The organism is Sphingomonas sp. GW821-FHT10F09 (assembly GCF_058809195.1).
In genome coordinates, this window is sequence record NZ_JBXASI010000001.1 from 1 (window position 1) to 56,689 (window position 56,689).

General features: G+C 69.6%; 48 protein-coding genes. 23 read left to right on the forward strand and 25 right to left on the reverse strand.

Annotated elements, in window-relative coordinates; genetic code table 11:
- The 9 genes from AC1RTO_RS00005 to AC1RTO_RS00045 form a co-directional block, all read right to left on the reverse strand.
- Window positions 1-881 (reverse strand): methyl-accepting chemotaxis protein (locus AC1RTO_RS00005; protein ID WP_493158933.1); only part of this gene is annotated, 881 nt, incomplete at its 3' end.
- 194 nt (window positions 882-1,075) lie between these two features.
- Window positions 1,076-2,752, reverse strand: a complete 1,677-nt coding sequence (locus tag AC1RTO_RS00010; protein WP_493158934.1) for a GMC family oxidoreductase — start codon at window positions 2,750-2,752, stop codon at window positions 1,076-1,078.
- 26 nt (window positions 2,753-2,778) lie between these two features.
- The gene (locus AC1RTO_RS00015) at window positions 2,779-3,612 is read right to left on the reverse strand and encodes a sugar phosphate isomerase/epimerase family protein (RefSeq protein ID WP_493158935.1); all 834 of its coding nucleotides are present in this window, start codon (window positions 3,610-3,612) and stop codon (window positions 2,779-2,781) included.
- Window positions 3,609-4,175 carry a gluconate 2-dehydrogenase subunit 3 family protein gene (locus AC1RTO_RS00020; protein ID WP_493158936.1) on the reverse strand — a complete coding sequence of 189 codons (567 nt, stop codon included), beginning with the start codon at window positions 4,173-4,175 and terminating at the stop codon, window positions 3,609-3,611. Before AC1RTO_RS00020 ends, AC1RTO_RS00015 begins: the two co-directional genes overlap by 4 nt.
- A gap of 25 nt (window positions 4,176-4,200) precedes the next feature.
- Window positions 4,201-5,112, reverse strand: a complete 912-nt coding sequence (locus tag AC1RTO_RS00025) for a hydroxypyruvate isomerase family protein (RefSeq protein ID WP_493158937.1) — start codon at window positions 5,110-5,112, stop codon at window positions 4,201-4,203.
- Window positions 5,109-5,495, reverse strand: coding sequence for a c-type cytochrome (locus AC1RTO_RS00030; RefSeq protein ID WP_493158938.1), 387 nt, complete (start codon window positions 5,493-5,495; stop codon window positions 5,109-5,111). Before AC1RTO_RS00030 ends, AC1RTO_RS00025 begins: the two co-directional genes overlap by 4 nt.
- Window positions 5,492-6,643, reverse strand: a complete 1,152-nt coding sequence (locus AC1RTO_RS00035) for a Gfo/Idh/MocA family protein (RefSeq protein ID WP_493158939.1) — start codon at window positions 6,641-6,643, stop codon at window positions 5,492-5,494. The genes AC1RTO_RS00030 and AC1RTO_RS00035 overlap by 4 nt, the downstream gene beginning before the upstream one ends.
- On the reverse strand, window positions 6,640-7,695 hold the full coding sequence (locus AC1RTO_RS00040; protein WP_493160291.1) for a sugar phosphate isomerase/epimerase family protein: 1,056 nt from the start codon (window positions 7,693-7,695) through the stop codon (window positions 6,640-6,642). Before AC1RTO_RS00040 ends, AC1RTO_RS00035 begins: the two co-directional genes overlap by 4 nt.
- A gap of 5 nt (window positions 7,696-7,700) precedes the next feature.
- Window positions 7,701-8,960, reverse strand: coding sequence for an MFS transporter (locus AC1RTO_RS00045; protein ID WP_493158940.1), 1,260 nt, complete (start codon window positions 8,958-8,960; stop codon window positions 7,701-7,703).
- A 124-nt stretch (window positions 8,961-9,084) separates the two neighbouring features.
- Here AC1RTO_RS00045 and AC1RTO_RS00050 point away from each other — a divergent pair, with 124 nt between their 5' ends.
- Window positions 9,085-10,083 carry a LacI family DNA-binding transcriptional regulator gene (locus tag AC1RTO_RS00050; RefSeq protein ID WP_493158941.1) on the forward strand — a complete coding sequence of 333 codons (999 nt, stop codon included), beginning with the start codon at window positions 9,085-9,087 and terminating at the stop codon, window positions 10,081-10,083.
- Window positions 10,084-10,100: 17 nt separating this feature from the next.
- Here AC1RTO_RS00050 and AC1RTO_RS00055 read toward each other — a convergent pair whose 3' ends face one another.
- Entirely contained in the window at window positions 10,101-10,682 is a 582-nt protein-coding gene (locus AC1RTO_RS00055; protein ID WP_493158942.1) for a TetR/AcrR family transcriptional regulator, read from the reverse strand.
- Between the two features lie 106 nt (window positions 10,683-10,788).
- On the opposite strand from AC1RTO_RS00055, the gene AC1RTO_RS00060 reads away from it, so the two are divergent.
- From AC1RTO_RS00060 to AC1RTO_RS00070, 3 genes are read left to right on the forward strand one after another with little or no spacing between them, the layout of a single operon-like run.
- Entirely contained in the window at window positions 10,789-11,277 is a 489-nt protein-coding gene (locus AC1RTO_RS00060; RefSeq protein ID WP_493158943.1) for a (2Fe-2S)-binding protein, read from the forward strand.
- Window positions 11,274-12,332 carry an FAD binding domain-containing protein gene (locus tag AC1RTO_RS00065; protein ID WP_493158944.1) on the forward strand — a complete coding sequence of 353 codons (1,059 nt, stop codon included), beginning with the start codon at window positions 11,274-11,276 and terminating at the stop codon, window positions 12,330-12,332. Before AC1RTO_RS00060 ends, AC1RTO_RS00065 begins: the two co-directional genes overlap by 4 nt.
- Window positions 12,325-14,574, forward strand: a complete 2,250-nt coding sequence (locus tag AC1RTO_RS00070) for a xanthine dehydrogenase family protein molybdopterin-binding subunit (protein ID WP_493158945.1) — start codon at window positions 12,325-12,327, stop codon at window positions 14,572-14,574. The genes AC1RTO_RS00065 and AC1RTO_RS00070 overlap by 8 nt, the downstream gene beginning before the upstream one ends.
- A 116-nt stretch (window positions 14,575-14,690) precedes the next feature.
- Here AC1RTO_RS00070 and AC1RTO_RS00075 read toward each other — a convergent pair whose 3' ends face one another.
- The gene (locus AC1RTO_RS00075) at window positions 14,691-16,055 is read right to left on the reverse strand and encodes an oligogalacturonate lyase family protein (protein WP_493160292.1); all 1,365 of its coding nucleotides are present in this window, start codon (window positions 16,053-16,055) and stop codon (window positions 14,691-14,693) included.
- A gap of 166 nt (window positions 16,056-16,221) precedes the next feature.
- Between AC1RTO_RS00075 and AC1RTO_RS00080 the strand changes: the two genes are divergently transcribed.
- From AC1RTO_RS00080 to AC1RTO_RS00095, 4 genes are all read left to right on the forward strand, one after another.
- A complete protein-coding gene (locus tag AC1RTO_RS00080) occupies window positions 16,222-16,428 on the forward strand; it encodes a TOBE domain-containing protein (protein ID WP_293875135.1) in 207 nt (68 codons plus the stop codon).
- 1 nt (window position 16,429) lies between these two features.
- Window positions 16,430-16,801 (forward strand): winged helix-turn-helix domain-containing protein, encoded by a 372-nt coding sequence (locus AC1RTO_RS00085; protein WP_493158946.1) that lies wholly within the window; start codon window positions 16,430-16,432, stop codon window positions 16,799-16,801.
- A gap of 106 nt (window positions 16,802-16,907) precedes the next feature.
- Window positions 16,908-19,286: a TonB-dependent receptor gene (locus AC1RTO_RS00090; protein WP_493158947.1), complete on the forward strand. Its 2,379-nt coding sequence runs from the start codon at window positions 16,908-16,910 to the stop codon at window positions 19,284-19,286.
- Between the two features lie 66 nt (window positions 19,287-19,352).
- A complete protein-coding gene (locus AC1RTO_RS00095; RefSeq protein ID WP_493158948.1) occupies window positions 19,353-20,663 on the forward strand; it encodes an oligogalacturonate lyase family protein in 1,311 nt (436 codons plus the stop codon).
- Here AC1RTO_RS00095 and pncA read toward each other — a convergent pair.
- A complete protein-coding gene (gene pncA, locus AC1RTO_RS00100; RefSeq protein WP_493158949.1) occupies window positions 20,660-21,298 on the reverse strand; it encodes a bifunctional nicotinamidase/pyrazinamidase in 639 nt (212 codons plus the stop codon). The two genes, AC1RTO_RS00095 and pncA, sit on opposite strands and share 4 nt — an antisense overlap.
- Window positions 21,299-21,369: 71 nt before the next feature.
- Entirely contained in the window at window positions 21,370-21,942 is a 573-nt protein-coding gene (locus tag AC1RTO_RS00105; RefSeq protein WP_493158950.1) for a hypothetical protein, read from the reverse strand.
- Window positions 21,943-22,052: 110 nt separating this feature from the next.
- Between AC1RTO_RS00105 and AC1RTO_RS00110 the strand changes: the two genes are divergently transcribed.
- The 4 genes from AC1RTO_RS00110 (at window position 22,053) to AC1RTO_RS00125 (ending at window position 26,131) form a co-directional block, all read left to right on the forward strand.
- A complete protein-coding gene (locus tag AC1RTO_RS00110) occupies window positions 22,053-22,712 on the forward strand; it encodes a response regulator (protein ID WP_493158951.1) in 660 nt (219 codons plus the stop codon).
- A 23-nt stretch (window positions 22,713-22,735) separates the two neighbouring features.
- Window positions 22,736-24,055, forward strand: a complete 1,320-nt coding sequence (locus AC1RTO_RS00115; RefSeq protein ID WP_493158952.1) for a sensor histidine kinase — start codon at window positions 22,736-22,738, stop codon at window positions 24,053-24,055.
- 27 nt (window positions 24,056-24,082) lie between these two features.
- The gene (locus tag AC1RTO_RS00120; RefSeq protein WP_493158953.1) at window positions 24,083-25,186 is read left to right on the forward strand and encodes an NADH:flavin oxidoreductase/NADH oxidase; all 1,104 of its coding nucleotides are present in this window, start codon (window positions 24,083-24,085) and stop codon (window positions 25,184-25,186) included.
- 72 nt (window positions 25,187-25,258) lie between these two features.
- Window positions 25,259-26,131, forward strand: a complete 873-nt coding sequence (locus AC1RTO_RS00125; RefSeq protein ID WP_493158954.1) for an SMP-30/gluconolactonase/LRE family protein — start codon at window positions 25,259-25,261, stop codon at window positions 26,129-26,131.
- A gap of 4 nt (window positions 26,132-26,135) precedes the next feature.
- Here AC1RTO_RS00125 and AC1RTO_RS00130 read toward each other — a convergent pair whose 3' ends face one another.
- Window positions 26,136-27,707, reverse strand: coding sequence for an aldehyde dehydrogenase (NADP(+)) (locus AC1RTO_RS00130; protein WP_493158955.1), 1,572 nt, complete (start codon window positions 27,705-27,707; stop codon window positions 26,136-26,138).
- 104 nt (window positions 27,708-27,811) lie between these two features.
- Window positions 27,812-28,108, reverse strand: a complete 297-nt coding sequence (locus AC1RTO_RS00135) for a hypothetical protein (protein ID WP_493158956.1) — start codon at window positions 28,106-28,108, stop codon at window positions 27,812-27,814.
- Between the two features lie 139 nt (window positions 28,109-28,247).
- On the opposite strand from AC1RTO_RS00135, the gene AC1RTO_RS00140 reads away from it, so the two are divergent.
- The 5 genes from AC1RTO_RS00140 to AC1RTO_RS00160 all read left to right on the forward strand — a co-directional run bounded on the left by AC1RTO_RS00140 (window position 28,248) and on the right by AC1RTO_RS00160 (window position 34,650).
- Entirely contained in the window at window positions 28,248-30,266 is a 2,019-nt protein-coding gene (locus AC1RTO_RS00140; protein WP_493158957.1) for a TonB-dependent receptor, read from the forward strand.
- 794 nt (window positions 30,267-31,060) lie between these two features.
- Window positions 31,061-31,861: an ABC transporter substrate-binding protein gene (locus AC1RTO_RS00145; RefSeq protein ID WP_493158958.1), complete on the forward strand. Its 801-nt coding sequence runs from the start codon at window positions 31,061-31,063 to the stop codon at window positions 31,859-31,861.
- The gene (locus AC1RTO_RS00150) at window positions 31,858-32,814 is read left to right on the forward strand and encodes a FecCD family ABC transporter permease (protein ID WP_493158959.1); all 957 of its coding nucleotides are present in this window, start codon (window positions 31,858-31,860) and stop codon (window positions 32,812-32,814) included. The genes AC1RTO_RS00145 and AC1RTO_RS00150 overlap by 4 nt, the downstream gene beginning before the upstream one ends.
- Entirely contained in the window at window positions 32,805-33,575 is a 771-nt protein-coding gene (locus tag AC1RTO_RS00155) for an ABC transporter ATP-binding protein (protein WP_493158960.1), read from the forward strand. The genes AC1RTO_RS00150 and AC1RTO_RS00155 overlap by 10 nt, the downstream gene beginning before the upstream one ends.
- 52 nt (window positions 33,576-33,627) lie before the next feature.
- Window positions 33,628-34,650 carry an alanine racemase gene (locus AC1RTO_RS00160; protein ID WP_493158961.1) on the forward strand — a complete coding sequence of 341 codons (1,023 nt, stop codon included), beginning with the start codon at window positions 33,628-33,630 and terminating at the stop codon, window positions 34,648-34,650.
- 110 nt (window positions 34,651-34,760) lie between these two features.
- Here the strand turns inward: AC1RTO_RS00160 and AC1RTO_RS00165 are convergent, their stop codons facing one another.
- Both AC1RTO_RS00165 and AC1RTO_RS00170 read right to left on the reverse strand, forming a co-directional pair.
- Window positions 34,761-35,933: an acetyl-CoA C-acetyltransferase gene (locus AC1RTO_RS00165; protein ID WP_493158962.1), complete on the reverse strand. Its 1,173-nt coding sequence runs from the start codon at window positions 35,931-35,933 to the stop codon at window positions 34,761-34,763.
- A 7-nt stretch (window positions 35,934-35,940) separates the two neighbouring features.
- A complete protein-coding gene (locus AC1RTO_RS00170; protein WP_493158963.1) occupies window positions 35,941-36,963 on the reverse strand; it encodes an alpha/beta fold hydrolase in 1,023 nt (340 codons plus the stop codon).
- A 101-nt stretch (window positions 36,964-37,064) separates the two neighbouring features.
- Between AC1RTO_RS00170 and phaR the strand changes: the two genes are divergently transcribed.
- Window positions 37,065-37,619 (forward strand): polyhydroxyalkanoate synthesis repressor PhaR, encoded by a 555-nt coding sequence (gene phaR / locus AC1RTO_RS00175; protein ID WP_293875175.1) that lies wholly within the window; start codon window positions 37,065-37,067, stop codon window positions 37,617-37,619.
- 10 nt (window positions 37,620-37,629) lie between these two features.
- Window positions 37,630-37,815 carry a hypothetical protein gene (locus AC1RTO_RS00180; protein ID WP_493158964.1) on the forward strand — a complete coding sequence of 62 codons (186 nt, stop codon included), beginning with the start codon at window positions 37,630-37,632 and terminating at the stop codon, window positions 37,813-37,815.
- Window positions 37,816-37,841: 26 nt separating this feature from the next.
- Here the strand turns inward: AC1RTO_RS00180 and AC1RTO_RS00185 are convergent, their stop codons facing one another.
- The 3 genes from AC1RTO_RS00185 to AC1RTO_RS00195 all read right to left on the reverse strand — a co-directional run bounded on the left by AC1RTO_RS00185 (window position 37,842) and on the right by AC1RTO_RS00195 (window position 42,388).
- Window positions 37,842-39,056, reverse strand: coding sequence for an aspartyl protease family protein (locus tag AC1RTO_RS00185; protein ID WP_493158965.1), 1,215 nt, complete (start codon window positions 39,054-39,056; stop codon window positions 37,842-37,844).
- Between the two features lie 26 nt (window positions 39,057-39,082).
- A complete protein-coding gene (locus tag AC1RTO_RS00190) occupies window positions 39,083-40,735 on the reverse strand; it encodes a hypothetical protein (protein WP_493158966.1) in 1,653 nt (550 codons plus the stop codon).
- Between the two features lie 123 nt (window positions 40,736-40,858).
- Window positions 40,859-42,388: a TadA family conjugal transfer-associated ATPase gene (locus AC1RTO_RS00195; protein ID WP_493158967.1), complete on the reverse strand. Its 1,530-nt coding sequence runs from the start codon at window positions 42,386-42,388 to the stop codon at window positions 40,859-40,861.
- A gap of 133 nt (window positions 42,389-42,521) precedes the next feature.
- Here AC1RTO_RS00195 and AC1RTO_RS00200 point away from each other — a divergent pair, with 133 nt between their 5' ends.
- Both AC1RTO_RS00200 and AC1RTO_RS00205 read left to right on the forward strand, forming a co-directional pair.
- Window positions 42,522-44,039, forward strand: a complete 1,518-nt coding sequence (locus AC1RTO_RS00200) for a S1C family serine protease (protein ID WP_493158968.1) — start codon at window positions 42,522-42,524, stop codon at window positions 44,037-44,039.
- A gap of 47 nt (window positions 44,040-44,086) precedes the next feature.
- Complete coding sequence (locus AC1RTO_RS00205) at window positions 44,087-45,643, forward strand: hypothetical protein (RefSeq protein ID WP_493158969.1); 1,557 nt, start codon at window positions 44,087-44,089, stop codon at window positions 45,641-45,643.
- Window positions 45,644-45,687: 44 nt separating this feature from the next.
- Here the strand turns inward: AC1RTO_RS00205 and AC1RTO_RS00210 are convergent, their stop codons facing one another.
- Window positions 45,688-46,941, reverse strand: a complete 1,254-nt coding sequence (locus AC1RTO_RS00210) for an aspartyl/asparaginyl beta-hydroxylase domain-containing protein (protein ID WP_493158970.1) — start codon at window positions 46,939-46,941, stop codon at window positions 45,688-45,690.
- A 91-nt stretch (window positions 46,942-47,032) separates the two neighbouring features.
- Entirely contained in the window at window positions 47,033-50,023 is a 2,991-nt protein-coding gene (locus tag AC1RTO_RS00215) for a TonB-dependent receptor domain-containing protein (protein ID WP_493158971.1), read from the reverse strand.
- A gap of 256 nt (window positions 50,024-50,279) precedes the next feature.
- Between AC1RTO_RS00215 and AC1RTO_RS00220 the strand changes: the two genes are divergently transcribed.
- Entirely contained in the window at window positions 50,280-50,765 is a 486-nt protein-coding gene (locus AC1RTO_RS00220) for a hypothetical protein (protein WP_493158972.1), read from the forward strand.
- A 10-nt stretch (window positions 50,766-50,775) separates the two neighbouring features.
- Here the strand turns inward: AC1RTO_RS00220 and AC1RTO_RS00225 are convergent, their stop codons facing one another.
- Both AC1RTO_RS00225 and AC1RTO_RS00230 read right to left on the reverse strand, forming a co-directional pair.
- Window positions 50,776-51,939 carry an alpha-hydroxy-acid oxidizing protein gene (locus AC1RTO_RS00225; RefSeq protein ID WP_493158973.1) on the reverse strand — a complete coding sequence of 388 codons (1,164 nt, stop codon included), beginning with the start codon at window positions 51,937-51,939 and terminating at the stop codon, window positions 50,776-50,778.
- Window positions 51,940-52,125: 186 nt separating this feature from the next.
- The gene (locus AC1RTO_RS00230) at window positions 52,126-52,902 is read right to left on the reverse strand and encodes a class II aldolase/adducin family protein (protein WP_493158974.1); all 777 of its coding nucleotides are present in this window, start codon (window positions 52,900-52,902) and stop codon (window positions 52,126-52,128) included.
- 104 nt (window positions 52,903-53,006) lie between these two features.
- Here AC1RTO_RS00230 and AC1RTO_RS00235 point away from each other — a divergent pair, with 104 nt between their 5' ends.
- Window positions 53,007-53,672 (forward strand): Crp/Fnr family transcriptional regulator, encoded by a 666-nt coding sequence (locus AC1RTO_RS00235; RefSeq protein ID WP_493158975.1) that lies wholly within the window; start codon window positions 53,007-53,009, stop codon window positions 53,670-53,672.
- An 11-nt stretch (window positions 53,673-53,683) separates the two neighbouring features.
- Here AC1RTO_RS00235 and uvrA read toward each other — a convergent pair whose 3' ends face one another.
- Window positions 53,684-56,590, reverse strand: coding sequence for an excinuclease ABC subunit UvrA (uvrA, locus tag AC1RTO_RS00240; protein ID WP_493158976.1), 2,907 nt, complete (start codon window positions 56,588-56,590; stop codon window positions 53,684-53,686).
- Window positions 56,591-56,689 lie beyond the last annotated feature (99 nt).

The following is a 56,689-nucleotide window of genomic DNA, read 5'->3' on the forward strand; positions in this document are numbered from 1 at the left end:
GCCGCCTCGACGCCCGCGTTGAGCGCGAGCAGGTTGGTCTGGAACGCGATCCCGTCGATGACCGAGATGATCTCGGAAATCTCGTTCGAGGCACGCTCGATATCGCTCATCGCCTGCACCGCGCGGCGGACGACCTCGCCCGAGCGTTCGGCCTCGACGCGGGCATCCTCGACCACGCCGTTGGCGCGCACCGCACCGGCGGCGGTCTGGCGGACGGTCGAGGTGATCTCGTCCATCGCCGCGGCGGTCTCTTCCAGGCTGGCGGCCTGTTGTTCGGTGCGCTGCGACAGGTCGTCCGACGCCTGACGGATATCGGTCGCGCCGCTGTTGATGCCGTTGGTGGCTTCCGTCACCGCGCTCATCGTCGATGCGACCGCGTCCATCGCGCGGTTATAATCGGTGCGCAGCCGCTCGTAGTCGGCCGGGAACGTCTGGTCGATGCGATAGCTGAGGTCGCTGGAGACGAGTCGCTCCAGCCCTTCGCCCAGCGCGCCGACGACGACCTGCTGCGAGGCTGCGGCGGCCTGGATGTTTTCGGCGTTCCCCTTGAACACCTCCATCGCCCGGGTCATGCGGCCGACGCAATCGAGGTTCTCGGTATAGGCGATCGGCGTAACCAGGTCGCCTGCGGCAAGCCCTTCCATACGCACCACCGTGGCGACATAGGGATCGCTTATCATCTTGCCGCTGGCGAGGACGGTGATGACGGTCAGCACGAACAGCGTGCCCGCGACGCCAAGATAGACCATCGCTTCGGTCGGATTGGCCTTCGCCGCGAGATAGGTGGTGGCGACGCCGGCCGCCGCCACGGTGCCGTGAATCGCCAGGAGAACTTTGAATTTGGTACGGATCGGTGCCGTTTTTTCAAACCACGAAAACATTCGCTGATCCTTCGCTACCGGCGTGGGACCATCCCAGGCAGGCTAAGGATCACGAATCGACCCTTATGTGCGTTTTGGACCTAAATGCCTAAATTCGTGTTAAACACGCCCGATACGGATGGGAGTATTTTCTGACAATTCAGGCGCGTGGATGGGATGTCCACGGCCGGGCGTGCAAGGCGGCGCGCGTACCCCTACGCCTTGCGCGCCCGCGTCACCGCATGGTCCACCGCCCGTGCGGTGAGCGCCATGAAGGTGAGCGATGGATTGACGCAGGCGACCGAGGCCATCTGCGCACCGTCGGTGACGTAGAGGTTGCTCGCCGCATGCGCCTGGCTCCACGCGTTGAGCACCGACGTGCGCGGATCGCGGCCCATGCGCGCGCCGCCCATCTCGTGGATCGCGTCGCCGGGGACGTGTTCGCCCTCGGTGCTGGTGACGTTGGACAGGCCGGCGCCGCGGAGCATCGCCTCGCCCTGCGTCCGCGCGTCCGCCATCATCCGCAATTCGTTGTCGCGGAAGGTGACGTCGAAGCGCATCAGCGGCATCCCGAACCGGTCGACTCTGGTCGGGTGCAGCGACACGCGGTTGTCGGCGTAGGGCAGGCATTCGCCGAAGGCCATCATGCCGAACTTCCACGGGCCATAGCGGCGCATGCCGTGCTTCATCGTCGCGCCGAAGCCGACCGGGCCGAGCGGATCGCGGCGCGCGCTGCCCTGATAGCCATAGCCGCGCTTGAAGCCGACGCCCTCCTCGCCGCCGATGTTGCGGAAGCGCGGAATGTAGACGCCGCCCGGTCGCCGGCCATATTCGATCAGGTCCTGCATACCCGGGATCTCGCCGTTGATGCTGACGCGGAAGATATGGTCCATCACGTAGCGGCCGAGCGTGTTGCTGGCGTCGAAATGGCTGCGCTCGCCGCCCGGCGCGCGCGAATTCATCAGGATCTGGGTCGAGGCCATCGCCGAGGCGCACAGGAAGACGATGTCGGCACGCACCACCTCCGCCTGGCCCGTCTTGGCATCGACGAAGCGGACGCCGGTGACGCGCTTGCCCGCCGCGTCATAGTCGAGGCTGGTGACCACCGCGTCCGAGCGAAGCGTCAGCCGGCCGGTCGCACGCGCCGCGGGCAAGGTGACCGCCTGCGTCGAGAAATAGGCGCCGAACGAACAGCCGTTGCTGCACTGGTTGCGGAACTGGCATTTGGTGCGGTTCTGGTCGGGCTTGTCCTCGGTCATGTTGGACAGGCGGGTGTTGATGAGCTTGCGCCCGGGGAATTGCGTCTCGAGGCGCTGCTTCAGCCACGTCTCCGCGACGTTCATCGGCATCGGCGGCTGGAATTCGCTGTCGGGCAGATAGGGCAGATTCTCGCGCGAGCCCGAGACGCCGATGTATTTCTCGACATAGCTGTACCAGGGCGCGACGTCGTCATAGCCGATCGGCCATTCGCCATCGACGCCGTCGCGCTTGTTCGCGGCGAAATCCTCGGGCGCCCAGCGGAACGTCCAGCGCCCCCAGATCAGCGACTTGCCACCGACCGCGGCGGGGCGGATCCAGTAGAATTTGCTGCCCTCGTCATAGGCATAGGGGTTGAGCCGGTCGTCGTTGTAGAAGCTGCGGTTGCTCGGCGCGACATAGCCGTGCTTCGAGATGAAATAGTCGCTGTCGACCAGCGCCTTGGGCATCACGTTGCGCGCCGGCACCTCATAGGCGGGCTTGCCGTCATAGGGATAGCCCTCGGCATGTTCGACCATCGTGCCGCGGTCGAGCATCAGCACGCGCATGCCCTTTTCGGTCAGTTCCTTGGCGGCGAACCCGCCGCTGATGCCCGATCCGATGACGATCGCGTCGAACCTGTCGGTGGCAGCCATGATGATCCCCTCCCAGGGTTATGTGGTCAGACGCGCAGGGCGCGCAGCGTCCGGAAGCTGGTCGTGATGTCGGGCAGATAGGGCGCGGGCGCGCGATCGTTCTCGACGTAGAAATGGCGGACGCCGGCGGCACCCTTCAGCCGGAACAGCCGGGCGAAGTCGGTCTTGCCCGCGCCCACCGCGGCCATGTCGCCGTCGGCGCGCGTATCCTTGACGTGGAAGGCGTAGAGGCGACGGCCGAGCCGCTCGATCAGCGCCGCCGGATCGACGCCGGCATGCGCGACCCAATAGAGGTCTAGCTCCACCTTCACCAGCGCGGGATCGGTGTCCTTGAGGAACCGGTCGTACAGGCTGACCCCGCCGGGGCGGTTGGTGAATTCGAAATCGTGGTTGTGATAGGCGAAGCCGAGCCCGGCCGTCTTCAGGTCGGCGGCGATGCGGTTGAAGTTCGGGAGCGCCGCCTGCCATCCGGCCTCGTTGCGATGCTCGTCGGTCATATAGGGCAGCACGACGGTGTCGGCGCCCAGCGTCTTCGCCATCGCCACCGATGCGTCGAACCGGCCGAGCAGCGCGTCATAGGCGATGTGCACCGATGGCGCCTTCAGCCCGAGCCGGTCCATCGTCCGGCGCAGCATCGCATGGTCCATGGCGTCATAGCCGCCACCGCCATATTCGACCTCGCGATAGCCGATCCGCGCGACCGCCTCCAGCGTGGCGACCGGGTCCTTCTGGAACAGCTCGCGCACCGTGTAGAGCTGCAGCCCGATCGCGCCGAGCCGGGCGGCGGCGGCGATGCCGGGCAGGGTGAGCGCGGGGAGCGCGACGGCGCCGGCGAGCAGGTGCCTGCGATCGAGGATCATGCGCTATACACCTTGTTGACCTGAGCATAAGGGAAGGCGCCGTTATACTCGCCCGGCACCGGCAGATATTCGCGTTCCTGCGTGATCCCGATCTCCGACGTGTAATAGCCGGTGATGACGAGCTGGCGGAACGCGGTGAAGAACAGGCCACCGCCCGGGATCCGGTCGTCCATCGCCAGCGTCAGCAGCGCGTCCTGCTGCGCGGGCGTCGCCTGTGCGGCCGCGACCCTGTAATCCTGCACGCTGCGCGCCTCGATCGCGTCGAGGCCGGCGAGGATCGGCACCCGGTCGGCGGGATAGGCCCAGTCGGCGAGCAGCTTCTCGATATAGGCGGGCACGCCGGCTGCGATCGCGCCCGGGGTGTCGGTGGTCGGGATGACGCGTTCGCTGAGCGCGGTCATCAGCGCGCGCTGGGGCGCGGTGAACACCGCGGCGCTCGGCGGGCCTTCGCTGATCGTCGGCAGCGTGCCCGGCACGAGCCCGGCGGCGCGTGCGATCGGCGCGAAGATCGTCGTCCCGAACAAGGCGGCGACGCCGGCGAGCGCGGTCCTGCGGTCGATCATTGCGGCTCTCCTGTCCTCGATTGCGTCATGCCTGGTCGATCGTGCGATAGGCGGCGATCAGGCGATCCTCGCCGGCGCGGCCGGGGACCGAATTGCCATGTTCCATGCCGATCACCCCGGCATAGCGTCTGGCGCGCAGCCATTTGACGATGTTGGCGAAGTTGACCTCGCCCGTGCCCGGCTCCTTGCGGCCGGGATTGTCGCCGAACTGGATATAGCCGACCTCGTCCCAGCACATGTCGAGCGTCGGGATCAGGTTCCCCGACTGGATCTGCTCGTGATACAGGTCGGCGAGGATCTTGACCGCGGGGCTGTTCGCGCCGCGCGCCACCGCATAGCCCTGCGCGATCGAGCGCATGTAGACGCCGGGGTGGTTGGTGCGGGTGTTGAGCGGCTCCATCACCATCGCGATGCCGTGCGGCGCGACGATGTCGCCGGCGCGGCGCATGACGTCGATGACGCGCGCGGTCTGGATGTCGACCGGCACCTTGGGGTCCATGAAGCCGGTGACGACGGTCATCCGCGTCGCGTCGAGCCGCTTCGCGACCGGGATCGACGCGCGGATATCGGCGAGGAACGCCTCGCGCTCCGCCCCGTCGTTGGCACCGAGCAGCGGCCGGGACTGCGACCATTTCGGCATGCTGGCGACGAACACGCCCATCGTCATGTCGCGCTGGCGCAGCGCCTTCGCCATCGCCTCCTGCTCGGCGACCGGCCGGCCCGCGGCCTCATTGTCCTCCCAGGCGGTGAAGCCCTGGTCGGCGGCATAGGCGATCTGTTCGATCCGGTCGCCGCGGCTGGCGAAGCTGCCCTCGTGCGGCGCGAAGCCGAGCGAGAAGCGCGCGGCGTTCGACCGCCGGCCCTGTGCGATGGCGAGGCCGGAGGCGCCCGCGGCGGCGGCGCCCGCGGCGATCAACGTGCGGCGGGACAGGGTCATTTCGCGCCTTCCGCCTTCAAATAGGCGATGATCGTCGCGCGCTTCGCCGCATCGGGCGTGGCGATCGGCATGCGGGTGCCGGGCACGACCTTCGCCGGGCCGGCGAGATAGGTGTCGAGCGTCTTCTCGTCCCAGCGCAGCTTGCTCGCCTTCATCGCGGGCGAATAGTTGAAGCCCGGCACCGCCGCGGCGGGCCGGCCGACGACGCCGTACAGGTTCGGGCCGATGCCGTTGCGCCCGCCCTTGTTGACGGTGTGGCAGGCGCGGCAGGCGGCGAAGGCGGGCGGCGCGGCCGCCGCCGTCTGGGCGAGGGTGGGGGCGGCGACGGCGAGCAGCGCCGCACCGGCGATCGTGCCGGCGCCAAGGGCCAGGAACAGCTTCATTCGGTATCTCCCGAGGGGATGGTCGTCCATTTCCGGTCCGATGCGGCATTGGCGACGATGGCGTCGATGAAGGCCATCGTGCGCAACCCGTCGCCGACGCCCGGATACCAGGCGTCCTCGCCCCGGATCGTCGCGGCGAAGGCGCGGTAGAGGTTGGCGAAGGCCTCGATATAGCCCTCCGGATGCCCGGACGGCGTGCGCAGCAGCGCACCGGTGCGGGGGTCGAGGCCGGGACCGCCGGCGCGGATCACTTCGGCCGGGCGATCGAGCCAGCGCAGCGTCAACGTGTTCGGCTCCATCTGCGCCCATTCGAGCCCGCCCCGCTCGCCATGGATGCGCAGTTTCAGCCCGTTCTCCTCGCCCGCGGCGACCTGGCTCGCCTTGAGCAGCCCGCGCGCGCCATTGTCGAAGCGCAGCAGCGCACCGACGTCGTCGTCGAGCCGGCGGCCGGCGACGTGCGTGGCGAGATCGGCGGCAACCGCCTCGACCCGCAGCCCGGAGACATGCTCGGCGAGCTGGAAGGCGTGGGTGCCGATATCGCCGAGGCAGCCGCCGGGACCGGCCTGCGCGGGATCGGTGCGCCATGCCGCCTGTTTGTTGCCCTCGCCGTCGATCGGCAGGCTGAGCCAGCCCTGCAGATATTCGACCTGCACCAGCCGGATCGCGCCGAGGTCGCCGCGCGCGACGCGGATCCGCGCCTCCTCCACCAGCGGATAGCCGCTATAGGTGAAGGCGAGCGCGAACCGGCGCCCGCTCGCCCGGGCGGCGGCGGCGATCGCGCGCGCCTCGTCGCTGCTGATCGCCATCGGCTTTTCGCAGAAGACGTGGAACCCCGCCTCCAGCGCGGCGATCGCCATCGGCGCGTGCAGGTGATTGGGGGTGACGATGGCGAGCGCATCGATCCGCTCGTCCGCGGGCAGCGCGGCCTCGCCGGCGATCAGCGCGTCGATCGAGGCATAAGCGCGCGCCGGGTCGAGGCCGAGCGCGGCGCCGCTGCGCCGGCTGCGATCGGCATCGGTGCTGAATGCACCCGCGACCAGCCGCCAGTCGCCGTCGAGCGCCGCCGCCTTGCGGTGGATGGCGCCGATGAACGCACCCTCGCCACCGCCGGCCATGCCGAGCCGCAGCGGATGCCGCGTCGCCGTCATGCCGGGTCCCCGGGCAGGCCGAGGATCGCGCGGATCGCCGCGCGGTCGATGCCGCTTGCGGCGAAATCGTCGAACGGATGGTCGGTCAGCCGGATGATGTGATCCCGGATGAAGGGCGCGCCCTCGCGTGCGCCGTCGTCACTGCGTTTCAGCGCGCACTCCCATTCGAGCACGGCCCAACCCTGATAGCCATATTGCGCCAACTTACTGAAGATAGGCGTGAAATCAACATGCCCATCGCCCAGTGAGCGGAACCGGCCGGCGCGATCGACCCAATTTTCATAACCGCCATAGACGCCCGACCGGCCGGTCGGGTTGAATTCGGCATCCTTGACGTGGAAGCAGGAAATCCGGTCGTGATAGCGGTCGATGAAGTCGAGATAGTCGAGCTGTTGCAGCACGAAATGCGACGGGTCGAACAGCAGGCGCGCGCGCGGATGGCCGCCGACCGCGGCGAGGAAGCGTTCCCAGGTCGCGCCGTCGTGTACGTCCTCGCCGGGATGGACCTCGAACGCGCAATCAACGCCGGCGTCCTCGAACACGTCGAGGATCGGCAGCCAGCGGCGGGCGAGTTCGGCGAACGCCTCCTCGACCAGCCCGGCGGGGCGCTGCGGCCAGGGATAGACATAGGGCCAGGCGAGCGCGCCAGAGAAGGTCGCATGCGCCTTGAGGCCCAATCTGGCGCTGGCACGCGCGGCGAGCGTGACCTGCTCGACCGCCCAGCGCTGGCGCTCGGCGGGCCTGCCGTGCACCTCGGGCGGGGCGAAGCCGTCGAACAGCGCGTCATAGGCCGGGTGCACCGCGACCAATTGCCCCTGCAAATGCGTCGACAATTCGGTGATCGCGATATCGTGCTGCGCGAGCATGCCGGTCAGGTCGTCGCAATAGGTCTGGCTCTCCGCCGCCTGACGCAGGTCGATCAGCCGCGAATCGCACGGGATCTGGACGCCGGCATAGCCGAGGCCCGACGCCCAGCGTGCGAGATTCTCCAGCGTGTCGAACGGCGGCGCATCGCCCAGGAACTGCGCCAGAAAGATGCCCGGCCCCTGCATCGCGGTCACGCCGTCACTCCCTTGCGATCGTCCCGGAAAGTCAGCTGGAACAGCAGCGCGATCAGCGCCGCCGCGATCGCGGGATACCACCACATCGCATGCCAGTCGGCGATCGTCGGGTTGGCGGGCAGTTGCGCATAGAGCGCCGCGCCGATCTGCGACCCCAGCAGCATGCCGACGCCATAGGTGAACAGCGTCAGCATGCCCTGCGCCTGCGCGTTCACCCCCTTGGGCGTGGCGATCGTGCCGGTGTAGATCGCGCCCGCGACGAAGAAGAAATCGTAGCAGACGCCGTGCAGCGCGACGCCGAGATAGACCGCCCACAGCCCCGCACCGCCGTCGCCGATCGCGAACAGGGCATAGCGCAGCGCCCAGGCGGCCATGCCGACCAGCAGCAGCGGCTTCACCCCGAAGCGACGATAGAGCCACGGCATCGAGAACATGAACACCAATTCGGACATCTGGCCGATCGCCAGCGTGCCGCCGACGTTGCTGATCCCCGCCGCGCCGACATAGGGCGAGGCATAGGCATAATACATCGCCAGCGGGATCGAGATCAGCGTCGCGCACAGGATGAAGATCAGGAACGACCGCTGCCGCATCAGCCCGAACGCCTCGACGCACAGCACCTGCCGCAGGACGCTTTCGTCGCGCGGCGCGTCGGCGGCGACGTTGGGCAGGGTGAAGCTGTAGAGGCCGAGCGCGACCGAGACGACGGCCGCGACCTGGAAGATCGCCGGGCTGGCGGACAGGCCCGCCCAGCCGACGATCAGCCCCGCGGCGATCCAGCCCAGCGTGCCGAAGGCGCGGACGAAGGGGAAATTGTCGGTCCGCTCGCCGAAGCTCTTGAGCGCGATCGTGTTGGCGAGGCCGACGGTCGGCATGTAGAGGATCATATAGCCGAGCAGCAGCCAGACGAAGGTCGCGCCATGTTCCGGCGTCACCAGCGCGGGCAGCGCGAACAGGATGGCGCCGCCGACCAGATGCAGGATCACCATCAGCATGCGCGGCGCGACATAGCGGGCGGCGGCCATGCCGAGCAGGAACGATCCGACGATCGAGGCGATCGGCCCGACCGAAAAGGCGTTGCCGATCAGGCTGCCGATACCGACCGTCTGCATCACGAGGCCGAGCGTGACGTTCCACGCGCCCCAGACGAAGAATTGCATGAACATCAGCGCGCTGAGCCGGCCGGTCAGCCAGCCATCGGCGCCCGTCGCGGCCCCGGTTCCGTCCGTGTTCGCAGCACCTTGCGCTATGGCCATCGCCATCCCCTCCATCGCAGTTTGCCTGCTTGACGGGGATCAGGCTAGGCAGGTCGTCCGACGATGTAAAGGATTACATACGATCTCGATCGACAGCGCCACCGTCCCGATCCATGACCGCGCGATGCCGACGATCATCGACGTCGCCGCCCGGGCGGGCGTGTCCACCGCGACCGTGTCGCGCGTGCTCAGCCAGCCCGATCGCGTCGCCGAATCGACCCGCCACCGGGTGCTGGAGGCGGTGCGCGCGCTCGGCTACCGCCCCAATGTCGCGGCGCGGACGCTGCGCACCCTGCGCGCCGCCAAGATCCTGCTGACCGTGCCCGACATCTCCAACCCGTTCTTCGCCAGCGTCATCCGCGGCGCGGAGGAGGCGGCGCGCGATGCCGGCTATGCGGTGGTGGTCGGCGATACCCGGCACGATCCGGAGGTCGAGGATCAATATGCCGAGATGCTGTCGCGGCGCGAGGTCGACGGGCTGATCTTCCTCGGCCATCGCCTGCCGACCAGCCTCGCGCCGCTGCTCGCGCAGCAGGGCGCTGCCGCGCCGATCGTCAACGGCTGCGAATACAGCCCCGACATCGGCGTGCCGAGCGTCCATATCGACAATGCGGCGGCGAGCGCGGCGATGGTCGATCATCTGGTCGCGCTGGGGCATCGCGCGATCGGCCTCGTCACCGGCCCGGCGATCAGTCCGATCAGCCGCGACCGCCTCGCGGGGGCGATGGCGGCGGGGCAGCGGGCCGGGCTGGCGGAGCAAGTGGTGGTGCGGACCGGCGACTATTCGGCACGGTCGGGATTCGAGCAGGCGGCGGCGCTGCTCGATGCGGGGGTCACCGCGCTGTTCTGCTTCAGCGACGAGATGGCGCTGGGGGCGATCGCCGCGGTCGCGGCGCGCGGGCTGTCCTGCCCCGGCGACATCTCCGTGGCGGGGTTCGACGACCTGCCGCTCGCCCGCTTTTTCCAGCCGCCGCTGACCACCATCGCCCAGCCCAAGGCGATGATCGGCCGCCGCACCGTCGAACTGCTCGTCGCCATCCTGCGCAACGTCGACGGTCCGAGCCGCCACATCACGCTCGACCACGAGCTGGTCGTACGCGGCAGCACCGCGCGGGTGCGCTGACGGAAGGGGCGGGGGCGTCAGCCCGGGGTGTGCAGGCCGTCGACCAGGGTGTCGATCAGCCGGGCGACGCTCGCCTGCCAGCCGGGCTGGTCGCGCAGCATGCACATGCCGACGACGGCGAGCAGCAATTCCTCGCCGCGAATGTCCGGCCGGATTCGGCCGGTGCTTACCGCGCGGTCGAGCTGCGCGTCGAGCGCACCGGTCAGCGATCCCGTCCAGCGCGCCGAGATCGCCGACGTCGTGTCGGCGGCCAGTGCGAAGGCGGCGATCATCCCCTTCTTGGTCGCGACCATGTCGACCATCGCGTGCAGCCAGTGGCGCAGGTCCGCGACCGGATCGCCGCTGTCGGTCGCCGCATCGGCCAGCGCGACCAGCTGCTCGATATCGCGGCGATAGACCGCCTCGTACAGCGCCTCACGCGTCGGGAAATGGCGGTAGAGCGTGCCGATGCCGAACCCCGCCTCGCGCACCACGGCGTCGAGGCTGGCGGCGGCGCCGTCCCGCGCGAACACGGCCTTGGCGGCGGTCACCAGCGTCTCGCGATTGCGCGTCGCATCGGCTCTGGTCCGGCGTGTCGGGCGTGTCGGCGCGGTTTCCATCCCTGATCCGTCGCACCCCCTTGAAAAGCAGCGTTGAAAAGCGGAGGCATCCTCCGTATAAGCGGCTTCGGCATCCTTGCTATCATAACTCGATCGGAGTCGCGGCATGACTTTCTCCATCGGCCTGACGATCAACCAGCAGCATCACGCGATCACGCTCGACGACCCGCGCGTCACCTTGCTCGACCTCGTGCGCGAGCGGCTGCACCTGACCGGCACCAAGAAGGGCTGCGACCGTGGGCAGTGCGGTGCCTGCACGATGCTGGTCGACGGGCGGCGGATCAACGCCTGTCTCGCGCTGGCGCTCAGCCATGACGGCGCCGAGGTGCTGACGATCGAGGGCGTCGCCGACGGCGATACGCTGCACCCGGTGCAGCAGGCGTTCATCGCGCATGACGGCTTCCAGTGCGGCTTCTGCACGCCCGGCCAGATCATGAGCGCGATCGGCCTGATCACCGAGGGGCAGGCGGGCGACGACCCCGAGCGGGTGCGCGAGGGGATGAGCGGCAACCTGTGCCGTTGCGGCGCCTACAAGGGCATCACCGAGGCGGTCTGCACCGCGCAACGCGCGATGGCGGCGGGAGAGGTCGCATGAACCGGTTCGACTATCATCGCCCGACGAACGTCGCGGAGGCGGTCGCCGCCGGCAGCGCGGACGGCGCGGCCTATCTGGGGGCGGGGACCAACCTGCTCGACCTGATGAAGGGCGGGGTGACGCAGCCGGTGCGGCTGGTCGACCTGACCCGGCTGCCCGGACTCGACGGGATCGAGACGCTGGCCAATGGCGACGTCAGGATCGGTGCGCTGGTTCGCAACAGCACGCTCGCCTTCGATCCCGGCTTCGCCGCGCGCTTCCCGGCGGTGGCCGAGGCGCTGCTGTCGGGGGCGTCGCCGCAGCTGCGCAACGCCGCGACGGTCGGCGGCAACCTGCTGCAACGCACCCGCTGCGCCTATTTCTACGACACCGCCAGCGCCTGCAACCGGCGCGTGCCGGGATCGGGCTGCGACGCGCGCGACGGCGAGAACCGGCTGCACGCCGTGCTCGGCTGGAGCGAGCGGTGCATCGCGACGCATCCCTCCGACTTCTGCGTGCCGCTGGTCGCGCTCGACGCGATCGTCGAGGTCGAGGGCGTCGACGGCCGCCGCGACGTGCCGCTCGCCGGATTGCACCACCTGCCCGGCGACACGCCGCATGTCGAAACCGCCCTCATGCCCGGCGAGTTGATCGTCGCGATCCGGCTGCCCGCGGCGGCGGGCGCGTTCGCCGCGCACCAGCGCTACATCAAGGTGCGCGAGCGGACCTCCTATGCCTTCGCGGTCGTCTCGGCGGCGGCGGCGCTCGACATCGCCGATGGCCGCATCCGCGCCGGCCGGCTGGCGCTGGGCGGGGTCGCGGCCAGACCATGGCGCGCCGCGGCGGCCGAGGCATTGCTCGCCGGCGAGGCGCCGACCCGCGCGACCTTCGAACGCGCGGCGGAGGTGGCGCTCGCCGATGCGCGCGCCTCCGGCGACAATGGCTATAAGATCGCACTCGCACGGCGGATCGCGGTGCGCGCGCTGATCCGCGCCGCGGCGGGCACGCCCGACCGCCTGCCGCCGTTACCCGCCTCGCCCTTCGCCGCCGCTGCCGGAGAAATCGATCATGGCTGACCTGACGCTGACGCCCGCTCCGCTCCACCGCCGCCACGGTTCCAACATCGGCCAGCCGCTGACCCGCGCCGAAGGCATGCTGAAGGTCACCGGCCGCGCGGCCTATGCCGCCGATGCGCACCCCGACGGCCTGCTGCACGCGGTGATGCGGGTCGCGACGATCGCCAATGGCCGCGTCACCGGCATGAACGTCGCCGCTGCACAGGCGCACCCCGGCGTCGTCGCGGTGATGACCCCCGCCAACCGCCCGCCGCTGGCGATGGACCCGGACGCGAAGGACCATCCCTTCATGTTCCGGCTCGACCTGCTGCAGAACGACCGCGTCCGCTATCCCGGACAGGCGATCGCGGTGGTGATCGCCGAGACGCTGGAGGCGGCGACCGAGGGCGCGGCGCTGCTGGCACCGACCTATGACGCGGAGGCGCCGCTGGTCGGCCTCGACGCCGCCGACCCGTTCGTGCCGCCGGTCGTCGGCGCGGGCGCCCCCGCCGCCGCGGCGACGGGGGACCTCGATGCCGGGCTGGCCGATGCCACGGTGCGGATCGCGGCGCGCTACGAGACGCCGGCGCAATATCACAACCCGATGGAGCCGCATGCGATCGTCGCCGCCTGGGACGGCGACACGCTGTCGATCGACATGCCGAGCCAGGGCATGGCGATGGCGCAGGGCCGCATCGCCGGGCTGTTCGGGATCGATCCCGCCGGCATCCATATCCGCAGCCCGTTCCTCGGCGGCGGCTTCGGATCGAAGGGAATGGTCGCCGGGCCGATGGTGCTCGGCATCCTCGCGGCGCGGCTGGTCGGCCGGCCGGTCAAGCTCGTGCTGCGCCGCGAGCATATGTACGGCGCGGTCAGCCACCGCGGCCAGACCCGGCAGGACCTGCGCATCGGCGCCGACGCGGACGGGCGGCTGACCGCGCTCGGCCATCACACCCGCACCGTGTCGAGCGTGTTCGACGATTTCTTCGAACCCTCGTCCAACACCAGCCAGTCGGTCTATGCGGCGGGCGCGATCGCGACCAGCCACGACGTCGTCCGCGTCCATTCGGGCACGCCCGGCTTCATGCGCGCCCCCGGCGAGGCGAGCGGATCGATCGCGCTCGAATGCGCGATCGACGAGGCCGCCTATGCCTGCGGGATGGACCCGCTCGCCTTCCGCCTCGCCAATTATGCCGAGGTCGATCCGCTCGACGGCAAGCCCTTTTCGTCGAAGGCGCTGCGCGAATGCTATGCGCAGGCCGCGGCGCGCTTCGGCTGGTCGGACCGGCCGTTGCAGCCGCGCACGATGCGCGATGCCGACGGGCTGCTGGTCGGCTGGGGCATGGGCACCGCGATCTTCCCGGCACTGATGTTCGAGGGCAACGCCCGCGCCGTCATCCGCGACGACGGGCGCGGGACGGTGGAGATCGGCGCGCACGACATGGGGCAGGGCGCGTGGACCGCGCTGGCGCAGATCGCCGCCGACAGCCTCGGGCTCGATCCGGCCGACACCGATTTCCGCTCGGGCAGTTCCGACCTGCCCGATGCCGGCATCGCCGGCGGATCGGGGCATACCGCGACCGCGGGCATGGCGATCCACGAAGCCGGCGCCGCGGTGATCGCCGCGCTCGCCGCGCTGGCGGTCGACCGGCCGGATTCGCCGCTCTACGGCGCGGGCAATGCCGGCGTGGTCGCGCGCGACGGGCATCTGTATCGCCGCGACGACGAGGGCCGCGGCGAAAGCTATGCCGCGATCCTGCGCCGTGCCGGCAAGACGGAGGTGGAGGGCAACGGCCATGCCGCCGCCGACCCGGCGAGCGAGGCCTATTCGAAGCATGCGCACGGCGCGGTCTTCGCCGAGGTGAAGGTCGATCCGGAGCTTGGTCAGGTGCGCGCGACGCGGCTGGTCGGCGCCTTCGCCGCGGGGCGGATCATCAATCCGCGCATGGTCGACAGCCAGCTGTACGGCGGCATGATCTGGGGCGTGTCGTTCGCGCTGCACGAGGCGGCGGTGGTCGATCCGCGCAGCGGCCGGGTGATGAACCCGAACCTCGGCGAATATCACGTGCCGGTGAACGCCGACGTGCCCTCGCTCGAATGCATCCAGGTTCCCGAGGAGGACGCCCACGTCAACGCGCTCGGGATCAAGGGCGTCGGCGAGATCGGCATCACCGGCAGCGCCGGCGCGGTCGCGAATGCGGTCTGGCACGCCACCGGGGTCCGCCCACGCCGCTTCCCGATCGCGATCGAGACACTGTTGTAAGGCGGCGTCGCGCGCGCCTCACCCTGTCGCCGCCACGCGCCTTTTTCCTCTCCCGGCGGGAGAGGAAAAAGATGGCGAAGCCGGCGAACGGGTGAGGGCCAGCGCGCAACGCCAGATCAACGCCCCGCCTTCGCCACCTCGACCGCATAGACATGCCCCGGTCCCCACATGTTCGACCGGAACACCAGCCATTTGCCGTCGGGGGTGAAGCTGGCGTTGGGCTCCGAGCGGTAATCGTGGGGGTTGAGGTCGACCAGCCGCTCCGCATCGAACGCGCCCGGGGTGATGAGGTCGGCGCTGTTGGCGGCATGGATGCCGGCGACGTCGGGAATCGCACGCGGGCGGAGCAGCTGGATATATTTGCCGTCGGGCGCGTGCGCCGCCATCTCGGGATCGCCGCCGTCGCTGGCGAACAGCGTCCCGTCGGGCGAACTGTTGAAATGCACTCCCCAGGCGTTGCGGTCGAGATGATACCAGCGCCGCCGCGCGGTCGCGACGTCATAGCCCGCCACCCAGAAATCCTCGCCGCGCGGGGTCTGCAGGTCATACCAGACGGTCTTGCCGTCCTTGCTCCACCATTCGTGGCCGGCGATCTCCATGTTCATCGTCCGCGTGTGGAGCCGCTTCGGCGTGTCCGGCCGGTCGACGCGCACCAGCCACAGCCGGTCGACGACATGCCAGTTGCCCTCGTGGCAATAGAGCAGGACGTTGGGATCGGTCGGCGAGAATTGCAGGTGGTTGAGCCAGTCGGTCGATGCGGTGATCGTCTTCCTCGCGCCGGTTCTGATATCGATCGTGAAGATCTCCATCGGGATGCGCTGCATCAGCCGGCGGTTGATCTGCACCTCGCGCCCCTCGGCATAGGTGAGTTTCTCGCCGTTGGGGCCACGCTCCGCGGCGGGATCGCGACTGGCCATGACGCTGCCCGGGTTGACGCCCGCGCCGGGGCCGTCGCCGGTGTTGCGCGCACCCGCGAACAGCGTTTCGTCCGCGTTGATCGTCGCGATCGAATAGCCGGGCTGGAGGTCGGCGATCCGGCGGCTTTTGCCGGTGGCGATGTCATAGCCCATGATCGCGCGCGGGCCCGTTCTGGCGCCGGCGCCGGCGGGGCCGTCGTGCCCCTGCGTCTGTTCCAGCGCGGTGAGGTAATAGACGGTGCCGGTGCGGTGGCCGACGAATTGCAGGCTGACCCGGCCCGGCACGATCAGCTTCGACGTCCAGCTCCTGAGGTCGAGCGCCATGATCCCGGCGGGCGAGCTATAGGCCATCCAGCGGCCGTCGGGGGTGTAGCTGTTGACGTTGAAGTAATTGCTGCTGCTGCCCGGCTGGTCGGAGATGCGGACGACGCGATGACCGGTGGTGCGGTCGATCCAGGTCCTGGGCGGCGTCGCCTGCATGTCCGGCTTCGCCGTCAGCACCGGCACCTGTTGCGCGGTGGCGGCGGTGCTCGCCATCAGGGCGGCGGCGGCAATCCATGGCATTGGCTTCACGGGCGATTCCTCTCGGGACGGACGTTCGACCTTGCGTGGTCGATTGATGCGACAGGTTCCACATCCTGACTGTAAGGTCCATCATTTATCGGGCATTCGATCGTGTTGGCGCCGCCGGACGATGCGCCTATCATCGCCGTCACAGATGGAGGTCCCGATGAAACTCAGTGCGCGCAACCAGATTCCGGGGACGGTCGTCGGCATCACGCCGGGGGCGGTGAACGGGACGATCAAGGTCGATATCGGGGGCGGCATCATCGTCACGTCGAGCATCACCGAAGAGGCGATCGCCGATCTGGCGCTGGCGGAGGGCGATCGCGTCACCGTCGTCGTCAAGGCGAGCGACGTACTGATCGGCAAATGAGGTGAAGGTCGGCGCGCTCAAGCTGAAGCTGCAGCTCGCCTGCGGCGATGCCTATGCGCTCGGCCCGGGCAAGGCCGACCTGCTCGATGCGATCCGGCGCGACGGCTCGATCTCCGCCGCCGGCCGCGCGCTCGGCATGAGCTACCGCCGCGCCTGGCTGCTCGTCGACGAGATGAACCGCTGTTTCGCCGAGCCCTTGGTCGAGACGCTGCGCGGGGGCGGGCGCGAACGCGGCGCACGGCTGACCGCGGCGGGCGCGTCGATGCTCGCCGCCTATCGCGAGCTGGAGGCGGCGATGGCGGACGTCGCCGACCATCCCGCCTATCGCCGCCTCGCCGCCGCGCTGCGCGACGTTCCCGCCGACCCTTCGTAAAATCCTGATTCCACGGGCTGTTCGCCTGTGTCCCGCTGTGTATACGAACGGATATAGAGATTCGCCGGCAGGGCGGGGCCGACTGACCGGACAGGGGGATTGAACGATGCGTTACGGAATCAGCCTTGCGGCGATGGTGCTGTGCCTGGGGTCGGCGCCCGCGATGGCGCAGACGCAGCGCGGGGCGGCGGACCCGGCCGCGACCGCGGACGACGAGGATAACGTCCCCGAGGTGTTGGTGACCGCGCGGCTGCGGTCCGAGAATGCGCAGACGATCCCGACCAGCCTGTCGGTCGTCGGCGGCGAGCTGCTCGACCGCAGCTATACGGTGAACACGCAGTGGCTGACGACGCTGATCCCCAGCCTCAACTACAGCTCGGCCAACCCACGCAACACCGCCTTCACCATCCGTGGCCTGGGATCGAGCGTCGTCGCGGTCAGCCAGTCGAACGACGGGCTGGAACCGGGCGTCGGCTTCTACGTCGACCAGGTCTATCACGCCCGCCCCGCGACCGCGGCGTTCGACTTCGCCGACGTCGAGCGGATCGAGGAATTGCGCGGGCCGCAGGGGACGCTGTTCGGCAAGAACACCACCGCGGGGGCGATCGCCATCACCACCCGCGAACCGGTCTTCACGCGCGAGGGGTTCGCCGAACTGTCCTATGGCAGCCGCGATTTCCTGCAGGCGCGCGGCTGGGTGTCCGGCCCGATCACCGACAGCATCGCCTATCGCGTGTCGGGCGTGTCGACCCGGCGCGACGGCGTGCTCGACAACGTCCGCACCGGGCGCGCGGCGAACACGCTCGGCACGCAGGCGGTGCGCGGGCAATTGCTGTTCCGGCCCGACGACGTCATCCGGATGCGGGTCAGCGCCGATTTCACCAATTTCCAGGCCTATTGCTGCACGCAGGTCTATTATGGCGCCTCCGCGAGCCGCCGCCCGGTCGCCCGCCAATATGCCGCGCTGGCGGCGGGGATCGGCTATCGCGTGCCGAGCACCGACCCCTATGACCGGCTGACCGATATCGACGGGCCGCTCGGTGCCGACACCAACGAGGGCGGGGTGAGCGCGATCACCGACGTGACGCTGCCGTTCGGCACGCTGACCTCGGTCACCGCATGGCGCTTCTGGAACTGGGATGCGGAGAACGACCGCGATTACATCGGCGTGCCGATCCAGCTGTCGCAGCACATCCCGTCGCGGCAGGACCAGTATAGCCAGGAGCTGCGGCTGGCATCGGACGGCGCCGGGCCGCTCGGCTATGTCGTCGGCCTCTACGGATTCCGCCAGCGGATCACCGGGCGGCCGATCAGCATCTATGGCCCCGCCGCGGCCTATTGGCTGATCGGGCCGACCACCGGGGCGAATGCGACGCCGGTGCCTGCGAACCTGCTCGACGGCTATGGCCAGGACGGGCGCACCGATTTCCGCACGCAGAGCTATGCCGCGTTCGGCGAGGTCAACTGGCGGATCGTGCCGGCGCTGACGCTGACCGGCGGCCTGCGCTACACGCATGAGGACAAGGACGGATCCTATGCGACGACCGTGGCGGGCGGGCCGGCGACGACCAACGCCGCGCTGGTCAACGCCAGATTGTCGATCCTGCGCCCGCAAAGCTATACCGCGCGCGACAGCGACGGCAGCCTGTCGGGCCGCGGCAACGTCGCCTGGGCGATCAGCGACGACGTGCTCGCCTATGCCTCCTATGCGCGCGGGTTCAAATCGGGCGGAATCAACATGTCCGGCCTGCCGCTCGACAACCAGAATCGCCCGGCGCTCGCCACCGCGGTGGTCCGTCCCGAACGCAACACGACCTATGAAATCGGCCTGAAGACGCAGGCGTGGAACCGCCGCCTCGTCTTCAACATCGACGGCTATCTGACGAAGGTCCGCGATTTCCAGGCGACCCTGGTCGATTCCAGCCAGACCGTCGCATTGCGCGGTTATCTGTCGAACATCCCGCAGGTGACGGTGAAGGGGATCGAGGCGGATGCCACCGCGGTGCCGGTGCGCGGCCTGTCGCTGCGCGCCGGCCTCGCATATGCCGACGGGGAATACAGCCGTTATCCGGCGGGCCCGTGCCCGCTCGAGGTGCAGACCGCGACGACGGCGGCGTGCGACCTCAGCGGCCGGCGGCTCGCCTCGCTGCCGCGCTTCGCGGTCACCGGCGGCGTCGATTACGTCCGCCCGGTCGGCGGCGGCGCGGTCTTCGTCCATGTCGATACCGCCTCGCGCAGCGGCTTCAACGGCGATCCCAGCCTGTCGCGCGCGACCTATATCCGCGGTTACAACCTCACCAATGCCAATATCGGCTATCGCTTCGCCGACGGCATGGAAGTGGCGGTGTTCGCGCGCAATCTGCTCGATGCCGATTATATCCAGAACGTCACCGTGCAGGCCGGCAATTCCGGGCTGATCCTCGCGACGCCCAGCGACCCGCGCACCGTCGGACTGACGTTGCGATTCCATATGATGGGAGCGTAGAACAGATAATGACTTGACCGGCTGGCGCAGTCGCATAGCCTCCCGCGATTGGAGAGGAATGCCAGCATGTTCGACCATCACGCCCGGCGGGTCCGCGCCGCAGCCTTCGTCACGGCGGCGAGCGTCGCACTGGCGGCGACGCCCGCCATCGCGCAGGCCCCCGCCGCCGGAATCGCGACCCGGCAGGTGCCGGCGTCGTGGATCGACCCGACCACCGGCCGGCAGATCGTCCGCATCGACGCGACGCCGGGCAATTACGCGCTCTATTTCAACTACAATCCGTTCACCCCGCAGGGCGATCTGATGATCTATCTGACGCCGGAGGGGATCCGGGTGGTCGACCTCGCGACATGGCGGACGCGGCTGGTGCTGCGCGCGAAGGTCGACCGGCTGCTGTTCGCCGGACCGCGCAGCCGCAGCGCCTATTACACCGTGCGCGACGTCGCGGTCGACGACGGCGGGCCGTTTCAGGTGTGGCGCGTCGACCTCGACAGCGGCGCGACGCGCAAGATCGCCGATGCCCCGGGCGGGCGGATCGAGGCGATCAACGCCGACGAGACGCTGCTGGCGGGCGAGCGCGAGTTGCAACCGCCGCCGCCGACGATCGCCGCGCAGGGCCGGCGCGATCCGAAGACGGGCGCGCCGACCTATGCCGGCACCGGTCCGGACGGCAAGCCCTTGTCCTTCGCCGCCGCCAAGGGGCAGTGGATGGCGGCGCGCCTCGCCGCGCGGGTGCCGATGGAGATGTATAGCATCGCCATCGCCGACGGCCGGCGGCGGACGATCCATCGCGCCACCGACTGGCTGAACCACGTCCAGTTCTCGCCGACCGACCCCGGGCTGCTGATGTTCTGCCACGAAGGGCCATGGGACAAGGTCGACCGCATCTGGACGATCCGCACGAACGGCAAGGGGCTGACCAGGGTCCACACCCGCACCATGGCGGGGGAGATCGCCGGCCACGAATTCTGGAGCAGCGACGGGCACACGATCTGGTACGATCTGCGCACGCCGGCGAAGGAGGGCGTGGGCTGGCTGACGGGCTACGACGTCGCGAGCGGCGCGCGTACGCGGCTGGCGATCGCCGGGGACCAGAGCTCGTACCACTTCACCCAGTCGCCCGACCGGACCGTATTCGCCGGCGATGGCGGCAATGCCGGCAAGTGGATCAGCCTGTTCACGCCCCGGGCGACGGCGACGCCGCAGCCGGGCCTGATCGCGCCCGGCGTGCTCGAGACGACGCGGCTCGCCAACCTCGCGACGCACGACTACACGCTCGAGCCGAACCAGCATTTCACGCCCGACGGCAAATGGATCGTCTATCGCACCAATCTGGAGGGCGCGCCGGCGATCTATGCGGTGTCGACCGGGCGCTAGCCGAGCACGACGCCCGCCGCCGCGAACCGCGCCTCCGTCACGTCCGCGGTGGTGCGGCCGTCGCCCAGCGGCAGGGCGATGGCGCGGGTGAGGTCCTTCAGCACGATCGCCTCGAACCCGTGTTCGGCGGCGTCGAGCGCCGACCAGCCGACGCAATAGTCGTAGGCGAGGCCGACCAGCACGCAGCGCGTCACGCCGACGTCGCGCAGGAAGCCGGCAAGCCCGGTCGGCGTGGTGCGGTCGTTCTCGCGAAAGGCGGAATAGCTGTCGATCGCCGGGTCGGCCCCCTTGCGCAGGATCATGCCGGCGCGCGCCACCGCACCGGCAACGGCGGGGTGGAATTCGGCGCCATGGCTGCCCTGCACGCAATGGTCGGGCCACAGCGTCTGCGCGCCATAGGGCATGGTGACGGTGGCAAAGGGCAGGGCGCCCGCATGGCTGCTCGCGAACGAGCTGTGGCCGGCGGGGTGCCAGTCCTGCGTGACGACGACATGCGCGAACCGGCCGGCGAGATCGGCAATGCGGCCCATGATCGCGTCGCCGTCGGTTACGGCGAGCGCGCCGCCGGAACAGAAATCGTTCTGCGGATCGATGACGAGCAAGGCGTCGTTGGCGTGCGGCAGGAAGCGGGACATGCCCGCTTATCGCCCGCGGCGGCGCGCGGCGAAAGCCCCGGCCGCGCTGAAACGCGACCGGGGCTGCCGGATCAGCGGGGCGCCGTCCCGGTCGGGGCGGGAGCCGGCGCATTCGCAGCGGGCGGCGTCGCGCGGCCATCCGCAGGCGGGGGCGGCGGTGCGCGATCCGGACCGGCGCCCGGAGGCGGCGGCGGGCCGTCCCCGCGCGGACCACCAGGGCCCCCGGGACCACCGCGGCCATGCGGTCCGTGCGGGCCATGCGCCGGGCCGACTTCGCGGACCTGACCCGCGGGGTCGACGAGGAAGCGGGCGCGCAGCTGGCCGTCGTCGTAGCGGCCCTGCACCATCACCGCATTGCCCCTGGCGATGCTGCCGGTGGCATTGCGGCCGGCGTCGACCATCGCCCGGCCGGTGCCGTCCTGCACGACGAAGCGGTCGCCGAACACCTCGGCGACGCGGCCGCGGACGGTGACGATGCCGTCGCTGGATCCCAGCTTCGCGATCGGCGTCGCAATCGTCGGCGCCATCTCGATCGAGGGGCGGGTCAGCGCCACCGCGCCGGCGCCGCCGGCCGCGCCGACCGCGACCATGGCCGCCGCGCCGAGTGCGAGGCGCTGGCGGTGTCCGAGTGTCATTCTAGCCATCGAGTCTCTCCATTTGGTGTGTCGATGACGGCGTTCTAGGACAATGCGTCCGACCCCCGCTGAACCGCGCGGTTCAGGTTCGGTTTAGGGACACGGGATACCGGCAGCCGATGCGCATCTTGCTAGTGGAAGACGACAGCGAACTGGGACCGGGCATCGCGCGGGCGCTCCGCGCGGAGCATTTCGCGGTCGACCTCGTCGCCGACGGGATCGATGCTGCGCACCTGGGCGAGACGGAGGCCTATGACGCCGCGGTGCTCGACCTCGGGCTGGCGGGAAAGGACGGGATCACCGTGCTGAAGGAATGGCGCGCCGCGGGCCGCACGCTGCCGGTGCTGATCCTGACCGCGCGCGACGGCTGGTCGGACAAGGTGATGGGATTCAAGGCGGGAGCGGACGATTATCTCGTCAAGCCGTTCCGGCTGGAGGAACTGGTGATGCGGCTGCGCGCGCTGGTCCGCCGCGCTGCAGGCCATGCGCAGCCGGTCCTCGCCTGCGGGCGGCTGTCGTTCGACACCCAGATCGGCCATTTCGAACTCGACGGCCTGCCGCTCAGGCTGACCGCGTTCGAATGGCGGGTGCTGTCGGCGCTGATGTTGCGCCGCGACGCGGTGATCGAGCGACTCGACCTGCTCGAACGCGTCTACGAGGGCGATGCCGATGTCGATTCGAACAGCCTCGAGGTGATCGTCGGCCGGCTGCGCCGAAAGATCGGCGCGGAGATGATCGAAACGGTGCGCGGCCGCGGCTACCGGCTGACCTGCCCGTGACGACCCGCGCCATGCCCCGTGCCGTGCCCCGTTCGATTCAGGGCCGCATGCTGCTGCTGTCCGCGATCGCGATCCTCGCCGCGCTGGGGATCGCCGGCTGGGCGATCGGCGGCGTGCTGGAACGCGTCGTGACCGAGGGGATCGACCGCCGGCTGGATGCGGAGATCGCGCTGCTCGCCAGCGTCGTCGACCGCGACGGCCGCGTCGATCGCGCCGCGCTGGCGCAGCGGGCCGGCGCGCTCGAGAGCGCGCGTGGCTGGCGCTGGCGGATCGAGACGCCCACGGGCGCGATCGGGTCGGCGGACGTGCCGCTGGGCCGCGAAGGGCCGCATCCCCCCGGTCCCGGGCGGGAGGATACGCGTGGGCCGGAGGCGATCGACGGTCGCGATGCGCGCGGCCATGGTGTCCATGCGCGCCGGCTGGTGATGGGGCGGGTGACGCTGTTCGCCGCCGCACCGCGCGCGGTGATCGCGCGGCCGCTGCGCGATGCGCTGGTGCCGTTGGTCGCGGCGCTGGCGATCCTCGCCGCGCTGCTGGCGGCGGCGACCTGGGTGCAGTTGCGGCTCGGGCTGCGCCCGCTCGACCGGATGCGCACGCAGGTGGCGGCGATCCGGGCCGGGACGGCGTCGCGGATCGACGAGGACCAGCCGGTCGAGCTGCGCGGCCTCGCCGCCGAACTCAACGCGCTCGCCGCCGACCGCGAGGCGGCGCTGGCGACCGCGCGCCAGTCCGCGGCCAATCTGGCGCATGCGCTCAAGACGCCGGTGGCGACGCTGGCGCTCGCCCTGCGCGACGATCCGGCGAAGGCGGCGCAGGTCGACCGGATCGACGCGACGATCCGCCATCACCTGTCCCGCGCGCGCGCCGGGTCGGTCGACGTGCGCGCGAGCACGCCGCTCGCCCCCGCGGTCGCCGATCTGGTGCAGGCGATCGGCCGGCTGCATGCGGCGCGTGGCCTCGCCATCGGCACCGACGTCGCCGACGTCACCGCGGCGATGGACGCGCAGGATCTCGACGAGCTGCTCGGCAACCTGCTCGACAATGCCGCGCGCCATGCCGCGACCGGCGTGCGCGTCTCGGTGCAGCCGCAGGCGGATGCGCGCTGGTTCGATCTGGTCGTCGCCGACGACGGTCCGGGCATCCCCGCCGCCGAACGCGAACGGGTGACGCAGCCCGGCGTGCGGCTCGACGAACGCGGCGAGGGCCATGGCTTCGGCCTCGCCATCGTCCGCGAACTCGCCGAGTTGCACGGCGGCCGGCTGACGCTCGCCGAACGGCCCGGCGGCGGGCTGGCGGCGCGCGTCACCTTGCCCGCGCGGCACCAAATCGCTCCCGGTTCGTAACGCCTTTCGATCATCCGAAAGGCTTTCATGAGCAACCCCGCGTTATTCCAGCCCGTCTCCGTCGGGTCGCTGTCGCTGCGCAACCGCATCGTCATCGCGCCGATGTGCCAATATTCCGCCCAGAACGGCTGCATGACCGACTGGCATCTGATTCACCTTGGCCATCTCGCGCTGTCCGGCGCCGGCCTGCTGACGATCGAGGCGAGCGCGGTCGTGCCGGAAGGGCGGATCACCTATGCCGACGTCGGCCTGTGGGACGATGCGACCGAGGCGGCGATGGCGCGCGTCATCGAATCGATCCGGCGCCATTCCGACATGCCGATCGCGATCCAGCTGGCGCATGCCGGGCGCAAGGCATCGACCGACCTGCCGTGGAAGGGCGGCAAACAGATTGCGCCCACGCATGCCGACGGCTGGCAGACGGTCGCCCCCTCCGCGCAGCCCTTCGCCGAGGGCGAGAACGCCCCGGTCGCGCTCAACGCCGACGACCTAAAGGCGCTGTGCGACGCCTTCGCCGAATCGGCGCGGCGGGCGGCGCGGCTCGGCATCGACGCGGTGCAATTGCATGGGGCGCACGGCTATCTCCTGCACCAGTTCCTCTCGCCCCTCTCCAACCGGCGCGACGACGAGTATGGTGGCAGTCTCGACAATCGCATGCGCTTCCCGCTGGCGGTGTATGACGCCGTCCGTGCCGCCTTCCCGGCGGACCGGCCGGTGACGATGCGCGTGTCGGGCAGCGACTGGGTCGAGGGCGGCTGGGACGCCGACCAGACCGTCGCCTTCGCGCAGGCGCTGGAGGTACGCGGCTGCGCGGCGATCCACGTGTCGAGCGGCGGGCTCGACCCGCGGCAGGATATCCCGGTCGGGCCGAGCTATCAGGTGCCGCTGGCGCGCGCGGTCAAGCAGGGGTGCGGCCTGCCGGTGGTCGCGGTCGGTCTCATCACCGATTACGATCAGGCGGAGGCGATCGTCGGCACCGGTGATGCCGACATGATCGCGCTCGCCCGCACCATCCTCTACGATCCGCGCTGGCCGTGGCATGCCGCGGCGCATCTCGGCGCGCAGGTCAAGGCGCCGGACCAGTATCTCCGCTCGCAGCCACGCCAGTATCGCGACCTGTTCGACGTCTGACGGTCAATTGTCCGACTAGACGAATCCTGTTTGGCGTTGGATGAAGCGCGGCCACGACGAGAGGATGCCCGCATGACCGACCATGATGTCCGAACCCTGCTGCCCGTGCAGGCGATGCTGGGCGAGGGGCCGGTCTGGATCGGGCGCGATGCCGCTTTGTGGTTCGTCGACATCAAGAGCCGGCACATCCACCGCGTCGATCCGGCGACCGGCGCGGCGCGGCGCTGGGATGCGCCGGATCAGGTCGGCTGGGTGCTGCCGAGCGCCGACGGCGGCATGGTCGCGGGGCTGCGCACCGGGCTGCATCGCTTCGATCCCGCCGACGGCAGCTTCGCCGCACTCGCCCGGCCGGAGGGGGATCCCGCCGGCAACCGGCTCAACGATGCGGCGACCGATGGCGCGGGCCGGATCTGGTTCGGGACGATGGACGACGCCGAGCAGGAGGCGAGCGGGCGGCTGTATCGTTATGCCGACGGCGCGGTCGTCGACAGCGGCCTTGCGCCGGTGTGCATCACCAACGGCCCGGCGATTTTCGAAACGACGCTGTACCACACGGATACGCTCGCCCGGACGATCTGGCGCGCGACGATCCGCGACGACGGCACGCTCGGCGCGGCGGAACGGTTCGTCACGATCGAGGACGGCGCCGGCCATCCGGACGGGTCGGTCGTCGATGCCGATGGCTGCCTGTGGGTCGCGCTGTGGGGCGGCTGGGGCGTGCGGCGCTACGATCCCGCCGGCGTGCTGATGGGCAGGGTGGACCTGCCCGCGTCGAACATCACCAAGATCGCCTTTGGCGGCGAGGACCTGCGCACCGCCTTCGCGACCAGCGCGCGCAAGGGCCTCGACGCCGCGGCGCTGGCGGCGCAGCCCGAGGCGGGCAACGTCTTCGCCTTCGACCCCGGCGTCACCGGCCTTGCGGTGACGCCGGTCGCGCTGGCCTGAGCCGTTACTGCTCGCGCGTGCCGTCGACGCGGCGGGCGATGCCCCAGGCGTTGGCGTCGTCCAGCCCCGCGGGTAGCAGCGCCGGCGCGAGGTTCTGGAAGCAGACCGGGCGCAGGAAGCGCGCGATCGCCAGCGTGCCGACCGAGGTCGTACGCCCGTCGCTGGTCGCCGGGAACGGACCGCCATGGACCATCGCCGGTGCGACCTCGACCCCGGTCGGCCAGCCGTTGGCGAGGATGCGACCGACGCGGCGCGCGACGACCGGGACCAGCGCCGCGGCATCGGCTTCGTCGGCCGGGTCCATCTGCAGCGTCGCGGTCAGCTGGCCTTCCAGTCCCGCGACCACCGCCGCGATCTCGCCGATGTCGCGGCAGCGGACGACGACCGAGGACGATCCGAACACCTCGTGGCCGAGCGCGGTATCGGCGAGGAACGCCTGCGCATCCGTCTCGAACACCGCGCCCACCGCCTGGTTGACGCCCTCGCCGACCTTGCCGCGTGCCACGGTGCGTACCGCATCATGGCCGGCGAGCGCGTCGACGCCCTTCTCGAAGCTGGCATGGATGCCCGGCGACAGCATCGTCGCCGGCGCGGCCTCGGTCATCGCCGCGGCGGCGGCGGCGACGAACGCGTCGAGGTCGGGGCCGTCGATCGCCAGCACCAGCCCAGGGTTGGTGCAGAACTGGCCCGCGCCCATCGTCAGCGACGCGACGAACTCCTTGCCCAGCGCCTCGCCGCGCGCGGCGAGCGCGGCGGGGAAGAGGATGACCGGGTTGATGCTCGACATCTCGGCATAGACCGGGATCGGCTCGGGCCGTTCGGACGCGATGCGGACGAGCGCGAGACCGCCGGCGCGCGAGCCGGTGAAGCCGACCGCCTGGATGCGCGGATCGGCGACCAGCGCGCCGCCCAGCGCATTGGTCTCGCCGGGCAGATAGGAAAAGACGCCCGCGGGCAGGCCGGCGTCCGCCACCGCCTGCCGGATCGCGCGCGCGACCAGCTCGCCGGTACCGGGATGCGCCGGATGCCCCTTCACCACCACCGGGCAGCCGGCGGCGAGCGCCGAGGCGGTGTCGCCACCCGCCACCGAGAAGGCGAGCGGGAAGTTGGACGCGCCGAACACCGCGACCGGGCCGATCGCCAGGTTGATGCGGCGCAGGTCGGGCCGGGGCAGCGGCGCGCGGTCGGGCAGCGCCGGATCGATCGTCGCATCGAGGAAATCGCCCTGCCGCACGACGCCCGCGAACAGCCGAAGCTGGCCAACGGTGCGGCCGCGCTCGCCCTCCAGCCGGGCGCGGGGCAGGCCGCTCTCGCTCATCGCGCGCACGATCAGGTCGTCGCCGATCGCGAGGATGTTGGCGGCGATCGCCTCGAGGAAGGCGGCGCGTGCTTCGAGGTCGGTCGCGGCATAGGCGGGGAAGGCCGCCTCGGCGAGCGCGCACGCCTCGGCGACGGCATCGGTGCCGGCAGACGAGAAATCGGGGGAGAGCGTTTCGCCGGTCGCGGGATTGACCGCGGTGAACCGGTCGGTGGCCTGGCGTGCTTCGCCGCCGATCAGCAGGGCGCCGTCGATCATGGAAATACCTCTCGCGGAATGTCTGTTGGTAAATGTCGGACGAATACTAGGGACTGGCGCCGCTTACGACAATGGTAGCGTTATCCGGCGTCGCCGCGCGTCCGTCACTGGAGCCGTTTCGCCCGATCCGTGTTCGCGTCCGCGGCCTGCGGATCGAGGTCCCATATCGCTGCGACCTGCTCCACCGCCTTGCGCGCGATCGCGTCGAGCGGTTCGGGGCAATGCGCCTGCACGTCCCAATTGTGCCCGGACAGATCGTGCCGCAACAGTCCCTCGTCCGGTTCGGCGAGCGTCGGCAGCATGAACTCGATCCGCGCGCCCTGGCTGTCCATCGCCAGTCGCAGCGCCGCCTGGTTCAATTCGTCGCGCAGCGCCTCGGCGCTCAATCGGGGGCGGTTCATCACTGTGGTCGCGCCATGACGATATCGGGTCCCTGCCTGTCCGCCATCAACCGCGACGACGGCGCGATCGTTCCCGCGCCGATGCGGATCCGACCGTCGGCGCCGTTGCGGCGCGCGCGAAAACCGGCATGGAGGGCGGATGCGCTATCTCCCCCTCGTCGCCCTGATCCTCGCCAGTCCTGCCGTTGCCCAGACCACCGGCCCCGACATCGTCGTCACCGGCCGCGGCCTGCCCGCCTCGCCGGGCGAGCGCGCGTTCGACATCGTCACCATCGATCGCGACCGGTTGCAGGCGAACGCCAGCCAGCGGCTCGAAAGCGTGCTCGCCGACGTCGCCGGCCTTCAGCAGTTCCGCCGCTCGGACAGCCGCAGCGCGAATCCGACCAGCCAGGGCGTCACGCTGCGCGGCATCGGCGGCAATGCGTCGAGCCGCGCGCTGCTGATCCTCGACGGCGTGCCGCAGGCCGATCCGTTCGGCGGCTGGGTCGCGTTTCCGGCCTATGCCACCGGCCGCCTCGGGCAGGTGCGGGTGACGCGCGGCGGCGGCAGCGGCTATTTCGGGCCGGGGGCGCTCGCCGGTACGATACAGCTCGACAGTGCCACACCCGACCAACTGGCGCCGCTGGAGGCGAGCGCCTTCTACGGCAGCCGCGATTCGGTCGACGCGCAGGGATCCGCGGCGCTGGTACGCGAGGGCGGCTTCGCGACATTGTCGGCGGCCTATGCGCGCGGCGACGGCTTCGTGCCGACGGTGGCTTCCAGTCGCGGCCCGGTCGATCAGGCCGCGCCCTACGAACAGGCATCGGCCGCGTTGCGCACCGTGGTGACGATCGCCCCGGCCACCGAACTGCAAACCAACGTGAATGGCTTCACCGACCACCGCACCCGCGGCACCCCCTTCACCGCCAACCGGTCGCAGGGGGCGGACGCCAGCGTGCGACTGGTCGGGCGTGGGCGCTGGGGCTGGTCGGCGCTCGCCTATCTCCAGACCCGCGCCTTCGCGTCGGGCTTCGCCAGCGTCAACGCGGCGCGCACCACGGTCGCCCAGTCGCTGAACCAGTACAACACCCCCGCCACCGGCCTCGGCGCGCGGCTGGAGGTGCAGCCCCCGGTCGGCGGCGCGGTAGACCTGCGACTCGGCGCCGATGTGCGCGACGTGTCGGGCAAGACGCAGGAGCTGTTCACGTTCGTCAACGCCAGCCCGACCCGGCGGCGCGAGGCGGGCGGGTCGACCCGGACCAATGGCCTGTTCGCCGATGGCAGCGTCGCGCTGGGTACGCTGACGCTGACCGGCGCGGCGCGGGTCGACTGGTGGCGCATCGACGGCGGCTATCTCAGCGAACGGCCGATAGCGGGCGGCGCGGCGCTGACCGACAGTCGCTTCGCAGATCGCAACGGCAGCGCCTTCACCGGGCGGGTCGGCGCGGCATGGCAGCCGCTGGATGCGGTGACGCTGCGCGCGGCGGGCTATCGCGGCTGGCGGCTGCCGACGCTCAACGAACTCTATCGCCCGTTCCGCGTCGGCAACGACGTCACCGCAGCGAATGCGGCGCTGGCACCGGAGCGGCTGACCGGGATCGAGGGCGGGGTGACGCTGACCCCGTTCGCGGGCGCCAGCCTGGCGGCGACGCTGTTCCACAACCGGCTGGACGATGCGATCGCCAACGTGACGCTGTCGTCGACGCCGACCAGTGCGTCGCGCGTGCGCCGCAACCTCGATGCGATCCGGTCGACCGGAGTAGAGGTCGATGCCGCGTACCGGTTCGGCGCGTTTTCCGCGCTGGCCTCTTGGAGCCATGTCGATGCGCGGGTGAAGGCGTCGGGCGCGGCGGCGACGCTCGACCACCTGCGCCCGGCGCAAACGCCGCGCGACGCGGTGTCGGGCACGCTCGGCTGGCGGCAGGACGCGGCGGCCCTGTCGGCGACGCTGCGCCACGTCGCGCGCCAGTTCGACGACGACCAGAACAGCCGCAGCCTCGCCCCCGCGACGACGCTGGACGGCTTTGCCGCGCTGCCCGTGACGCGCGCCCTGACGATCGAGGCACGCGCCGAGAACGTCCTCGACGCCCGGGTCGAGGCGGGGATCAGCGGCGCCAACGTCGTCGAACGCGCCGCGCCGCGGACCCTGTGGATCGGCGTACGGGCGAGGATCGGCTGAGCGCGCTCGGTTTGATCGGACGGACGCGATGGCCGGTTCCGATGGGATGGCATTAGCGGGCTGCCTTGCCGCACGCCAAGATCTCCGCGTCTTCGTCCGCCTGCCCTCATGCGCTTCGAATTGAATGTCGCTCTGGACCGGGACGGAATCGACGTTCCGAATTTCGAGGTCGCAGCAGGCGCCACAGGCACTCCGTCGCCCCGGACTTGTTCCGGAATCTATCGGTCCGAGGACTAAATCCTGTAGCGGGTGCTGCACGGTCGATGCCGGAACCTGGCTGATTCCACTTCGGTTGGGGGTCGTGAGAAGCAGAGAATCGGGTTCACTCGAATGCGGGCCGGTGTTGCGCCCGCCGGATCAGCGGCTCTCCCCATCCAGCCATGGAAATGACAGGGTGACGCCGCCGCAAATCTTACGCCTCCGCGTTCTTCGCGCCTCCGCGCGAAACATACCTCGTTTACGGAAGCGCTTCCATGGGAGTTCAAGCGGGACTGATATCCGGTGTCGTAAAGTCGCGAGGGGTTCAAAAATCGCATCCTCACCTCTAGCTTGTTTCGGGGGCTATCGGTCTGCAGACCAAATGCTGTCGAGGGTGCGGCTCGATGGATGCCGGGACGAGTCCGGCATGACGGCCGCGTGCCCATGGCAGGGCGACGATGCCGCACGCGATCCACCTCCGCGTCTCCGCGTCTTCGCGTGGTCACATGTCTTCGCCCGCCCAGCCTGAGCCGCATGGTCACCCGCGCCCGCCAGAGCGCTTGCCATCCTTCGCCGGGTGAGGAACACACGCCGCCGTGGTCTTCCGTTTCTGTCTGCCCCTCGCGCTGATGACGCTTGCCGCCTGTGCGGCGCCGCCGCGGCAGGGGGGTATCGTCTCGACCAATCCGTGTGCCGATGCGATCCTCGCGACGATCGCGCCCGACCGGCTGGCGGCGATCAGCCAATATTCGCACGATCCCGGCGCGACCTCGCTGCCGCTCGCCGTCGCGCGGCGCTATCCGGCGGTGGCGGGAACGGCGGAGGAGGTGATCGCGCGCCACCCCGATCTGGTCGTCACCGACATCTTCGCCCCCGCCGCGACGCGCGAGGCCTATGCCCGCGCCGGCCTGACGGTGCTGACGCTCGACGCCCCCGCGACGATCGCGGCGAGCGAGGCGCAGGTGATCGCCATCGCGAAGGCCGCCGGGGTGCCCGCGCGCGGCGCGGCGCTGGTCCGCGCGATCGAGACCGCAGTGCAGCCAGCGCGTGGAGCCAGGCCGCCGGTGCTGCTGTTCATCGCCGGCGATCTCGCCAATGGCGGCGGCACCTTGCTCGACGATCTGCTTGCCCGGGCCGGGCTGCGCAACGCCGCCGCCGATTACGGGCTCGCCTTCACCGGCACGCTGCCGATCGAGACGATCGCGGCGCATCCGCCGCGTGCGGTCCTCAGCGACGGCGACGGCCGCACCGCCGATCTGCGCCGTCGCATCCTGGCGCGTAGCGGCGCGGCGACGGTCGAGGTCGCCTTTCCGCACGAACTGATGAATTGCGGCGGGCCGGCGATCGTGCCGGCGCTGCGCCGGCTGACCGCGATCCGCACGGCGCTGACGTCGTGAACCGTCCGCTTCGCCTTGTCCTCCTCGCCGCGCTGGTCGTGATCGGGTTCGCGCTGTCGCTGGCGGCGGGCAAGCAATGGCTGCCATGGGGCGATCCGGCCGCCACCGCGATCTTCGTCGAACTGCGCCTGCCGCGCGCGGTGCTCGGCCTGCTGCTCGGCGCATTCCTCGGGCTGAACGGGGCGGTGCTGCAGGGCTTCCTGCGCAATCCGCTCGCCGATCCGGCGGTGGTCGGCGTCTCGTCCTGCGCCGCCTTCGGTGCGGTCGCCGCGATCCTCTATGCCGGTGCGACCAGCCTCGGCCTGTTCGGTGCGGCGATGGCGGGGGCGCTGGCGGCGATGGCGTTGCTGGTCGCGCTGACCTGGCGTGGCGCGGACGCGGTGACGTTCGTGCTCGCCGGCACCGTGCTGTCGAGCCTTGCCGGCGCGCTCACCGCCTTCCTCATCGCGATCGCACCCAATCCCTATGCGGTGGCAGGCGTGATCGACTGGCTGATGGGCGCGCTGACCGACCGCGGCCTCGCCGACCTCGCCCGCGCCGCGCCGTTCCTGATCGCCGGCGGCGTGTTGCTCGCGTTCGCCGGGCCGGGGCTCGACGCGCTGACGCTGGGCGAGGATGCGGCGCGCTCGCTCGGGGTGCGCATCGGGCGGGTACAGGCGCTGGTCGTGCTCGGTACCGGGCTCGGCGTCGGCGCGGGCGTCGCGGCGACGGGGGTGATCGGCTTCGTCGGGCTGGTCGTGCCGCATATGCTGCGACCGCTGTTCGGTCATCGTCCGTCCGCGCTGCTGTGGCCGAGCGCGCTCGGCGGGGCGGCGCTGGTGCTGCTGGCCGACAGCCTGTGCCGTCTCGCGCCCGGGGCGAGCGAGGTGCGGCTGGGCGTGGCGATGGCATTGCTCGGCGCGCCTTTCTTCCTCGCCCTCTTGCTCCGTCACCGGAACCGCGCGTGGATCTGATCGCGCAGGATCTGGCGGTCGCGCTCGGCGGGCGGCGGGTGCTGGAGGGCGTGGCGGCGACGTTGCGACCGGGGCGGGTGACCGCGATCCTCGGGCCGAACGGCGCCGGCAAGAGCAGCCTGCTGCGCGCGCTTGCCGGCCTGATCGCCCCCGCTGCGGGTCGGGTGACGATCGGCGGGCGCGATGTCGCCGCTTTGTCCGATGGCGAGCGCGCGCGGCGGATCGGCTATCTGCCGCAGGCGGCAGCGGTGCATTGGAACGTCACCGTGCACGAAGTCGTGGCGCTCGGCCGCGTGCCGTATCGCACGCCCTTCGCCGCTCCGTCCGCACAGGACCGCACGGCCATCGCCGCTGCGCTCGCCGCGACCGACACCGCGGCGCTGGTCGACCGGCGTATCTCCGACCTGTCCGGTGGCGAGCGGGCGCGGGTGCTGCTGGCGCGCGTGCTGGCGGGGGAACCCGACTGGCTGCTCGCCGACGAACCGCTCGCCAGCCTCGACCCCGCGCATCAGGTCGACATCCTCGACCGCCTCCGCGACGTCGCGCAGCAGGGCCGCGGCGTATTGCTGATCCTCCACGACATGGCGCAAGCCGCACGAGCCGCCGACGATGTGCTCCTGCTGAAGCAGGGGCGGCTGGTCGCGGCGGGCGCGACCGCAGCGGTGCTGACCCCCGATCGCGTCGCCGACGTGTTCGACGTCCACGTCGCGCGGCTGCCGGGTAGCGCGATGATGATACCGATCGGCCGCATCGCGCGCTGAGCCGTCCGCTCGGGCATCGACGTAGGACGGCGGCGGCCTTATGCGCGGGCAGGTGACCGCTCCGCATCGCCTTCGTATCGACACCGCCGCCTTGACCGACAATTGGCGCGCGCTGGCTCGCCTCAGCGGCACCGCAGCCTGTGGCGCGGCGATCAAGGCCGACGGTTACGGCCTCGGCGCGACCGGGGTCGCCCGCCACCTTGCTGCCGCCGGGTGCCGCGATTTCTTCGTCGCCACCTGGGCGGAGGCCGAACGCCTGGCCCCCCTCCGCCTGCCGCTGTCGGTGCTGCACGGCGTCCGCGCGGAGGACATGCCGCTGGCCCTCGCCGGCATCGCGCGCCCGGTGCTCAATACCGATGCGCAGGTCGCGCGCTGGCGGGCGGCGGGCGGCGGCGCGTGTGACGTGATGGTTGACACCGGCATGAACCGGCTCGGCCTATCGTCCGAGGGGGTGCGCGCCGGTCTGCTCGACGGCCTCGCGATCGAGACGCTGATGAGTCACCTCGCCTGCGCCGACGAGGACAGTGCGATGAACGCCGCCCAGCAGACCGCGTTCGCGGCGTTGCGGGGCGCGACCGGCGCGCGCCGGATGAGCCTCGCCAATTCCGCTGGCATCGCGTTGGGTAAGCCCTATGCCTTCGACCTGACGCGGCCGGGGCTGGCGCTCTACGGCGGTGTTCCTCGCCGCGAACTGGCGGGGGTCATCCGTCAGGTGGTGACGCCGGAGGCGCAGGTGCTGCAACGACGGACGGTCCGTGCCGGCGAGACGGTCGGTTATAACGCGACCTGGACGGCGGAGCGCGACACGGCGGTGGCGATTCTCAACCTCGGCTATGCCGACGGTTACTTCCGCGGTTTTTCCGATCGGGGCAGCGCAGGCGACGGCACATTGCCGGTGATCGGCCGCGTGTCGATGGACCTCGTCGCGCTGAACGTGAGCGCGGCGCCTGCGCTGACAGAGGGCGACTGGGTCGCGATCGACTTCGCGCTGCCGGATGCGGCGACGCGGAGCGGGATGTCGCAGTATGAGCTGCTGACGGGAATGGGGCGGCGGTATGGGCGGGATTGGCGATGACCAAACAGAGGGCCGCTCCGAAGAGCGGCCCAACATGAAAGCTCCCGCTAAGGCATGCCTCCACGGGGAGGGCCCGCAGTAGCGAGCCACCGGATATCAGGCGCTGCCCCTCACCGCTCCACACACATCGCGATGCCCATGCCGCCGCCGATGCACAGCGTCGCCAGACCCTTTTTCGCGTCGCGCTTCTGCATTTCGTAGATCAGCGTCGTCAGGACGCGCGCGCCGCTGGCGCCGATCGGGTGGCCGATGGCGATGGCGCCGCCGTTGACGTTGACCTTGTCCGCGTCCCAGCCGAGTTCCTTGCCGACCGACAGCGCCTGCGCGGCAAAGGCTTCGTTGGCTTCGATCAGGTCGAGGTCGCCGATCGTCCAGCCGGCCTTTTCCAGCGCCTTCCGCGAGGCGGGGACGGGGCCGATGCCCATGATCGACGGATCGACGCCGGCGCTTGCCCAGCTCTTGATCGTGGCCAGCACGGGGGTACCGCGCCGGTCGGCTTCCTCGCGACTCATCAGGACGAGCGCGGCCGCACCGTCGTTGAGGCCGCTGGCGTTGGCGGCGGTGACGGTGCCGTCCTTCTTGAACGCCGGTCGCACGCCGCTGACGCTGTCCAGCGTCGCACCGGCGCGGATATGTTCGTCCTCGGCGACGATCGTGTCACCCTTGCGGCCCTTGATCGTGACCGGCGCGATTTCGTCCTTGAAGCGGCCGCCGCTCCGCGCCGCCTCGGCCTTGTTCTGCGATCCGACCGAGAAGGCGTCCTGGTCGGCGCGCGTCACCTGATATTGTTCGGCGAGATTTTCCGCCGTGATCCCCATGTGATAGCCGTTGAAGACGTCGGTGAGACCGTCGCTGACCATCGTATCGACGAGGCTGACCGCACCCATCTTGGTGCCGCCGCGCATCGACTGGGCATGCGGGCTGAGCGACATGCTTTCCTGCCCGCCGGCGACGACGATCGTCGCATCGCCGGTCTGGATCGCCTGAAACGCGAGCGCGACCGCGCGCAGGCCCGAGCCGCAGACCTGGTTGACGCCCCAGGCCGGCACCTCCTTGGGGATGCCGGCGGCCATCGACGCCTGACGTGCCGGGTTCTGGCCCTGCGCCGCGGTAAGCACCTGGCCGAGGATCACTTCGGACACGTCGGCGCCGTCGACGCCGGCCTGTGCCAGCGCCGCCTCGATCGCGATGCGGCCGAGTTCGTGGGCGGGCGTGGTGGCGAAGGCGCCGAGGAAGCTCCCGACGGGGGTGCGCTTGGCGGCGGTGACGACGATCTCGGTCATGATGATCCTACTCCTTTGGCGCTGCTCTACCCTTCGGCAGGCTCGCGATCCAGTCTGCTAACGGTTCCCACAGCATCGCGCGGGCGCGGCCGCCGACGATCATGCCGACATGACCGAGCGCGAGGTCGCGGCGATCGGCGAGGCCGGCGGCGGTGGCGGCGGGGACGATCCGGTCGGTGGCGGAGACGAATTCGACCGCCGGGCAGGCAAGCCGCTCCGGTGTGGCGACGTCGCCGCGGATCATCCAGCCGCCGGTGCCGGGCAGGTCACCGGCGATGAAGCGTTCGAACAGGTCGCGCGCGACGGCCAGCGGCAGCGGCTCGCCGGCATTGGCCCAATCTTCCAGCCGGACGAAGGCGCGCGCCTGTTCGCCGTCGGGATCGAACCGTCCGAACGCCTCATACTTGCCGATCGTGCGCGCCGGATCGAGCCGCCAGAAGCCCGCCTGGAGCACCTCCATCGGCAGCACGCCCAGCGCCTCGCAGGTCGGCCGCGCGGTGGCCCACATGTCGAGCATCGTCGGTGCGGCACTGCCATAGCCGGCGAAGCGCCATGGCGCGGCGATCAGCGCGAGCCCCGCCACCGCGGTGGCGCAGGCGGCGGCGAGCGTCATCGTGCCGCCGAGGCAATAGCCGACCAGCACCGGCGGTTCGTCGAGCTGCTCGATCAGCGGGATCAGCAGCGATTCGACGTGGCGGGACATGTCCATGTCGCGATCCGCGGCGGTCGGCGTACCCCAGTCGAGCAGGGCGACGCGAAACCCCCGGGCCGCCATCCAGCGGACCAGCGATGCCTCGCCGAGATCGAGGATCGCGGGCGGATTGATGAGCGAGGGGACGAAGACGACCATGCGTCCGCGCCCGCCGTAATAGCGCAGGCTGGCGCGGCCGGCGGTGGCGAGCGCCGGCATCGGTGCGGGCGCGGCAGGGCGGGGCGCCCCCTGATAGGCGGCGAGACCGGCCAGCGCCGCCGCGGTCCGATCGGGATATGCTGCGGTTTCGCTGCGCAGCATGTCGAGGAACAGCGGCAATGGGCGCGGTCCGTGTTGCGACGCGGCAAATTGAGGCGTAACACCCGGATTAGTCACGAACGTCCGCCATCAGAAGGTGGGGTTGCGGGCAGGGGAGCGGTATGAAGAAACAGAACGCCGACGGGATCGTCATCATCAAGAAGTACGCCAACCGGCGACTCTACAATACCGAGACCTCGTCCTACATCACGCTCGACCATCTGGCCACGATGACCCGCGAAGGCCGCGACTTCAAGGTCGTCGATGCGAAGACCGACGACGACATCACCCATAACGTGCTCACCCAGATCATCATGGAAGAGGAAAGCCGCGGCCAGACGATGCTGCCGGTCAGCTTCCTGCGTCAGCTGATCGCGATGTACGGCGATTCGATGCAGTCGATGGTGCCGGGCTATCTGGAGGCGTCGATGGACAGCTTCCGCCGCAACCAGGAACAGTTCAAATCGGCGGTCGAGGGCGCGTTCGCGCATTCGCCCTTCGCCGAGATCGCCAAGCGCAATCTCCAGATGTTCGAGGCGGCGGCGCAGGCGTTCCAGCCGCCGGTGGGCGGCGTCGCAGCCCCGTCGCCCACGACCGCCGGGAGCAAGGACGATGAGATCGCCGCGCTGAAGGCGGAAATGGCGCGGTTGCAGGACAAGGTCGCGAAGCTCGGCTGAGGGCGCACGCATGCCGGCGATGTTCTGGGGCGCCGGCGCGGCGGTGATCGTCGCGCTGTTCGCCGCACTGCGGGACCGCCGGCGGCGACTGCGCGACGACCTCGACCGGGTCGGCTGGGTCGACTGGCGGACGGTGCAGATGGCGGCGCTGTTGGCGACGATCCTGTTAGTCAGCCTGGGGCTGCATATGCGCTAGCCGCCGTATGGCCAGCGCGGTATGACCTAGTAGAAGCGGGCCAGCGTCAGCGTGCGCGTCGTGCCGTCGCACAGGCCCAGCGCCGCCTTCGTGCCCGGTGTGCCGACCGCCCATTTCGCCAGCGGCGACGTCGGATAATCGGGCGTCACCGCCTGTCCGTCGATGTGGCAGATCGTCTCGCCCGCCTGCCAGCCGGCCGTCGCGGCGGGGCCGCCGCGCATGACGTGCAGCACCTTCAGCCGATCGCGCTCCAGCCCGACCAGCAGGCCGCTGGTCGAGCGCAGCGGCGCGGCATCGGCGTCGGGGCCGGGCTTCAGCACCATCCGTCCGGCGGTGGGATCGAGCAGCACTCGGTAATTCTGCAACAGGCCCGATCCGATCCGCCCGGCGACGCCGATCGTTTCGGAAAAGCCGCCGGCCGGCTCCACCCGCGCCTCGACGTTGCGGACGACCTGCTGCCCCAGCGTCACCGCCGGCAGGATCGCGAGCGTGCTGACCGTCTCGCCGGCGAGGCCGAAGGAGATGGTGGTGGTGGTCGGCAGGGCGGCGACACGCGCGGTCCTCGCGGCCGCCTGCGTCAGCGTGATCGCGGACCCGTCGCCGGTGTCGACGATCATCGGCGCGACGCGCCGGCCGCCGATCGTCGCGCTGCTTTCGTAGACGCGGCGGCCGGGGGCGATCGCCAGCGGCGCGAGCGCGCCGACGAAGGGCAGCCGGCCCGACGGGATCAGGCGAAAGCGGCGGTTGGCGTAATCGATGTCGAGCGCCTGCCCGCCGGTGACGTCGCGCCCGACGAGCATATCCACCGCACGCGCACTGCCGGTGGCGAGCGCCGGCAGATCGGCGACGGTGACGCCGCCGCCGGTCCGGGTGAGGCCGCCGATCGTCAGCCGTCGCGTCGCCTGCCACCCGATCGCGACCGCGCCACCGGCATCGCCGCCGATCGCGGTCGCCTGTCCGTTGGCGGTGACCCGCGCCGGATCGACCGCCGCCGATTTGCGCGCGAGCACCGAATAGCTGACGCCGGTATCGAGGATCGCGGTTACCGACCGCGCGTCGAGCGTCAGCGTGAAGCGGATCTGGTTGCCCGGCGTCAGGTCGAACGGCACCCATTGCGCCTCCGCATCGGGTGCGAGCGTGGCGATGCCTTCGCGACCGGACGGAAACCAGGGTGCCGCGGCATGCGAGGCGCCGAGCAGCGGCATTCCGATCAGGCAGAGAAGAAGCCGAGGCACCAGCATGCCGCGCCTGTAGTCGAACCGATTGACTACATCCATGACGTCGTGCGGGGCAATCCGGTGCGAGCGAGCGGCACGGGGGTATCGCAATGCAGCGTCGCGATGAAGCGTCGGTTGGCGGCGGCTTGTCCCGTATAGGAAGGAACGTCACCCAGGCCCGTTCCCATCACGCCCAGCGCATGCGCCTGACGATGGTCGAAAAGCATGACACGACGGGTCGCGCAGAGTGACCGGAGCGCGGCGCGGGGGAGGTAGGCCAGGTCGAGCAGAAGGGGGCGCTCAATCTGTCCGTCAATCCGTACGATATCCTGCAGCAGGCCGCCGCCGCGGCCGTCGACCAGCACGACGTCGGCGGGTGCGGCGCGCGCTGTACGGAACGACATGGCATAGGGCCGTAGCAATGCGTGCGATTGCCAGACGGCGATCGGCAACATCACGCACAGCGTAAAGGCACACGCCAGCGGCAGCAGGCGTCGCGGCAGCATCCGTTCCGGATCGGCGGTCAGGCGCACCCATCCGCCTGCCGCCAGCAGCAGAAAGCAGGGGAGCATGTTGCTCAGATAGCGGTAGCCGTAGCCGAAGCCCTGATAGACCATCACGGCCATTCCGAACATGCAGGACAGCTGCAACGCAAAGGCGATGGGCAACGGCGCGTGATCCCCGCGCCGCAGGCCGACCGTGCCCCAGGTGGCGAGCGGCAGAAGCAGGATATTCTGCCATGCGGCGAAGCGCGCGAAGCTGGAGAAGGGTTCGAACTCGCGCAGTCGTCGGACATGGGCTACGATCCAGGACGTGGCGAGCGGCGGCTCGGTCGTGCCATCCATGGGGCCGAGCATGGCCGTCATCGTCTCGGTGTAGCCGAAATGCCAGATCAGCTGGTAGGATAGACAGGCGAGGACGTAGCAGATCGCGATGGCGCGGCGTCCGGAAAGCCATGCCCAGGCGACGAAGCCGGACACGAACATGACGTGGAAATGGAACTGGTGCAGGCCGCTGGCGAGCAGGCCGACCGTGATCGCCAGCGCGTGACCAGCTTTGCCGCCGCGCAGGAAGCATGCGAGCCACACGGCGTTTAGCGCGAAATGGGCCGTCATCGCATAAGGGGTCATCGCGGTGACGAGCAATTGCGCCGACGTCAGCGCCAGAAGCAGCGTTACGACGGCGGGTTCCGACGTCTCGGGCCATAGACGCCGCGCGCTCGACCACAGTGCCGCCATGCCGAGCACGAGCAGCAACGGACCGGCGAGCCATGTGTCGCCCGCCAGTCCCGCGAGTGCGCGCAACGCGGAATTGACCGGCAGATAACTGGAACCCCAATAGCCGGAGGGCACCCAACGACCGCTCCACACCGGCATCAGCGCCTTTGCCAGCGGTTGTAGATGCGAGGGGATTGGCCAACCCAGCCAGCCGCGCTGAAGATGCTCGGCCGCAAATTGCGCAAGCTGCTCGTCGCGCGACATCGGATAGCGCAGCATCACCAGCCACGTGCCGGCATAGGCGAACGACGCCGCCACGCCCGTCGCGATGGCGATCATCCGTCCGGAGATACGTCGACGGGATGCGGGGGCGAGCGGCACGAACGACAAGGCGAATAGCGCGAGCGCCGCTGCCAGCAGCAACGGCGCGTCCTGCGTGTAGAAGTAATAGACCGGGATACCGGACAGGTCGCGCAGCGAGAGCACGACGCTGGTGGCGAGGCAGAGGCTGGCCAGCGCGGCCGCGCTGATCCGCAGCCAGCGACGCGTTCCGTCCGTCCGGACCGGCGTCAGGTCGAGCGATTCCTGCCGGACCGCCTCAGCTGGCAATTACAGACACGCCTCGAGATACGCCTGGTCGAAGCCGAATTGCTTGGCCTTGTCGAGCGTATAGGGGCGCAGGCCCATCGAGCGGTACTCGCCGATGATCTTGCCGTCGGCGCTCTCGTCGAGATATTCGAACTTGAACAGTTCCTGCGTGACGATCACCGGGCCTTCCATGCCGATCACCTCGGTGACGTTGGTGACGCGGCGACTGCCGTCGCGCAGGCGCTTGACCTGGATGATGAGTTCGACCGAATCGGCGATCTGGCGGCTGATCGCTTCCTTGGGCACCTTGATGTCCGACATCATCACCATGTTCTCCATGCGGGCGAGCGCCTCGCGCGGGGAGTTGGCGTGGAGCGTGCACATCGATCCGTCGTGGCCGGTGTTCATGGCGGCGAGCATGTCGAAACACTCGCTGCCGCGGATTTCGCCGAGGATGATGCGATCGGGACGCATACGCAGCGCGTTCTTGACGAGGTCGCGGATGCTGACTTCGCCCTGGCCCTCCAGATTGGCGGGGCGGGTTTCGAGGGGGAGCCAGTGCGGCTGCTGCAGGCGCAGTTCGGCCGCGTCCTCGATCGTCAGCACGCGCTCGCCGGGGTCGATCATCTTCGACAGCGCGTTGAGCATCGTCGTCTTGCCCGAACCCGTACCGCCGCTGATGACGACGTTGAACCGGCTGGCGCCCGCGATCTTGAGCGCGGTCGCCATCTTGGGGCTCATGCTGCCGAAGCCGGCCATCATGTCGAGCGTGATCGGCTTGGCGGAGAATTTGCGGATCGAGATCGCCGTGCCCTTCAGGCTCAGCGGCGGCACGATCACGTTGACGCGGGAGCCGTCCTTGAGGCGGGCGTCGGCGAGCGGCGTCGTCTGGTCGACGCGGCGGCCGACCGAATTGACGATGCGCTGCGCGATCTGGAACAGATGTTCTTCGTCGCGGAACTGGATCTGCGCCAGCTCAAGCTTGCCCTTGCGCTCGACATAGGTCTGGTCGGGACCGTTGACCATGATGTCGGTCACCGCCGGATCGGCGAGCAGTTCCTCGAGCGGCCCCAATCCGAGCAGTTCGTCGACCAGCACCTTTTCCAGCGCGAACTGTTCGCGGCGGTTGAGCGTTAGCTTCAGTTCGGCGAGCACCTCGCCGATGATCGGCCGGAATTCCTCGGCGAGTTCGTCCTTGCCGAGCGTTGCGGCGGCCTCCGGATCGACGCGTTCGAGCAGGCGGGGAAGCACCTGCTCCTTGATCTTGTGGATCGATGCCTCGAACCCCTCGCCGCGGCTGCTGCCGGCGTCGCCGCTGGCATTCTGGCGGTCGGTCAGGCGCTGCATCGCGTCGAGCGTGCCCGCCGGCATCGTGCCGGGCAGCATGTCCTCGCCCGGCAGCGGTATCGAATCGATCGGCGGGAACTGGCTGCCCGGCGCCGGTTCCTCGGGCCGGGTCAGGCCGTTGCCCTGCATCGGCCGCGCCACGCCGAAGGCCGGCCGTGCCGGCTGCCCCCCACCCATTCCGCTGCGACGCCCGAACGCGCTCATGCCATACCCCTTGAACCTGGGGAGAGGGGTAGGAGGCAGAGTTTGACATTTTCCTAACCAAACCAGATCGCTGGCCGATCGCGACGCGGCCGCGCTTGACAGCGGCCCGGCACTGCCGTTCGAAGGCGCCCGCATGCGCCGTCTTCTCCTCACCCTCCTCGCGTTCGGCTGGACCGTCGCGCTTGCCGTTCCCGCCGCGGCGGACGACATCGGCGCGACCGGCCGCGGCGTCGTCCGCGTCGTCACCATCGCGGTGGTCGACGGGCAGGTGGTCGGCTTCGGTCATGGCAGCGGCGTCGCGATCGCGCCCAACCGCATCGTCACCAACGCGCATGTCATGGAACTCGCCGAACGCTATCCCGACAATGTCGTCGTCGGCATCGTGCCGTCGGAAGGCGACAAGAGCTATCAGGGCCGCGTCATCGCCTATGACGCGCAACGCGATCTCGCGATGATCGAATTCGCCGGTGCCAGCCTGCCGCCCGCCGCGCTCTATACGGGGCCGGTGACCGAGGGCGAGGCGGTGGTGGCGCTCGGCTATCCCGGCAACGTCGATCTCGCGACCGCACGGTCCGCCGCCGACTACATCCGGCCGACCTCGCCGGTGCGGTCGGAGGGCGTGTTCTCCGGCCGGCGCAGCCTGACCGGGGTCGAGGTGCTGCTCCACACCGCCAATATCGCGCGCGGCAATTCGGGCGGGCCGCTGCTCGACCGCTGCGGCCGGGTGATCGGGATCAATTCGGCAATCACCCGCGGCGAGGAGGGCGACAGTTCGTTCGGCTTCGCGATCGCCGACACCGAGGTCGCCGGCTTCCTGCGCGAGGCGAAGCAGCCCTATGCCACTGTCGGTACGCCCTGCACCTCGATCGAGGAACGGCTGCGCGACGACAGCGAGGCGGATGCCCGCGCCCGCGCCGATGCGCTGACCACCGCGCGCGAGGCGGCGACCCGCACCGCAATGGCGCGCGAAGAGGCCCTGTCGCAGGCGCGCGACGCCGCGCAGACCCGGCGCGAGAATGTGATGGCGATCGCCGGCCTGCTGCTGGTGCTCGGCGCACTCGGCCTCGGCGGGGCCGGGTTGCTCGAATCGCGCGGGCGGCGGCGTCATGCGATATGGGCGGCAGGCGCCGGCGGCCTCGGCATGATCGCCGCGATCGTCGTGTTCGTGCTGCGTCCGTCGGGCGAGCCCGATCTGCCGGCGGCGCGGGCGGTGACGCGACAGGTCGTCCCCAACGCCCCGATCGGCCCGCTCACCTGCGTGTTCCAGCCGGAGAGCAGCCGCGTCACCGTATCGGCGACCACCGACGTCGCGCTCGGCTGGGGCGGCAGCGGCTGCGTCAACGGCCGCACCCAGTATCTGCCGGCCGGCGACCGGTGGGAACGCGTGCTGGTGCCGGACGGCGAACAGACGGTGTCGGTGCTGGTGTTCGATCCCGCGACGCTGCGCTATACCAGTACCCGGTACATGCTCGGCGCGCAGGCGATGGAGCAGGTGCGCAAGCTGCGCGGGGGCGGGCAGGGCGGCGAGCGGAGCTGCAGCGTCGACCCGACGGCGATCGACCGCCTCGCGCAGAGCCAGGCGGCGGTGCGTGCGGCGCTGCCGCCATTGCCCAACGAGAAACTCGTCTATTTCTGCCGCAAGGCGGGCTGACAGCCGGCGTCGCCCCGACTAACTATAGGTGGGTCGGGGAGGATGAGATGCGGGCGAACATGCGACCGGGGTTCGTTATCATGGCGGCGGCGATGCTTGCGTCGGCGGCGCCGGCGCGGGCCGAATGGTTGCAGGCGACGTCGAAGCACTTCATCGTCTATGCCAGTGGCGATGCCGATACGGTGAAACGTCAGGCTGAAGACCTCGAGCGGTTCGACAGCGTCTTCCGCTACTTCCAGACGCTGCCGGAACGACCCGAAGACGAATCGAACAAGCTGACGGTCTATGTCGTCGCCAGCGGCACTGCGGTGCGGCGGCTGTACGGCGACAGCAGCCGCAACGTCGGCGGCTTCTATCAGGGGCGAGCGAGCGGATCGGTCGCCTTCACCCCGGCGCGCGGATCGACGGGCGACGAACGCAGCCGCGACGAACCGCGGATTGTGCTGTTTCACGAATATGCCCATCACCTGCTGCTCGGCAATTACGAGGCCGCCTATCCGGCTTGGTTCGCCGAAGGCTATGCCGAGTTCCTGTCGACCGTCCGGTTCGACAAGGACGTGTTCTGGATCGGCGCCCCGGCACAGCATCGCGCCTATACGCTGCATCTCGGCGCAGCGCTGCCCGCGGAGCAATTGTTCGCCGCCAATATGCGCAGCCTCAGCAAGGAGCAGGTGTCGTCGCTCTACGCGCGCGGCTGGCTGCTGACGCATTATATCGAAACCGACCAGACGCGGCGGCAGCAGTTCGGAGAGTATCTGACCGCGCTGAACGCCGGCAAGCCGAGCGTCGAGGCGGCGCGCGCCGCGTTCGGCGATCTCAAGCAGCTCGACAAGGAGATGAACGCGCGGATGAACGCGGCGAAGCTGCCGGCCTATCGCATAGCGAACGAACGGCTGCCCAAGCCCGTCGTCGCGCTTCGGCCGCTGCGCCCCGGCGAGAAGGCGATGATCGAGCTGCGCATGCGGTCGGATCGCGGCGTCAATCGCACGACCGCGCAACCGATCCTGACCGAAGCGCTGCCGATCGGCGAACGCTATCCCGACGATCCGGTCGTCCAGGGCTGGCTGGCGGAAATGGCGCTCGACGCCGGTCGCTACGACCTTGCCGAGGCAGCGGCGGATCGTGCGCTGGCGGCGGACCCCAGATCGTCGCAGGCGCTGGTCTACAAGGGGCAGGCGCACCTGCGCCGGGCGCGCGAGGCCAAGGTCAAGGACCCGGCGGTCTGGCAGGAGGCGCGCAGCTGGCTGCTCAAGGCCAACAAGGTCGACGCGGACGATGCCTATACGCTGATGCTCTATTATTCGAGTTTCGGCATGGCGGGCGTGCCGGCGACCGCCAATGCCAAGGCGGCGCTGGCGCGCGCGCACGAACTGGTCCCGCAGGATCCGGGACTGAGCTTCGCTTATGCCCGACAGGCGCTGATCGACGGCAAGCTGGACGAGGCGCGCGTCGCGCTGCGCCCGCTCGCCTATTCCGCGCACGCCGTCCCCGACAATCCGGCGGCACGGCTGCTCGCGATGCTGGATGCGAGGCAGGCTGGGAAGGCTGCGGTCGATATGCTGGAGGCGGCGCAGGGGAAGGACGGGGAGGAGAGCGAGGACTAGCGGCTTGGGGCGAGGCGCGACCGGTCCCGGGTCGCGCCGCGTGTCTATGCCGCCGTCACCCCCCGACCCGTAACCTCGAAGACCGTTTTCAGCACGGCTTGCTCGTCCGCGGACAGATGCGGATTCCAGACGTCGAAGATCAGGACGATGCGGGGCCGATCGCTGTCGTTCCACGCTTCGTGTTCGATCGTATCGTCGAACGCGAAGGCCTCGCCCTCCCGCCAGGCGCGGGTTTCGCCGCCGACACGGAAGCGGCAGCCCTCCGGTACGACCAGCGGCAGGTGGATGATGGCGCGGCTGTTCGTGACCCCGGTGTGCGCGGGGATATGCGCATGCGGCCTGAGGATCGAGAAGAACGCGGTAGGTGCCTTGCCGGGCACGTCGTTCTGCGGAACCGCGGCAAGCGCGGCCGCCGTTTCCGGGCAGCGTGCGCAGACTTCGTCGTTGCGGATGCCATATTCCCAAAGAAAACAGGCGCTCCAGTCGAGATTGTGGTCGAGACCCGACCATTTGTTGTCGGGCGTTCCGGCGTCCTGACGGACATAGGGCCGGATCGAGGCGGTGCCGTGCTGCACGAGCGCCAGCGCTTCCGCCCGGATCGCAGGGGTGCGCGCCTCCAGCGCGGCGAACCAGGGGAACAGGTCGCGGTCGAAGAATTCGTCGGCGGGCAGGAACGGCACGTGCACGCCGTCGCAGTGATTGGTATAGATCGCACGCCGGCCGAGCATGTGGTCGATACAGGCCGTCATGCGGCGGTTGGTCGCACCGCCGAGCGCATCGTCGATCGCATGGCCGAGCGTGTCGGTATGATCGGCGAGAAACGCGCGGCCACGCGCCAGCGCGTCGTCGATCGCCGGCGACCGGTCCGGCATCGCGGCGGCCATCTGGACGACACCGGACCAGCCCTGCGCCGCCGCAGCGGCGCGACCGCAGCGCTGGTGCAGTTCGGCCATCCGCAGCTGGGCGGTGAAGTTCAGCCTGTCGATGGCCAGCGCCCGTTCGAGGGCCATGCCCTCCGCCGCGTCGTCGCCGGACAGGCGGTGGACGGTCGCCTGATTGATCCACAGGACCGGCTGGCCAGGGTCGCGCGCTGCCGCCGCGGCGAAGAACGCGAGCGCTTGGGGCAGATCCCCGTCAGCGAGCGCGCGCATCCCGCGGGCGTTGAGCAACTGGGGATGGTCCGGCGCGAGGGCCAGCGCCTGGTCCAGCAGTCGGCGCTCGTTCGTCACGTCGCCACGCTGCCGCGCAGCCATCGCCTGGGACACGAGCGGCTGAACGGTCGGCGGAAGATCGGTCATGGTGATGAGTAGCCTATAGGCGATGATCGCGCAAAAAAAGGGGCAGCTCGCGAGAGCCGCCCCTTCGAGATATCCGTTTCGGTAGCGACGCTTAGAAGCGCAGCTTGCCCGACACGGTGAACAGGCGACCCAGCACGTCGTAGGTCGACGGATAGGTGTTGCCGCTGTTGTAGGCGGTCGATCCGATCGAGGCACCCACCAGCGGCGGCTGCTTGTCGAGCAGGTTGCGCACGCCGGCGGTGAACGTCAGATTCTCGTTCACCTCGACCTGCACGTTCAGGTCGAAATAGTCGTACGCACCGATCCGGTTGAAGTTGTAGGTGCCGCCAGCCAGCGGGGTCGGCCCGGTGACCGTGCCGTTGAACAGCGGCGTCGAAATCAGGCGGGCGGCAGCATCAGGCGCCAGCGCCTCATACTGGACCTTGCCGATGTGGCGCCACAGCAGCGACAGCGTGCCGGGGCCGAAGCTCAGGCTGGTGCGCTGGTTCCACTGGAACTCCGGCTGGATCGATTCGCAGCTGCTGCTGTAATAGCCGACGCAGTCGCGGTCGTAGGCGGTTTCCGACGCACGGAAGTAGCGGTGCGCGGTCCAGGTGCCCTGGAAGCTGAGGTTCAGCCCCACATCGCCGAAGTTGCGGGTATAGTTGGCATTGAGATCGATGCCGTCCGTACGCAGGCGACCACGGTTGGTGAGCGGCTGCGGCAGGCCGGCGACGGTAGCGCTGGACCCGCTGAGGCGGCCCGTCGCGGTGCTGCGACGGATGCTGGTGCAAGCGGCCGAGGCTGCCTGCGTCGCTGTGATCGCTGCCGGGTTGGTGCCGAAGCACTGTGCGAGGATGTCACCCGGCGTGGCGCTGGTGATGGCGTCGCGCACCTTGATGTTGAAGTAGTCGACTGCGATGCTGAGGCCCGGCACGATGCCGCGCGGCTGGATCACGACGCCGAAGGTGTAGGTGTCGGCCTTTTCCGGACGGATGTTCGGATTGCCGCCACCGGTGACGTTCGGCTGACCCGACGCCGGCTCGAGAATGCCGGTCGTGCTGTTGATCGCGGACAGGGGGGCGCCCTGTGCCAAGCATGCCGCCCGCAGGTTCGGCACGTTGCGCACGTTCAGGCCGACGCAGGGATCGAGGCCCGGCGGCAGGCTGTCGAGGGCGGTCGACACCGGCGTGAACAGTTCCGAGATGTTGGGCGCACGCACCGCGCGCTGGTAGTTGCCGCGGAACTTGATTTCCTGAACCGGTTCGAAGCTGCCGCCGAACTTGTAGGTGGTGGCATTGAACGTCGGGCTGTTCGCCGCCTCTACCTTATAGTCCGAATAGCGGACGCCGGCTTCGAGGGTCAGCGAGTGGAAGAACGGCCGGTCGGCGACGAGCGGCGCGATGATTTCGCCGAACGCCTCGCGGACGTCGTAGCCGCCAGCGAACGGCGTTACGGCACCGCCTGCACCGCCGAGTTCACCCGGGACCAGCGCATAGGCATCGGGGATACGGTTGTAGCTGTACTTGCGGTACTCGCCACCCGCCGCGAACGCGATCGGCTCGTTGGCGAACGGCGACGTCGTGCCGAAGTCGCCGTTCAGCACGCCACGGACCTGCGACAGCGCCGTGTTGATCGCGATGCTGCTCTCGCCGCTGAGGAACGCTGCCTGATCGGCCGTGATCGAGCCAGCGGGACCGAACAGGTTGAGCGGCACGCAGCCATTCGTCGTGACGTTGCAGGTCGTCGTGTTGGTCGCGTTCAGCGCCTGCTGCACGCGGCTGCGCAGCACGTAGCCGGTCTGCGACTGGTCGAGGTTGCTTTCGCCGTAGGCCGCCGAGACGTCGAGCTTGACGTGATCGGAGAAGCGCAGGCGCAGGCCGGCCTTATAGTCGAAGATGGTCGTGGTGTACGTCGACACGCGCGGCCCGAGTTCGACCGAACGACGGTACACTTCCGGCAGCGCGATCGCGGCGTTGGTGTTGCACGCGGCGCCGAGTGCGATGCCGTTGAGCGTGCACAGCTGGTCGCGAATGCCGGCCGGCAGATAGGGGTTGCTGCCCGGGATGGTCAGCGCTTCGCCGAAGATGCCCGACGGTGCGATGATCGAACGGATGGTGTTCTTCGAGAACAGGCCACGCGTATAGACTTCGAGGTTGTCATTCACCTCGTAATTGGCCTGCGCGTAGATGTTGTAGCGCTTGAACGGCGTCTGGAAGATATTGTACGGGCTGAAGTTGAAGCCGTTGTAGAACGGGACCAGCGCGGTCCCGGCCGGATTGACCTGAAGGTCGTTGCCGGCGATCGCGATGCGGGTTGGCGTCGACGTGGGCGAGGCACCTGCCGCAACGCCGTTGGCCCCGCCGATGCTGAACACGGACACGTCGCGTGCACCCTGATACAGCGGGTCGGCTTCCTGGTAGCCGAGGCTCAGCGTCGCGTTGCCGCGGCCGTCGTCGAAGTTCGCGCCGACGGTCAGGTCCGCACGGAAGTAGTTCGAATCACCGCGCTCGGTGATCTGCTGGCTGGCGGTCGCCTCCATACCGGCGAAGTTCTTCTTGGTGATGAAGTTCGCGACACCCGACACGGCGTCTGCGCCGTAGGTGGTCGAAGCACCGCCGGTCAGCACGTCGACGCGCTGCACCAGCGCGGTCGGGATGTTGTTGAGGTCGACGGTGCCGCCGGCCGCGGCCGGAACGAGGCGGTCGCCATCGAGCAGCACGAGGTTACGCTGCGATCCGAGGTTGCGCAGGTTGATCGTCGCGAAGCCACCGGTGCCATTGTTGACGGCCGAACCGATGCCCGGGACGGCGCCCGGCAGTTCGCGGATGATCTGTTCGACGTTGTTGACGTTGCGCAGCGTCAGCTCGTTCTCGGAGACCACGTTGACCGGGCTCGACGAGACGAGGTTGGGATTGCTGATGAGCGTGCCCGTGACGACGATGTCCTGGCCCTCGTCCGCCGGTGCGGAGGCGTTGGGCGTCGACTGCTGCTGCGTCTCCTGCGTGGCGGGCGCGGTCTGCGCCAGCGTCGGCGTGGCGACGAGGGCGGCGCCGACGAACAGCGTCGTGTTGAGCAGGTGCGTACGGATACGTGATGTCATGCGATGAAAGACCCCTTTGACCGGCGTCGGGCGCCGGCGATTTCGCCCGGATGTGCATGCACCCGGTTCTGCGCGGAGGGTTAGACACGGAACATATTGGCCCGCAATGGCCGCTTGTCGCGGCGCAACACTTTGAATAACGGTTGTTGCCGATCTGTCACAATCGGCGCGAGGCCAATCCGATCCCGCTTGCGGAGCGCCGCACGACGCGCGATGCGGAGGCCCAGACGACCGATCGTCGGAGGAGTTTGACCCCATGTTGCCGATAATCCTGCTGGCGGCGGCGCAAGCCGCCAGCGCCACCGCGCCACGGCTGATCGACGATCTGGCCGCCTGTCGCGCGATCACCGCGCCGGACGCGCGACTTGCCTGTTTCGATCGTACCGCCGCGGCGGTGGTCGAGGCGCGCAACGATAAGGCGATCGTCGTGCTGGATCGTGGCGAGGTGCAGAAGGCGAAGAAGTCGCTGTTCGGATTCTCGCTGCCGTCGATCAAGCTGTTCGGCGACGGCAAGGACGATGCGCAGCTGAAGCAGCTGGTCGGTACGATGCAGACGTCGACGTCGCTGCCCGGCGGGCTGATCCGCTTCACGCTGGAGGATGGCGGGCAGTGGGAGACGACGGAGCAGGTGATGATGGCGCCGCACCGCGGGGACGTGGTGACGATCAAGGCGGGCTCGCTCGGCAGCTATATCGCCACCGCACCCGGTCGCCGATCCGCCAAGGTGCGCCGGGTCCGCTGACGCCGCCCCGTCACGCCATCCGTTGCGCGCCGGCGGTGCGGAGGGCGGACAGGGTCGGGTAGCCGTTGACGGCCATGAACAGGTCGGCCTCGGCGAGGAGGCAGCGCAGGACGTGGGCGGCGCCCGCCGCGCCGTCGAGCGCGAGGCCGTAGCTGTAGGGGCGGCCGATGCCGACCATGCGCGCGCCGAGCGCGATCGCCTTCACCACGTCGGTGCCCCAGCGGATCCCCGAATCGAACAGCACCGGCGTGTCGCCCGCGGCGGCGACGACGCCGGGCAGCAGGTCGATCGCGGCGATCCCGCCATTGGCCTGACGGCCGCCGTGGTTGGAGCAATAGAGGGCGTCGGCGCCGCCATCGATCGCCTGTCGCGCGTCGTCGGGATGGCAGATGCCCTTGAGGATCAGCGGCAGGCGGGTCAGCGAGCGGAGCCAGGGCAGGTCGGCCCAGGTCAGCACCTTGCCGAACACGCCCATCCACGCGCGGACGGCGGCGGCAGGGTCCTGTTCGGGGGGCGCGGCGAGCCGGGCGTGGAACACCGGGTCGCTGAAGTAATTGGTCAGGACGTGGCCGCGCAGCTGCGGGAAATTGCCGGTGTTGAGATCGCGCGGACGCCAGCCGGTGACCCAGGTGTCGAGCGTCACGACGATCGCCTTATAACCCGCCGCCTCCGCCCGGGAGACGAGGCTGGCGGTGAGCTCGGGGTCCTTGGGCGTGTAGAGCTGGAAGAAGCCGGGGGTGTCGCCCATCTGCCCGGCGACCGCCTCCAGCGGATCGTTCGAGAGGGTGGAGGCCATCAGCGGCACCCCCGTCTCCGCGGCGGCGCGGGCGGCGGCGAGGTCGCCGTGGCCATCCTGCGTGCAAAGGCCGGTGACGCCGATCGGCGCCATGAACAGCGGGCTGGCGAAGGCCGTGCCGAACAATTCGACCGACAGGTCGCGCGTCGTGCAGTCGACCATCATGCGCGGGACGATGCCCCAGTGGCGGAAGGCGTCGGCATTGGCGCGCTGGGTGTGTTCGTCGCCGCAACCGCCCTGGACATAGTCCAGCGTCGAGGCGGGCAGGGCGGCGGCGGCGCGCCGTTCGAGCGTGGCGAAATCGACCGGCACCTTCGGCACGACCCCGGCGAGGCCGGCGGCGTAGATCGCATTCTGGTAGTCGCCGTAATGGGGCATCGGGTCTGCTCTATCCATGCTGGGGCGCGGGCGGGCGCCGGGACGACATGTTCACGCGACGCCGCGACGCCGCAAAGAGGTTACGCCCGTGGCCTGGCTCCGGCCCCGGCCCGCGTCGTTGCCTGGCCCGGCAGCCGGCGTCGGGCGAGACATCGTTGCGGCTTTGCGGCTTCGCGTGAACCAGCCTCAATTGCGGAAGCCGGGGTCGATGCGGTCGAGTTTGCGGAGGAGGGCGGGCCAGGCGAGGCCACGGGCCAGCGCCGCCATGCCCTGGCCGCTGGATTGCTGCTCGACCTTTTCGGCGACGCCCTGGTTGGGGTTGTTGAGGTTGGCGCGGCCGGCGCTGAGCATCAGAATCTGCGCCTCGCAGGCGCGTTCGAGGAAATACATGCGCAGGAACGCCTCCGCCACGCTGGCGCCGACGGCGAGCGTGCCGTGGTTGCGCAGGATCATCAGGTTGTGCGTGCCGAGATCGGCGACGAGGCGTTCGCGTTCGTCGAGCTCGGTCGCGATGCCTTCGAAGTCGTGATAGGCGACGTCATGGCCGGCGATCATCGCGGTCTGGGTGTGCGGCAGCAGCCCTTCGGCCATCGCCGACACCGCCTGGCCGTGCGGCGTGTGGAGGTGGAGCACCGCGACCGCATCCTCGCGCGCGGCATGGACCGCGGAATGGATGACGAAGCCGGCGCGGTTCACCGGTGCGGTCGTGTTCGACACCGTGTTGCCGTCGACGTCGATCTTGACCAGCGACGAGGCGGTGATCTCCTCGAACATCATCGAATAGGGGTTGATGAGGAAATGATGTTCGGGGCCGGGGACGCGCGCCGACAGATGGGTGAAGATGAGGTCGTCCCAGCCATAATGCGCTACAAGCCGGTAGGCGGCGGCGAGGTCGACGCGCAGCGCCCATTCCTCGGGCGAGACGGTGTCGCGCAATGCAGTGGGCCGGAGTGCGGTCGCCATGGTCTGTCCTCTCATATCTATCGTTGGCGCGACCATGCCACGTCCGGCCGGCGGAGAATGTCGCGAAGTTGACAAAGGCGGGCGATGCGCCTTGTTTCCGGAGGGTGACCCCGATCGATCGCACGCCTCTAGATACCGATCGCTGGTTCGCCAGCCTGATACCGGCGCGGCGCGACGCCTTGCTCGCCGAGGCGCGGGTGCGGGCGGTGCCGCCGGGCGGGCTGATCTATGGCATCGGCGATGCGCCGAACGGGCTGTGGGCGGTGATCGAGGGGCAGGTGCGGCTGAAAGGCTATCCGGCGGCGGGGGCGGAGTTCCTTGCGCTCATCCTGCGGCCGGGGACGTGGTTCGGCGAGGTGTCGACGCTGGACGGCGGACCGCGGCCGCACGATGCCGAGGCGTTCGGCGCGGCGCGGGTGCTGCACGTATCGACGGCGGCATTTCACCGCGCCGCGGAACGGCTGCCGGCGCTGTACCACGATCTCGGGCGGCTCGTCTGCCAGCACCAGCGGATCGCGCTCGACTTCATCGCGGAGGCGCTGTCGCTGCCGGTGCCGGCGCGGCTGGCCAAGTTGCTGCTCGGCCGGCTGGATGACGCGGACGGTACGTTCCACGTCCGGCAGGAGGAGGTGGCGGTGATGCTCGGCGTGTCGCGGCAGACGGCGAACAGGCACCTGCGGGCGCTCGCGGAGCAGGGCGCGATCCGACTGGCCTATGCGCGGATCGCGGTCGTGGACCGGGCGGTATTGCGGGCGTTGGCGGGGGGATAGGGGGGCTTCCCCTATTCCGCCGCCACGGCCTCTCCGCCACGCCCCTTCAGCAACGGCGTCAGATACTTCCCCGTAAAGCTGCGTGGCTCCTTCACCACCTCTTCCGGCGTGCCGGTGGCGACGATCTCGCCGCCCTTGACGCCGCCTTCGGGGCCCAGGTCGACGATCCAGTCGGCGGTCTTGATGACGTCGAGATTGTGTTCGATCACGACGACGGTGTTGCCCTGTTCGACCAGCGCGTGGAGCACTTCGAGCAGCTTGCGGACGTCCTCGAAATGCAGGCCGGTGGTCGGCTCGTCGAGGATGTAGAGCGTGTTGCCGGTGGCGCGGCGGGCGAGTTCCTTGGCGAGCTTGACGCGCTGCGCCTCGCCGCCGGACAGGGTCGTCGCCTGCTGGCCGACCTTGACGTAGCCGAGGCCGACCTCGACCAGCATCTCCATCTTGTCGCGGATCGGGGGCACGGCCTTGAAGAATTCGGCGGCGTCCTCGACCGTCATGTCGAGCACGTCGGCGATGCTCTTGCCCTTGAACTTCACCTCCAGCGTCTCGCGGTTGTAGCGGGCGCCGTGGCAGACGTCGCAGGTGACGTAGACGTCGGGGAGGAAGTGCATCTCGATCTTGAGCACGCCGTCGCCCTGGCACGCCTCGCACCGGCCGCCCTTGACGTTGAAGCTGAACCGGCCGGGCTTGTAGCCGCGCGCCTGGCTCTCGGGCAGGCCGGCGAACCAGTCGCGGATCTGGGTGAAGCTGCCGGTGTAGGTCGCCGGGTTCGACCGGGGCGTGCGGCCGATCGGCGACTGGTCGATGTCGATGACCTTGTCGAGATGCTGGAGGCCGGTGACCTTGTCGTGCTTGCCGGCGAGGATGCGCGCGCCGTTCAGCGCGCGGGCGGCGGCGGCATAAAGCGTGTCGATGGTGAAGCTCGACTTGCCCGATCCCGACACGCCGGTGATGCAGGTGAAGGTGCCGAGCGGGATGCTCGCGGTGACGCCGGTGAGGTTGTTGGCGCGCGCATTGTGGACGGTCAATTGCTTGCCGTTGCCCTTGCGGCGGGTGGCGGGGACGGGGACCTCGCGCGTGCCGTTGAGATAGTCGGCGGTGATGCTGGTCTTGCTCTTGAGGATCTGCTTGAGCGTGCCCTGGGCGACGATCTGGCCGCCGTGGACGCCGGCGCCCGGCCCCATGTCGATGACGTAATCGGCGGTGCGGATCGCATCCTCGTCATGCTCGACGACGAGCACGGTGTTGCCGAGGTCGCGCAGGCGGCGGAGCGTCGCGAGCAGCATGTCGTTATCGCGCTGGTGCAGACCGATCGAGGGTTCGTCGAGCACGTAGAGCACGCCCGACAGGCCGCTGCCGATCTGGCTGGCGAGGCGGATGCGCTGGCTCTCGCCGCCCGACAGCGTGCCGCTGGTGCGGTCGAGGTTGAGATAGTCGAGCCCGACGTTGTTGAGGAAGCCGAGGCGCTCGACGATCTCCTTGAGGATGCGTTCGGCAATCGCGCGCTGCTGGTCGCCGAGGTGGTTCGGCATGTCGGTGAAGAAGGCGAGCGCGTCGACCACCGAGAGGTGGGTGGCGTAGGCGATGTCCTTCGTCGCGATCTTCACCGCCAGCGCCTCAGGCTTCAGCCTCGCGCCGTGGCAGACCTCGCACGGGCGGGAGCTTTGGTATTTGGACAGCTCCTCGCGCATCCACGCGCTCTCGGTCTGGAGCAGGCGGCGGTTGAGGTTGCCGACGACGCCCTCGAAGGGCTTCTTGACGTCGTATTTCTTCTTGCCGTCGATGAAGGTGAGGGTGACTGGCTTGCCCTTGCTGCCGTTGAGGATGAGCGCCTGGACGCTCTCGGGCAGGTCGGCCCAGGGCGTGTCGAGGCTGAAATCGAATTCGCGCGCTAGGGAGCCGAGCACCTGCATGTAATAGGGGCTGGGCGGGTTGGATTTGGCCCAGGGGACGACGGCGCCCTTCTTGATCGACAGCGCGTGGTTGGGGACGACGAGGTCCTCGTCGAACAGCAATTTCTCGCCGAGGCCGTCGCAGGCCGGGCAGGCGCCCTGCGGCGCGTTGAACGAGAACAGCCGCGGTTCGATCTCGGCGATGGTGAAGCCGCTGATCGGACAGGCGAACTTTTCGGAGAAGACGATGCGGCCGGTGGGCGCGTTGTCGCCGAGCACTTCGGATTTGGGGGTGTGCGGTTCGACGGGGTCGACTGGGTCGATATAGGCGAGGCCGTCGGCGAGCTTGAGCGCGGTCTCGAAACTCTCGGCAAGGCGTGTCGCGATATCGCCGCGGACGACGAGCCGGTCGACGACGACCTCGATGTCGTGCTTGAACTTCTTGTCGAGCGCGGGGGCCTCGTCGATCTCATGGATTTCGCCGTCGATGCGGACGCGGGTGAAGCCCGCCTTCTGCCATTCGGCGAGTTCCTTGCGATATTCGCCCTTGCGACCGCGGACGACGGGGGCAAGCAGATAGGCGCGCGTGCCCTCGGGCAGGGCGAGGACGCGGTCGACCATCTGGCTGACGGTCTGCGCGGCGATCGGCAGGCCGGTGGCGGGGCTGTAGGGCACGCCGACACGCGCCCAGAGCAGGCGCATGTAATCGTAGATCTCGGTGACCGTCGCCACGGTCGAGCGCGGGTTGCGCGACGTCGTCTTCTGTTCGATCGAGATCGCCGGCGACAGCCCCTCGATATGATCGACGTCGGGCTTCTGCATCAGCTCGAGGAACTGGCGGGCATAGGCCGACAGCGATTCGACGTAGCGGCGCTGCCCCTCGGCATAGATGGTGTCGAAGGCGAGGGAGGATTTGCCCGAGCCGGACAGCCCGGTGATGACCGTCAGCGTGTCGCGGGGGATGTCGACGTCGACGTCCTTGAGATTGTGTTCACGCGCGCCGCGTACGGAAATCTTGGTCAGCATGGGGCTGGTTCTACTTCTGTTCTTTGCCGGGGGCTAGTCCCGCCACGTAGGAACGCGCGGGCCGCATTGAAAGCACCCGACCGGTGTCTTACCTGTCCG

Bases quoted from the DNA above. Each gene is read 5' to 3' on its own strand.
- AC1RTO_RS00010 (WP_493158934.1), bottom strand. From the start codon at position 2,752: ATGGCTGCCACCGACAGGTTCGACGCGATCGTCATCGGATCGGGCATC.
- AC1RTO_RS00015 (WP_493158935.1), bottom strand. From the start codon at position 3,612: ATGATCCTCGATCGCAGGCACCTGCTCGCCGGCGCCGTCGCGCTCCCC.
- AC1RTO_RS00020 (WP_493158936.1), bottom strand. From the start codon at position 4,175: ATGATCGACCGCAGGACCGCGCTCGCCGGCGTCGCCGCCTTGTTCGGG.
- AC1RTO_RS00025 (WP_493158937.1), bottom strand. From the start codon at position 5,112: ATGACCCTGTCCCGCCGCACGTTGATCGCCGCGGGCGCCGCCGCCGCG.
- AC1RTO_RS00030 (WP_493158938.1), bottom strand. From the start codon at position 5,495: ATGAAGCTGTTCCTGGCCCTTGGCGCCGGCACGATCGCCGGTGCGGCG.
- AC1RTO_RS00035 (WP_493158939.1), bottom strand. From the start codon at position 6,643: ATGACGGCGACGCGGCATCCGCTGCGGCTCGGCATGGCCGGCGGTGGC.
- AC1RTO_RS00040 (WP_493160291.1), bottom strand. From the start codon at position 7,695: ATGCAGGGGCCGGGCATCTTTCTGGCGCAGTTCCTGGGCGATGCGCCG.
- AC1RTO_RS00045 (WP_493158940.1), bottom strand. From the start codon at position 8,960: ATGGCCATAGCGCAAGGTGCTGCGAACACGGACGGAACCGGGGCCGCG.
- AC1RTO_RS00050 (WP_493158941.1), top strand. From the start codon at position 9,085: ATGCCGACGATCATCGACGTCGCCGCCCGGGCGGGCGTGTCCACCGCG.
- AC1RTO_RS00055 (WP_493158942.1), bottom strand. From the start codon at position 10,682: ATGGAAACCGCGCCGACACGCCCGACACGCCGGACCAGAGCCGATGCG.
- AC1RTO_RS00060 (WP_493158943.1), top strand. From the start codon at position 10,789: ATGACTTTCTCCATCGGCCTGACGATCAACCAGCAGCATCACGCGATC.
- AC1RTO_RS00065 (WP_493158944.1), top strand. From the start codon at position 11,274: ATGAACCGGTTCGACTATCATCGCCCGACGAACGTCGCGGAGGCGGTC.
- AC1RTO_RS00070 (WP_493158945.1), top strand. From the start codon at position 12,325: ATGGCTGACCTGACGCTGACGCCCGCTCCGCTCCACCGCCGCCACGGT.
- AC1RTO_RS00075 (WP_493160292.1), bottom strand. From the start codon at position 16,055: ATGCCATGGATTGCCGCCGCCGCCCTGATGGCGAGCACCGCCGCCACC.
- AC1RTO_RS00080 (WP_293875135.1), top strand. From the start codon at position 16,222: ATGAAACTCAGTGCGCGCAACCAGATTCCGGGGACGGTCGTCGGCATC.
- AC1RTO_RS00090 (WP_493158947.1), top strand. From the start codon at position 16,908: ATGCGTTACGGAATCAGCCTTGCGGCGATGGTGCTGTGCCTGGGGTCG.
- AC1RTO_RS00095 (WP_493158948.1), top strand. From the start codon at position 19,353: ATGTTCGACCATCACGCCCGGCGGGTCCGCGCCGCAGCCTTCGTCACG.
- pncA (WP_493158949.1), bottom strand. From the start codon at position 21,298: ATGTCCCGCTTCCTGCCGCACGCCAACGACGCCTTGCTCGTCATCGAT.
- AC1RTO_RS00105 (WP_493158950.1), bottom strand. From the start codon at position 21,942: ATGGCTAGAATGACACTCGGACACCGCCAGCGCCTCGCACTCGGCGCG.
- AC1RTO_RS00110 (WP_493158951.1), top strand. From the start codon at position 22,053: ATGCGCATCTTGCTAGTGGAAGACGACAGCGAACTGGGACCGGGCATC.
- AC1RTO_RS00120 (WP_493158953.1), top strand. From the start codon at position 24,083: ATGAGCAACCCCGCGTTATTCCAGCCCGTCTCCGTCGGGTCGCTGTCG.
- AC1RTO_RS00125 (WP_493158954.1), top strand. From the start codon at position 25,259: ATGACCGACCATGATGTCCGAACCCTGCTGCCCGTGCAGGCGATGCTG.
- AC1RTO_RS00130 (WP_493158955.1), bottom strand. From the start codon at position 27,707: ATGATCGACGGCGCCCTGCTGATCGGCGGCGAAGCACGCCAGGCCACC.
- AC1RTO_RS00135 (WP_493158956.1), bottom strand. From the start codon at position 28,108: ATGAACCGCCCCCGATTGAGCGCCGAGGCGCTGCGCGACGAATTGAAC.
- AC1RTO_RS00140 (WP_493158957.1), top strand. From the start codon at position 28,248: ATGCGCTATCTCCCCCTCGTCGCCCTGATCCTCGCCAGTCCTGCCGTT.
- AC1RTO_RS00165 (WP_493158962.1), bottom strand. From the start codon at position 35,933: ATGACCGAGATCGTCGTCACCGCCGCCAAGCGCACCCCCGTCGGGAGC.
- phaR (WP_293875175.1), top strand. From the start codon at position 37,065: ATGAAGAAACAGAACGCCGACGGGATCGTCATCATCAAGAAGTACGCC.
- AC1RTO_RS00180 (WP_493158964.1), top strand. From the start codon at position 37,630: ATGCCGGCGATGTTCTGGGGCGCCGGCGCGGCGGTGATCGTCGCGCTG.
- AC1RTO_RS00185 (WP_493158965.1), bottom strand. From the start codon at position 39,056: ATGCTGGTGCCTCGGCTTCTTCTCTGCCTGATCGGAATGCCGCTGCTC.
- AC1RTO_RS00195 (WP_493158967.1), bottom strand. From the start codon at position 42,388: ATGAGCGCGTTCGGGCGTCGCAGCGGAATGGGTGGGGGGCAGCCGGCA.
- AC1RTO_RS00200 (WP_493158968.1), top strand. From the start codon at position 42,522: ATGCGCCGTCTTCTCCTCACCCTCCTCGCGTTCGGCTGGACCGTCGCG.
- AC1RTO_RS00205 (WP_493158969.1), top strand. From the start codon at position 44,087: ATGCGGGCGAACATGCGACCGGGGTTCGTTATCATGGCGGCGGCGATG.
- AC1RTO_RS00210 (WP_493158970.1), bottom strand. From the start codon at position 46,941: ATGACCGATCTTCCGCCGACCGTTCAGCCGCTCGTGTCCCAGGCGATG.
- AC1RTO_RS00215 (WP_493158971.1), bottom strand. From the start codon at position 50,023: ATGACATCACGTATCCGTACGCACCTGCTCAACACGACGCTGTTCGTC.
- AC1RTO_RS00220 (WP_493158972.1), top strand. From the start codon at position 50,280: ATGTTGCCGATAATCCTGCTGGCGGCGGCGCAAGCCGCCAGCGCCACC.
- AC1RTO_RS00225 (WP_493158973.1), bottom strand. From the start codon at position 51,939: ATGCCCCATTACGGCGACTACCAGAATGCGATCTACGCCGCCGGCCTC.
- AC1RTO_RS00230 (WP_493158974.1), bottom strand. From the start codon at position 52,902: ATGGCGACCGCACTCCGGCCCACTGCATTGCGCGACACCGTCTCGCCC.
- uvrA (WP_493158976.1), bottom strand. From the start codon at position 56,590: ATGCTGACCAAGATTTCCGTACGCGGCGCGCGTGAACACAATCTCAAG.